The 56,665-nt window shown below is 43.7% G+C and carries 59 protein-coding genes and 1 pseudogene (1 of these 60 cut by a window edge); 44 read left to right on the top strand and 16 right to left on the bottom strand.

The window, feature by feature from the left end:
* Positions 1 to 340 carry the start of an OmpW/AlkL family protein gene (locus tag E5Y90_RS05110; protein WP_174659590.1) on the bottom strand. Its footprint begins 740 nt before the window's first position, so the window shows 340 of its 1,080 coding nt (coding positions 1-340); the start codon lies at positions 338 to 340; its stop codon lies off the left edge, out of view.
* A 424-nt stretch (positions 341 to 764) separates the two neighbouring features.
* On the opposite strand from E5Y90_RS05110, the gene E5Y90_RS05115 reads away from it, so the two are divergent.
* Positions 765 to 944: a hypothetical protein gene (locus tag E5Y90_RS05115; RefSeq protein ID WP_174659591.1), complete on the top strand. Its 180-nt coding sequence runs from the start codon at positions 765 to 767 to the stop codon at positions 942 to 944.
* Between the two features lie 70 nt (positions 945 to 1,014).
* On the opposite strand, the gene E5Y90_RS05120 is transcribed toward E5Y90_RS05115, so the two are convergent.
* The gene (locus E5Y90_RS05120) at positions 1,015 to 1,803 is read right to left on the bottom strand and encodes a hypothetical protein (RefSeq protein ID WP_174659592.1); all 789 of its coding nucleotides are present in this window, start codon (positions 1,801 to 1,803) and stop codon (positions 1,015 to 1,017) included.
* A 539-nt stretch (positions 1,804 to 2,342) separates the two neighbouring features.
* Between E5Y90_RS05120 and uvrB the strand changes: the two genes are divergently transcribed.
* The 6 genes from uvrB to E5Y90_RS05150 all read left to right on the top strand — a co-directional run bounded on the left by uvrB (position 2,343) and on the right by E5Y90_RS05150 (position 9,620).
* Entirely contained in the window at positions 2,343 to 4,364 is a 2,022-nt protein-coding gene (gene uvrB, locus E5Y90_RS05125; protein ID WP_151204555.1) for an excinuclease ABC subunit UvrB, read from the top strand.
* A gap of 145 nt (positions 4,365 to 4,509) precedes the next feature.
* Positions 4,510 to 5,106, top strand: coding sequence for a lipocalin family protein (locus tag E5Y90_RS05130; RefSeq protein ID WP_151204554.1), 597 nt, complete (start codon positions 4,510 to 4,512; stop codon positions 5,104 to 5,106).
* Between the two features lie 155 nt (positions 5,107 to 5,261).
* A complete protein-coding gene (gene rarD, locus E5Y90_RS05135; protein ID WP_174659593.1) occupies positions 5,262 to 6,206 on the top strand; it encodes an EamA family transporter RarD in 945 nt (314 codons plus the stop codon).
* Between the two features lie 234 nt (positions 6,207 to 6,440).
* Positions 6,441 to 7,898 carry a glyceraldehyde-3-phosphate dehydrogenase gene (locus E5Y90_RS05140; RefSeq protein ID WP_151204550.1) on the top strand — a complete coding sequence of 486 codons (1,458 nt, stop codon included), beginning with the start codon at positions 6,441 to 6,443 and terminating at the stop codon, positions 7,896 to 7,898.
* Between the two features lie 391 nt (positions 7,899 to 8,289).
* Positions 8,290 to 8,775: a VOC family protein gene (locus E5Y90_RS05145; RefSeq protein ID WP_174659594.1), complete on the top strand. Its 486-nt coding sequence runs from the start codon at positions 8,290 to 8,292 to the stop codon at positions 8,773 to 8,775.
* A gap of 608 nt (positions 8,776 to 9,383) precedes the next feature.
* The gene (locus E5Y90_RS05150; RefSeq protein WP_174659595.1) at positions 9,384 to 9,620 is read left to right on the top strand and encodes a hypothetical protein; all 237 of its coding nucleotides are present in this window, start codon (positions 9,384 to 9,386) and stop codon (positions 9,618 to 9,620) included.
* Positions 9,621 to 9,630: 10 nt separating this feature from the next.
* Here E5Y90_RS05150 and bioB read toward each other — a convergent pair whose 3' ends face one another.
* From bioB to queG, 3 genes are all read right to left on the bottom strand, one after another.
* Positions 9,631 to 10,653 carry a biotin synthase BioB gene (bioB, locus tag E5Y90_RS05155; RefSeq protein ID WP_151206790.1) on the bottom strand — a complete coding sequence of 341 codons (1,023 nt, stop codon included), beginning with the start codon at positions 10,651 to 10,653 and terminating at the stop codon, positions 9,631 to 9,633.
* Between the two features lie 145 nt (positions 10,654 to 10,798).
* A complete protein-coding gene (locus E5Y90_RS05160) occupies positions 10,799 to 10,996 on the bottom strand; it encodes a hypothetical protein (RefSeq protein ID WP_151206791.1) in 198 nt (65 codons plus the stop codon).
* Positions 10,997 to 11,102: 106 nt separating this feature from the next.
* Entirely contained in the window at positions 11,103 to 12,197 is a 1,095-nt protein-coding gene (queG, locus tag E5Y90_RS05165; protein WP_174659596.1) for a tRNA epoxyqueuosine(34) reductase QueG, read from the bottom strand.
* Between the two features lie 23 nt (positions 12,198 to 12,220).
* On the opposite strand from queG, the gene E5Y90_RS05170 reads away from it, so the two are divergent.
* Complete coding sequence (locus E5Y90_RS05170; RefSeq protein WP_174659597.1) at positions 12,221 to 13,687, top strand: NAD(P)H-hydrate dehydratase; 1,467 nt, start codon at positions 12,221 to 12,223, stop codon at positions 13,685 to 13,687.
* Between the two features lie 278 nt (positions 13,688 to 13,965).
* Here the strand turns inward: E5Y90_RS05170 and ruvC are convergent, their stop codons facing one another.
* On the bottom strand, positions 13,966 to 14,511 hold the full coding sequence (ruvC, locus tag E5Y90_RS05175) for a crossover junction endodeoxyribonuclease RuvC (RefSeq protein WP_151204539.1): 546 nt from the start codon (positions 14,509 to 14,511) through the stop codon (positions 13,966 to 13,968).
* Between the two features lie 125 nt (positions 14,512 to 14,636).
* Between ruvC and E5Y90_RS05180 the strand changes: the two genes are divergently transcribed.
* Together E5Y90_RS05180 and E5Y90_RS05185 are read left to right on the top strand one after the other, a co-directional pair.
* Complete coding sequence (locus E5Y90_RS05180; RefSeq protein WP_151204538.1) at positions 14,637 to 15,206, top strand: FxsA family protein; 570 nt, start codon at positions 14,637 to 14,639, stop codon at positions 15,204 to 15,206.
* 112 nt (positions 15,207 to 15,318) lie between these two features.
* Entirely contained in the window at positions 15,319 to 15,957 is a 639-nt protein-coding gene (locus tag E5Y90_RS05185; RefSeq protein WP_174659598.1) for a LysE family transporter, read from the top strand.
* On the opposite strand, the gene E5Y90_RS05190 is transcribed toward E5Y90_RS05185, so the two are convergent.
* The 3 genes from E5Y90_RS05190 to ahpF form a co-directional block, all read right to left on the bottom strand.
* On the bottom strand, positions 15,954 to 16,139 hold the full coding sequence (locus E5Y90_RS05190) for a hypothetical protein (RefSeq protein ID WP_174659599.1): 186 nt from the start codon (positions 16,137 to 16,139) through the stop codon (positions 15,954 to 15,956). The two genes, E5Y90_RS05185 and E5Y90_RS05190, sit on opposite strands and share 4 nt — an antisense overlap.
* A 154-nt stretch (positions 16,140 to 16,293) precedes the next feature.
* On the bottom strand, positions 16,294 to 16,539 hold the full coding sequence (locus E5Y90_RS05195; protein WP_151204535.1) for a hypothetical protein: 246 nt from the start codon (positions 16,537 to 16,539) through the stop codon (positions 16,294 to 16,296).
* A 285-nt stretch (positions 16,540 to 16,824) separates the two neighbouring features.
* Positions 16,825 to 18,390, bottom strand: coding sequence for an alkyl hydroperoxide reductase subunit F (gene ahpF, locus E5Y90_RS05200; protein WP_174659600.1), 1,566 nt, complete (start codon positions 18,388 to 18,390; stop codon positions 16,825 to 16,827).
* Positions 18,391 to 18,622: 232 nt separating this feature from the next.
* Here ahpF and E5Y90_RS05205 point away from each other — a divergent pair, with 232 nt between their 5' ends.
* Complete coding sequence (locus tag E5Y90_RS05205) at positions 18,623 to 18,841, top strand: DUF1653 domain-containing protein (protein ID WP_151204533.1); 219 nt, start codon at positions 18,623 to 18,625, stop codon at positions 18,839 to 18,841.
* A 294-nt stretch (positions 18,842 to 19,135) separates the two neighbouring features.
* Here the strand turns inward: E5Y90_RS05205 and E5Y90_RS05210 are convergent, their stop codons facing one another.
* The 4 genes and pseudogenes from E5Y90_RS05210 to E5Y90_RS05220 all read right to left on the bottom strand — a co-directional run bounded on the left by E5Y90_RS05210 (position 19,136) and on the right by E5Y90_RS05220 (position 23,775).
* Positions 19,136 to 19,342: a KTSC domain-containing protein gene (locus E5Y90_RS05210; protein WP_151204532.1), complete on the bottom strand. Its 207-nt coding sequence runs from the start codon at positions 19,340 to 19,342 to the stop codon at positions 19,136 to 19,138.
* Between the two features lie 236 nt (positions 19,343 to 19,578).
* Positions 19,579 to 19,729, bottom strand: a pseudogene (locus tag E5Y90_RS17635) (IS982 family transposase); the annotation flags it as partial.
* Positions 19,730 to 20,011: 282 nt separating this feature from the next.
* Positions 20,012 to 21,325: a peptidylprolyl isomerase gene (locus E5Y90_RS05215; protein ID WP_174659601.1), complete on the bottom strand. Its 1,314-nt coding sequence runs from the start codon at positions 21,323 to 21,325 to the stop codon at positions 20,012 to 20,014.
* Entirely contained in the window at positions 21,325 to 23,775 is a 2,451-nt protein-coding gene (locus E5Y90_RS05220) for an LPS-assembly protein LptD (RefSeq protein WP_174659602.1), read from the bottom strand. Before E5Y90_RS05220 ends, E5Y90_RS05215 begins: the two co-directional genes overlap by 1 nt.
* A 121-nt stretch (positions 23,776 to 23,896) precedes the next feature.
* On the opposite strand from E5Y90_RS05220, the gene E5Y90_RS05225 reads away from it, so the two are divergent.
* From E5Y90_RS05225 to pyrF, 28 genes are all read left to right on the top strand, one after another.
* Entirely contained in the window at positions 23,897 to 24,910 is a 1,014-nt protein-coding gene (locus E5Y90_RS05225; RefSeq protein ID WP_151206799.1) for an aminoglycoside phosphotransferase family protein, read from the top strand.
* Positions 24,911 to 25,600 (top strand): N-acetylmuramate alpha-1-phosphate uridylyltransferase MurU, encoded by a 690-nt coding sequence (gene murU, locus E5Y90_RS05230; RefSeq protein WP_174659603.1) that lies wholly within the window; start codon positions 24,911 to 24,913, stop codon positions 25,598 to 25,600.
* Positions 25,601 to 25,685: 85 nt separating this feature from the next.
* Positions 25,686 to 26,318, top strand: a complete 633-nt coding sequence (gene rsmG, locus E5Y90_RS05235; protein ID WP_151206801.1) for a 16S rRNA (guanine(527)-N(7))-methyltransferase RsmG — start codon at positions 25,686 to 25,688, stop codon at positions 26,316 to 26,318.
* A 24-nt stretch (positions 26,319 to 26,342) separates the two neighbouring features.
* Positions 26,343 to 27,125, top strand: coding sequence for a ParA family protein (locus tag E5Y90_RS05240; RefSeq protein ID WP_151204526.1), 783 nt, complete (start codon positions 26,343 to 26,345; stop codon positions 27,123 to 27,125).
* Complete coding sequence (locus E5Y90_RS05245) at positions 27,122 to 28,009, top strand: ParB/RepB/Spo0J family partition protein (protein ID WP_174659604.1); 888 nt, start codon at positions 27,122 to 27,124, stop codon at positions 28,007 to 28,009. The genes E5Y90_RS05240 and E5Y90_RS05245 overlap by 4 nt, the downstream gene beginning before the upstream one ends.
* 37 nt (positions 28,010 to 28,046) lie before the next feature.
* On the top strand, positions 28,047 to 28,685 hold the full coding sequence (locus E5Y90_RS05250; protein WP_174659605.1) for a MotA/TolQ/ExbB proton channel family protein: 639 nt from the start codon (positions 28,047 to 28,049) through the stop codon (positions 28,683 to 28,685).
* A gap of 9 nt (positions 28,686 to 28,694) precedes the next feature.
* A complete protein-coding gene (locus E5Y90_RS05255; RefSeq protein WP_151205061.1) occupies positions 28,695 to 29,117 on the top strand; it encodes an ExbD/TolR family protein in 423 nt (140 codons plus the stop codon).
* Positions 29,117 to 30,844, top strand: a complete 1,728-nt coding sequence (msbA, locus tag E5Y90_RS05260) for a lipid A export permease/ATP-binding protein MsbA (RefSeq protein ID WP_174659606.1) — start codon at positions 29,117 to 29,119, stop codon at positions 30,842 to 30,844. The genes E5Y90_RS05255 and msbA overlap by 1 nt, the downstream gene beginning before the upstream one ends.
* Before the next feature lie 3 nt (positions 30,845 to 30,847).
* A complete protein-coding gene (gene lpxK / locus E5Y90_RS05265) occupies positions 30,848 to 31,852 on the top strand; it encodes a tetraacyldisaccharide 4'-kinase (protein ID WP_151205059.1) in 1,005 nt (334 codons plus the stop codon).
* Between the two features lie 12 nt (positions 31,853 to 31,864).
* Entirely contained in the window at positions 31,865 to 32,626 is a 762-nt protein-coding gene (kdsB, locus tag E5Y90_RS05270; RefSeq protein ID WP_174659607.1) for a 3-deoxy-manno-octulosonate cytidylyltransferase, read from the top strand.
* Between the two features lie 14 nt (positions 32,627 to 32,640).
* Positions 32,641 to 33,621, top strand: a complete 981-nt coding sequence (locus E5Y90_RS05275) for a DNA polymerase III subunit delta' (RefSeq protein WP_174659608.1) — start codon at positions 32,641 to 32,643, stop codon at positions 33,619 to 33,621.
* A gap of 15 nt (positions 33,622 to 33,636) precedes the next feature.
* Positions 33,637 to 33,978 (top strand): PilZ domain-containing protein, encoded by a 342-nt coding sequence (locus E5Y90_RS05280; protein ID WP_151205056.1) that lies wholly within the window; start codon positions 33,637 to 33,639, stop codon positions 33,976 to 33,978.
* A 28-nt stretch (positions 33,979 to 34,006) separates the two neighbouring features.
* Positions 34,007 to 34,780 carry a TatD family hydrolase gene (locus E5Y90_RS05285; RefSeq protein WP_174659609.1) on the top strand — a complete coding sequence of 258 codons (774 nt, stop codon included), beginning with the start codon at positions 34,007 to 34,009 and terminating at the stop codon, positions 34,778 to 34,780.
* Positions 34,781 to 34,819: 39 nt separating this feature from the next.
* Positions 34,820 to 35,434 (top strand): TetR/AcrR family transcriptional regulator, encoded by a 615-nt coding sequence (locus E5Y90_RS05290; protein WP_151205054.1) that lies wholly within the window; start codon positions 34,820 to 34,822, stop codon positions 35,432 to 35,434.
* A gap of 9 nt (positions 35,435 to 35,443) precedes the next feature.
* Positions 35,444 to 35,983 (top strand): pilus assembly FimT family protein, encoded by a 540-nt coding sequence (locus E5Y90_RS05295; RefSeq protein ID WP_174659610.1) that lies wholly within the window; start codon positions 35,444 to 35,446, stop codon positions 35,981 to 35,983.
* Between the two features lie 82 nt (positions 35,984 to 36,065).
* A complete protein-coding gene (gene gspI, locus E5Y90_RS05300) occupies positions 36,066 to 36,494 on the top strand; it encodes a type II secretion system minor pseudopilin GspI (RefSeq protein ID WP_174660564.1) in 429 nt (142 codons plus the stop codon).
* Positions 36,491 to 37,117, top strand: a complete 627-nt coding sequence (gene gspJ, locus E5Y90_RS05305) for a type II secretion system minor pseudopilin GspJ (protein ID WP_151205052.1) — start codon at positions 36,491 to 36,493, stop codon at positions 37,115 to 37,117. The genes gspI and gspJ overlap by 4 nt, the downstream gene beginning before the upstream one ends.
* A 12-nt stretch (positions 37,118 to 37,129) precedes the next feature.
* Positions 37,130 to 38,095 carry a type II secretion system minor pseudopilin GspK gene (gene gspK / locus E5Y90_RS05310; protein WP_218955305.1) on the top strand — a complete coding sequence of 322 codons (966 nt, stop codon included), beginning with the start codon at positions 37,130 to 37,132 and terminating at the stop codon, positions 38,093 to 38,095.
* Between the two features lie 146 nt (positions 38,096 to 38,241).
* Positions 38,242 to 38,838: a 6-pyruvoyl trahydropterin synthase family protein gene (locus E5Y90_RS05315; protein ID WP_151206807.1), complete on the top strand. Its 597-nt coding sequence runs from the start codon at positions 38,242 to 38,244 to the stop codon at positions 38,836 to 38,838.
* Between the two features lie 44 nt (positions 38,839 to 38,882).
* On the top strand, positions 38,883 to 39,596 hold the full coding sequence (ung, locus tag E5Y90_RS05320; protein WP_151205050.1) for a uracil-DNA glycosylase: 714 nt from the start codon (positions 38,883 to 38,885) through the stop codon (positions 39,594 to 39,596).
* Positions 39,593 to 40,714: an enoyl-CoA hydratase/isomerase family protein gene (locus E5Y90_RS05325; protein ID WP_151205049.1), complete on the top strand. Its 1,122-nt coding sequence runs from the start codon at positions 39,593 to 39,595 to the stop codon at positions 40,712 to 40,714. Before ung ends, E5Y90_RS05325 begins: the two co-directional genes overlap by 4 nt.
* Before the next feature lie 6 nt (positions 40,715 to 40,720).
* Positions 40,721 to 41,236 carry a tRNA adenosine(34) deaminase TadA gene (gene tadA / locus E5Y90_RS05330; protein ID WP_151206809.1) on the top strand — a complete coding sequence of 172 codons (516 nt, stop codon included), beginning with the start codon at positions 40,721 to 40,723 and terminating at the stop codon, positions 41,234 to 41,236.
* Between the two features lie 58 nt (positions 41,237 to 41,294).
* Positions 41,295 to 41,726: an SRPBCC family protein gene (locus tag E5Y90_RS05335; RefSeq protein WP_174659611.1), complete on the top strand. Its 432-nt coding sequence runs from the start codon at positions 41,295 to 41,297 to the stop codon at positions 41,724 to 41,726.
* 17 nt (positions 41,727 to 41,743) lie between these two features.
* Positions 41,744 to 42,427, top strand: coding sequence for a (d)CMP kinase (gene cmk / locus E5Y90_RS05340; RefSeq protein WP_151206811.1), 684 nt, complete (start codon positions 41,744 to 41,746; stop codon positions 42,425 to 42,427).
* A gap of 109 nt (positions 42,428 to 42,536) precedes the next feature.
* Positions 42,537 to 44,213 carry a 30S ribosomal protein S1 gene (rpsA, locus tag E5Y90_RS05345; RefSeq protein ID WP_151206812.1) on the top strand — a complete coding sequence of 559 codons (1,677 nt, stop codon included), beginning with the start codon at positions 42,537 to 42,539 and terminating at the stop codon, positions 44,211 to 44,213.
* Between the two features lie 164 nt (positions 44,214 to 44,377).
* Positions 44,378 to 44,686 (top strand): integration host factor subunit beta, encoded by a 309-nt coding sequence (locus E5Y90_RS05350; RefSeq protein ID WP_151205611.1) that lies wholly within the window; start codon positions 44,378 to 44,380, stop codon positions 44,684 to 44,686.
* Positions 44,687 to 44,702: 16 nt separating this feature from the next.
* Positions 44,703 to 45,068: a lipopolysaccharide assembly protein LapA domain-containing protein gene (locus E5Y90_RS05355; RefSeq protein WP_151206813.1), complete on the top strand. Its 366-nt coding sequence runs from the start codon at positions 44,703 to 44,705 to the stop codon at positions 45,066 to 45,068.
* A 231-nt stretch (positions 45,069 to 45,299) separates the two neighbouring features.
* Positions 45,300 to 45,980: an orotidine-5'-phosphate decarboxylase gene (pyrF, locus tag E5Y90_RS05360; RefSeq protein WP_151205112.1), complete on the top strand. Its 681-nt coding sequence runs from the start codon at positions 45,300 to 45,302 to the stop codon at positions 45,978 to 45,980.
* A 158-nt stretch (positions 45,981 to 46,138) separates the two neighbouring features.
* Here pyrF and E5Y90_RS05365 read toward each other — a convergent pair whose 3' ends face one another.
* Both E5Y90_RS05365 and E5Y90_RS05370 read right to left on the bottom strand, forming a co-directional pair.
* A complete protein-coding gene (locus E5Y90_RS05365; protein ID WP_174659612.1) occupies positions 46,139 to 47,047 on the bottom strand; it encodes a lysine exporter LysO family protein in 909 nt (302 codons plus the stop codon).
* A gap of 48 nt (positions 47,048 to 47,095) precedes the next feature.
* The gene (locus E5Y90_RS05370) at positions 47,096 to 48,604 is read right to left on the bottom strand and encodes a flavin-containing monooxygenase (RefSeq protein ID WP_174659613.1); all 1,509 of its coding nucleotides are present in this window, start codon (positions 48,602 to 48,604) and stop codon (positions 47,096 to 47,098) included.
* A 157-nt stretch (positions 48,605 to 48,761) separates the two neighbouring features.
* Here E5Y90_RS05370 and E5Y90_RS05375 point away from each other — a divergent pair, with 157 nt between their 5' ends.
* From E5Y90_RS05375 to E5Y90_RS05395, 5 genes are all read left to right on the top strand, one after another.
* Positions 48,762 to 49,769, top strand: a complete 1,008-nt coding sequence (locus tag E5Y90_RS05375) for an AraC family transcriptional regulator (RefSeq protein WP_174659614.1) — start codon at positions 48,762 to 48,764, stop codon at positions 49,767 to 49,769.
* Between the two features lie 84 nt (positions 49,770 to 49,853).
* The gene (gene zapE, locus E5Y90_RS05380) at positions 49,854 to 51,005 is read left to right on the top strand and encodes a cell division protein ZapE (RefSeq protein WP_151205116.1); all 1,152 of its coding nucleotides are present in this window, start codon (positions 49,854 to 49,856) and stop codon (positions 51,003 to 51,005) included.
* 368 nt (positions 51,006 to 51,373) lie between these two features.
* On the top strand, positions 51,374 to 53,539 hold the full coding sequence (locus E5Y90_RS05385; RefSeq protein ID WP_174659615.1) for a malate synthase G: 2,166 nt from the start codon (positions 51,374 to 51,376) through the stop codon (positions 53,537 to 53,539).
* Positions 53,540 to 53,688: 149 nt separating this feature from the next.
* Positions 53,689 to 55,134: an aldehyde dehydrogenase family protein gene (locus E5Y90_RS05390; RefSeq protein WP_174659616.1), complete on the top strand. Its 1,446-nt coding sequence runs from the start codon at positions 53,689 to 53,691 to the stop codon at positions 55,132 to 55,134.
* An 83-nt stretch (positions 55,135 to 55,217) separates the two neighbouring features.
* A complete protein-coding gene (locus E5Y90_RS05395) occupies positions 55,218 to 55,880 on the top strand; it encodes an SOS response-associated peptidase (protein WP_174659617.1) in 663 nt (220 codons plus the stop codon).
* A 76-nt stretch (positions 55,881 to 55,956) separates the two neighbouring features.
* Here the strand turns inward: E5Y90_RS05395 and E5Y90_RS05400 are convergent, their stop codons facing one another.
* Positions 55,957 to 56,421, bottom strand: coding sequence for a MarR family winged helix-turn-helix transcriptional regulator (locus E5Y90_RS05400; RefSeq protein ID WP_151205119.1), 465 nt, complete (start codon positions 56,419 to 56,421; stop codon positions 55,957 to 55,959).
* Positions 56,422 to 56,665 lie beyond the last annotated feature (244 nt).

Genomic DNA, 56,665 nt, shown 5'->3' on the forward strand with positions numbered 1-56,665 from the left:
TCTGTGTCGTTCCACTCATTCCAGCAGGTAATGTGCCTCCAGTAAAAAAGCCAATTCCTTCTAATAAAATTTTGACTGCTTCCTGTTTTTCATTTGGATCAAGATTATTTAAAACGGTGTCTACCTGAATAGGGCCATTGGTATAGCTTTTCCCATTCTCGACCGCCGTATTGACTTTAAAAGGTTGAGCTTTGCCTTGTGGCATGACATGTAAGGCACCGACGGATACAGAAAAGCGTTTAAAGCCATCCCCATCTTGCAAGCTGAAATAAGGTGAATTTGCATGTGCAAGCACGGGTAAAGAGGCCATACCTGCCATACAAAACATTATTGTTTTCATTAAACCAGAACTCCATGTTCGTTGTGTTTCTTTGTTTTTGTATTGAACAATTTATGTGAATATCATCAAAAAACTCAGCTGCTGAACAAGTAGCTAAAAGTAACGAACGGGTTGTGTTTGGTAAGCAGTATGACTATTGGGTTAATTTGTGAGGTTTTTGTGTAATAACAAGTGGGATATAGGGTAAAAATTGAATTTCTGAGCGGGTCAAACTTTGCTTATTCAGCTTGCATCGAACCTGGAAATTAGCATTTTCTAGCTTTTTTATGAAGTTTTTTTGAAAAAAATATATAGATTTTGAGATTTAAAAAGGCTTTTATTTTAATTTTGAGCCAAGAAAGTGAGAAATTTAACTAGAACGAGTTGTACCCAGGAGTGCTCATTTTTTTGTACAATAGAACGCATAAATTATTGAGTAGATCACATGAATTCGCAAAATTCTCCCAAAAAAAAGCCGCTGGTTAATTTGCCCTTTCCTGTAAAACAGGCCGAGCAGTCTGCTGCAGAGGAAGTCTTGGAAGATCTGAGACCAAAACCTCAGCGTTATGCAGACCGTACCTGGATGCCACCACGTGGCACCCGTCGTGCGATGGGAAAACGTTAAGCACTCTAAACATTAGAGCGTCGGACATAATAAAGCCATGAGGATCATGGCTTTTTTTATACTTTTTGAATTATCTTAAACTTTTACGTGCCTTATTTTCTGGTTTGGGCGGCGAAATTTCCCGTTCCCCCTTCCAGACATCAATAAAGTCTTTTTCATTGATATTATACAGCTCTAATAAAGCCAAAATCACCGCGCCAAATAACATTGCACCTTCTGAGTTATCTTGAAAATCAAATATTTTCCCTCTTAGATTGTGCAGAATATCTTCAATTTCAAAAACCCGCTCTCGTCCATTGCTATCTGTTGGATAAGTCTGGGTATTTAAAAGGATTTTGGCCAGACTTTTTTCATTTTCACTTAGGGCAAGGACTTCAATCAGTTCATCTGTGGCCGGCGTGAAAATCACAGAGTCTCGAAAAATGGTATGCAGAAACTTTGCTGTCACTTTAGGGAGCGGCTTTTCTACAAAAGGACGGAACGATTGCGGCAAAATGACATTATGGGAAATGCCTTTGAACATGGGCGCGATTTCTTCGACTTTATAGCCGGCAATACCGCATCCAATTGAAGTAATAAAATACTTTATTTTAGGATGGTTCTTGGTGTAAAGCTTGAAGTCATCAATATAGTGCTGAATTTGCGATAACGGCATTTGCTGTAAATGCTCATTCATGGTCGGAATGGCATAACTCTGACCGGACCAGCCACGCCCCACACCCATTACTGCACCAAAGTGTTCTAGTGCTGTTCTAGCAGCACCTCCACCATGCTGGCCTGCCATGTTACTTCCAAATACAAAAACAGTGTTTTCTGGCAGGGATTTAACAATACTTTCATTATGATAATGGTAAGTCATGGCTTTTTATTCGCTGTCCTGATTAGCTTCATGTTGCCTTTGAAATCAATAAGGGTCAAGGCATTATTGTTGCAGAGCTACCCAAACAGATACGTCAAAATTCCGCCAATAATCCAGAATAGGATACCGATCAAACCTAAATAGAGTTGTTGTCTGAAAATGCTTAATTTATTGTTTTGCATAAGTGACATCTTTTATAAAAAATATTTATTCAATAAGGTCTCGATGACCAGAAGCAAATAGAAAAGACCCACACAAAATATGACAGTGCCCATATAGCGAAACTGATTTTTAAAAGCGATTTCTCGATATTCTTGATCTTTCATTTTTTGTCTATTTCTTATGATTTTGTAGATATTACTTTCATAATTTTAATTTTTTTTGATGATTTGTCAAGCGAGATCGTGATTAAAGTGCTAGCCAATAATGAATAGTAATATTGTTTTATTTACCAAACAGAAACCTGGCCAGGGATTGAGTAATTCAGATTTGCCCTCATAATAAATTGCATCGATATCCGCAGTGAATTTATTGAAGCTATGAGTGATAAAAAGCCCTTTGAACTAGTGACCAGTTATCAACCTGCGGGTGATCAGCCGCAAGCCATTGAAAAGCTGGTGAAGGGAATTGAACAGGGCTATCACGATCAGCTTCTGCTTGGAGTAACAGGTTCTGGTAAAACCTATACCATGGCCAATGTGATTGCACGTACCCAGCGTCCGACCATTGTCATGGCACATAATAAAACGCTGGCTGCACAGCTTTATGGGGAATTTAAGGCATTTTTTCCGAATAATGCGGTTGAGTATTTCGTCAGTTATTATGACTATTATCAGCCTGAGGCCTATGTACCATCTTCCGATACATTTATCGAGAAAGATTCGGCCATTAATGACCATATTGACCAGATGCGTCTTTCTGCCACACGTGCATTGTTGGAACGCCGTGATGCGATTATTGTCGCCTCGGTTTCTGCAATTTATGGTTTGGGTGATCCGAATGCCTATATGAGCATGTTACTACATGTGGTAGAAGGAGACCGGATCAGCCGCGATGATATTATTCGCCGACTGGTCGAGATGCAATACACCCGTAATGAGCTTGAATTTTTACGTGGTACTTATCGGATTCGCGGCGAAATCATCGATATTTTCCCGGCAGAGTCGGATCAGGATGCTATCCGTATTGAACTGTTTGATGATGAAGTTGACTCGATCCGCTGGTTTGATCCTTTAAGCGGAAAAATGATTCGTAAAGTGCCACGGGTTACGATCTATCCAAAAAGTCATTATGTGACGCCTAAAGACAATCTGGCACGAGCTATTGAGACGATTCGGGAAGAGCTGAAAGAACGTTTGGTATTTTTTCGTGAAAATGACAAGCTGCTTGAAGCACAGCGGATTGAGCAGCGTACCCGTTATGATCTGGAAATGATGCAGCAGCTCGGCTATACCAATGGCATTGAAAACTATTCTCGGCATTTGTCCGGTCGTCCGGCAGGCGAAGCACCTCCAACTTTATTTGATTATATTCCCGATGATGCCTTGCTGATTATTGACGAATCGCATGTGACCGTACCGCAAATTGGCGCCATGTATAAAGGTGACCGTTCCCGTAAAGAAAATCTGGTGAATTATGGCTTCCGTCTACCAAGTGCACTGGATAACCGCCCAATGAAATTTGAAGAGTGGGAACGTATTATTCCTGCTACGGTGTATGTTAGTGCCACGCCTGCACGTTATGAACTGGAAAAATCCCAGCAGATTGTCGAGCAGGTGGTGCGCCCGACAGGTCTGATTGATCCGGAAATTGAAATTCGTCCGGTACTGACTCAAGTCGATGATGTATTGTCTGAAATTAATTTGCGTAAAGATCTCGATGAGCGGGTGCTGGTAACGACTTTGACCAAACGCATGGCCGAAGATCTCAGTTCTTATTTAAAAGAATATGGGGTGAAGGTGGCTTATCTGCACTCAGACATTGATACCGTGGAGCGTGTCAAAATTATTCATGAGCTGCGTACCGGTGTTTATGATGTACTGGTCGGCATTAACCTGCTACGGGAAGGTCTGGATATGCCGGAAGTGTCCCTGGTTGCAATTCTCGATGCCGATAAAGAAGGCTTCCTGCGCTCAGAGCGTTCTCTCATTCAGACGATTGGTCGGGCTGCGCGTAACCTGAAAGGTAAAGCGATTTTGTATGCAGATCGTATTACTGACTCGATGCAAAAAGCCATTGATGAAACTGATCGCCGTCGCACCAAACAGATTCAATTTAATAAAGAACATGGAATTACACCGCGTAGCGCTGTGCGTCAGGTCATTAAGGAAATTGATACGGGTGAAGACTTAAGTGATGATTCAATCACCTTAAAAGCTTCTGATCAGGCACGTGCAATTAGCGCAGATGAACGCCATATTATGGCGGACCCGAAACTGTTTGCTAAACATATCAGTAAGCTGGAAAAAGAAATGCTCAAAGCTTCCAAGGATTTGCAGTTTGAGCAGGCTGCGCGGATTCGTGATGAAATTTTACGCCTGAAAGCCCAGATGCTGAGCTAAAACTCACTCACCATTCATCCTATAGTCCGCTTAAAATCAAGCATAAATCTAACATAATGCTACATAAAACCGGATTGAAGCACGTTAAGGTGAGTTTATAAAATTGCTTACAAATTGTGATCAGACTCGTGTCATAGGTATAGATATGAAAAATAAAAATATCCCTCGTGCGGGGTTTAAACTTGCAAAAATTGCGGTGGGTGGTGCAGTGCTGGTTGGTTTGGGTATGGCGACGATGTCCTATGCACAAAAAGCGCCATTGCCTACCGTTGAAAAGGTAGAGCTGGATCGCTACTTGGGAACCTGGTATGAGGTGGCGCGTAAGCCGCTTGTTTTTCAGCAAAAGTGTGATCGTAATGTCACGGCTACTTATACCTTAAATGAAAACGGCAACGTCACTGTAGATAACCGCTGCGTCCAGAAAAATGGTCAGGTGATGCAGTCATTAGGGGAAGCATATATTCAGAATCCCCCGTACAATAGCAAACTCAAGGTCAGCTTCTTACCCGAGTTTATCCGCTGGTTACCGGTTGGTCGTGGCGATTACTGGGTATTAAAACTTGATGATCACTATCAGACCGTACTCGTTGGAGAGCCGAGGCGTAAATATATGTGGGTATTGTCACGTGATCCACAGCTTGATCAAAAGGTGCTTAATGAATATCTGCAATATGCTCAATCGATAGGTTATGACTTAAGCGATCTGATCCGAACCAAACAGATTCAGACTACTGAGCCTTAAAAGTTAAGCTCATAAAAACCATGTCCAAGCATGGTTTTTTTACGGCTGCTGTTTCTGATTTTTTTACTTATATTCAGGAAGTTGAATAGCGGGATGTTCAAGCTTTATTTTTGACTAATCGCTATAATATGCCTGAAGTTTTATAGGTTAAAAGCATGTATAAAGGGATCGCATTATCAGTACTGGCATCTGTGGTGTTTGGTGTCTTGTATCTTTTTACCCCGTTTATGCAGCCTTTGGACAGCGAACAGACCTTTGCCTGGCGAATGCTGGCCACCATTCCATTCCTGACTGCATTTATGTGGTGGTCAGGCGATTTAAAATATATCAGCCATATCTTTCAGCGCATTCTGAAAGAGCCGATGTTTTTAGTCTGGTTACTTTTTAGTTCATTTTTATGTACCACCCAGCTTTGGTTGTTTTTGTGGGGGCCGATTAATGGGCGTGGCCTGGAAGTTTCCTTGGGTTATTTTCTATTGCCCCTGGTTATGGTTCTGGTTGGATGTGTAATCTATAAAGAAAAGTTGTCACACTGGCAGATAGCCGCAGTAGCGCTTGCTATATTGGGTGTAGGACATGAAATCTGGCGGGTTGGTGCCGTTGCCTGGGAAACGGTCTATGTTGCATTGGCGTATCCGCTGTATTTCTTTATGCGCCGTAAATTCCAGACTGATCATCTGGGCGGTTTCTGGTGGGATCTGTTTTTAATCTTACCTGTTGCGATTTATTTGGGCTTTGTTCATAGCGATTCCATGCAGCTGATTCTTGAAGCACAGCACCTTGTTGTGGTGGTCATTGTCTTGGGTTTTTTAAGTGCATTAGGACTGGGAAGTTATATTCTGGCCAGCCGTTATTTGCCTTTTGTCATTTTTGGATTACTCAGCTATTTGGAACCTGTGTTGCTGGCCTTTGCGTCTATGGCGTTGGGCGAGCGGATTGGGGCGGGTGAATGGCTGACTTATATTTCCATTTGGCTGGCGGTATTGCTACTGGTCATTGAAGGCGTACTGTACCTGCTGGAACAGCATAAACGGCGCTTGGAGCTGGCGCGAAATCTGGAAAAATATCCAGACTACTTGGACCCTTCAGATCGGGATTGAATGAATAAACAACATTTAACAAAAAAGTTGTTTCTATGCCAAATATGCTGTTTCATTTATTTTTAAAAGCAAAATCATTTGACTAATTATAGCTATTTTTAAAATTTATAGTGAATATACGAAATTTTCCTCAAGAGTTATTCAGCTTTTGATTCAAACTTGCGGCTAATTCCATTACAATTATCAGGTTTTGAAATTTATGCTTAGATTTACAATTAATTAGAGGACGTATCTGTGAGTAAAGACACTATCGTTGCCCTTCATGCAGAGCACCAAGGTCGTTGGAAAAACCGTGAGGAACTTGCGGAGCGTATGATTGCCCTGATGGGTCAGTTGTATCGTGAAAAAAATATTGTAGCTACAGTTTACGGCCGTTCTTTAATTAACCGTTCTGTGATCCAGATTCTTAAGGCACATCGCCGTACTCGCGTATTAGATGTTGAGCTTTCTGTAGTAGATACTTTCCCAATTCTTGAAGCATTGGTTAAAGTGCAAAACATTGGTACTGCTGAAATTGATCTAGGCAAACTGGCTGTTGAATACAAAGAAAAAGGCGGCGATATTGATGCCTTTGTTGCAGATGCCGTGAAATCTCTTGAAGGCAGTGCTACTTCTGTTGAAGGGAAAGATGTCGTTCTTTACGGTTTCGGTCGTATCGGCCGTATCCTGGCACGTTTGATGATCAGCCAGTCAGGTCTTGGTCGTGGCTTGAATCTGAAAGCAATCGTGGTTCGTAAATCATCTGACGGTGACCTGGAAAAACGTGCGTCTTTATTACGTCGTGATTCTATCCATGGTCCGTTTGCAGGCACAATTTCTGTAGATGAAGAGAATGAAGCGATCATTGCAAATGGTCAGTTCATCAAAGTGATCTATGCATCAAATCCGTCTGAAGTAGATTACACTGCTTACGGCATTGAAAATGCACTTGTGATCGATAACACCGGTAAATGGCGTGATGCTGAAGGTCTTGCTCAGCACTTGCAATGTTCGGGCGTTGCTCGCGTAATTCTGACTGCACCTGGTAAAGGTGATATGAAGAACGTGGTATTTGGTGTGAACCAGGCGGACATTCTTGATGAAGACAAGATTATCTCTGCTGCAAGCTGTACCACCAATGCGATCACTCCAACGCTAAAAGTATTACATGACAAATACACCGTATTAAATGGTCATGTTGAAACCGTTCACTCGTTCACAAACGACCAGAACTTAATTGACAACTACCATAAAGCGGATCGTCGTGGCCGTGCAGCAACGCTGAATATGGTTATTACTGAAACTGGTGCTGCTAAAGCAGTAGCGAAAGCACTTCCAGCGCTTCAAGGTAAACTGACAGGTAACTCTGTACGTGTTCCTACTCCGAACGTATCTCTTGCTATTTTGAACCTGACTTTGGATAAAGAAGTTGATCGTGATGAAGTAAATGAATACATTCGTCAAATTTCAATTAATTCTAACCTTCAAGGTCAAATCGGTTATACAAACTCTACAGAGGTTGTATCTTCTGACTTTATCGGTTCGCGCACGGCAGGTGTATTTGACGCGCAAGCGACTATTACTTCAGGTAACCGTTTAACTGCTTATGTATGGTATGACAACGAAGTTGGCTATAGCTGCCAAGTACTTCGTATCGCTGAACAGATGGGCGGCGTAAGCTATCCAAAAATTCCAGCTGAAACTAATGCATAACTAGATTCTAGTCAAAAAAAGAGCCTCAAATGAGGCTCTTTTTATTTTAGGGTGAGATGTATAGTAGATTATGAATGGCTGCCACATGTCATTTTCTATCGCTTGCCTATTGCCACAAAGCCACTGGTTTAGATCCACATCAAATTAAAAAATAAATTACCATTGGAAAGATTCAAAATATCCTGTGGTTCATTCGCTTTGAGGGCAATGATCAGCGCTGGCTTAAGTGCTTTGATAAGCTCGATTTAATATAAAAATAATCATCAGAAAGTTAATTCAGATTTGCGTAACATATAGCAAATGTGCGGTACTAATTTGGTTAGGCTGATAGCTGCAGGGCTTTAAAATCATGCAAAATAGTCTATGTCCTGATCTCTATAGGAGAGATGAAATGATCAATATAGCCAAGAATACTATCTGCCTTTGGTACGATGACAATGCCGAGGAGGCCGCAAAATTTTATGCTGAGACCTTTCCGGACTCTTTTGTCAGTGCGGTTCATCGCGCCCCTGGAGACTATCCTGCAGGAAAAGAGGGAGATGTGTTGACTGTTGAATTTACCGTGCTGGGTGTTGCATGCGTTGGGCTTAATGGCGGTCCTGCATTCACGCATAACGAAGCTTTTTCATTTCAAGTCGCTACTGAAGATCAAAGTGAAACTGACCGTTATTGGAATGCAATTGTCGGTAATGGAGGTCAGGCAAGTGACTGCGGTTGGTGTAAGGATAAGTGGGGGATTTCATGGCAAATTACACCGGTTGCTTTAACGCGAGCATTTACCAGTTCTGACCGTATGGCTGCCAAGCGGGCATTTAATGCAATGATGACGATGAAGAAAATTGATGTTGCAGCAATTGAGGCAGCCTTTCGAGGTTGAATGCATTGATCACAGCCTGAGTAATCTACTTTTAAGCTGCATCGCTAAAAAGTCTTTAAGGAATATAGATCGGAGAAATGTCATCATCTGGTTTTAGCGCAAGGTTTTAAGCTAAAAATGCCTTTCAGTTTTTTCTTGAAGGGCATTTTTACCAGTCAATTGGGAGTCTGTTGTTATTTAAATAGAAACTGCCAACAGGGTCTGGTCTGAGCTTTAAGTTGAAGCGGTATTAAACAAGTGATTTAAACATTAAAAAGTGGACAAAATGTATTTTACAAAGCAAGAAATTATGTTAATAAATAGTAAGAGATTTTTCATTAAAATCTCTTTATCTCAGGAGGAGATAATTCAAAGAAGCCTATAAAAAATAATGAAAGGAGTTTTAAGATGCTTCAATTATTAAGAAAACTATTTTGTTTACACATTTATGAATACCAGCAAATGGAGGAAATCGGGGCAGATCGGGAGTGTCGCAAGTGTGGGACTTGTAAAGACTAAAGATAAGAGCATAAAAAATATAAAAAGTGAGCTTCAGCTCACTTTTTATTTGTGCATGAATATATATCCGTTAAAATTATCGTGAAAAATTTAACGGATACCGGAAGAAAATGGCCAAAGATTTCTATGCACAAACATATATTGTCGATAGTAATTTAGCAGATACTTTACACTGGCTGAGCTTGCATCAAGATTGTTATGATTTCTTTCATTATGATGCGCTATCCCAAGAACTGACTGTCTATCATGCCAATGGTGTTGATCAGGTTCGAATAGGGGACTATCTGAATGCAAGCTACGGAATTTTGATCACCGCCCATAATTTTGCGACGGTGAGCTCTGAATAACAGGAAAGAATTATGAGGCGCTGGCAATGGCCTCATCAGCCATAGCATCGGTGGCTAATGTGCGGATACTTGGTTTAGGCTGTTCGGCAACAAGTCCCAGTTTGTCAAAAAGCTGCTGGTCACGGCCTTTGGCAGTATTTGGGGTCGTCAATAACTTCTCACCCGAGAAAATCGAATTGGCACCTGCCATAAAAGCCAACGCCTGATCGGAATCAGTTAAAGATTCACGGCCAGCTGAAAGACGGATATAGCTCTTTGGCATCAGGATACGTGCTACGGCAATGGTGCGAATCCATTCAATAACATCTAGTTTCTCGACATCTGCCATTGGTGTGCCTTCAATCGGTACCAGCATATTAATCGGTACAGACTCCGGATGAATAGGTAAGGTGGCAAGCTCAAACAATAAGCCAATACGGTCATTGCGGCTTTCGCCCAGCCCGACAATCCCGCCACTACAAACTTTTAGACCTGCTCCACGAACATGATCCAGGGTATTCAGGCGATCATCAAAACTACGAGTACTGATAATATGGGAATAGTATTCACGAGAAGTATCCAGATTATGGTTGTAATAATCCAACCCCGCTTCTTTTAAACGGTCAGCCTGAGAGGCATTTAACATACCCAAAGTCATGCAGGTTTCCAGCCCCAGTGCTTTGACTTCGCGAACCATCTCCAGTACATAAGGCATATCGCGTTCATGCGGATTGCGCCAGGCTGCGCCCATACAGAAGCGTGAGCTGCCCGAAGCTAGGGCCTCTTTGGCTTCCTGAATGACTTTTTCAACTGCAATACGTTTTTCAGCTTCAAGTTTAGAATCATAATGCGCTGACTGAGAACAGTATTTGCAATCTTCAGGACATTTTCCGGTTTTAATGGAAAGCAGGGTACTAACCTGGATGCTATTGGCATCAAAATATTCACGATGGGTACGCTGGGCTTGAAATAAAAGGTCCATAAGAGGCTGTTGATACAGAGTTTCTATCTCTTCTCGTGACCAATCATTCCGTAAAGGCTGGTGAGTACTCATATTTTTGTCCTTGGATCTATCCATATGATTTATCATTCTTACATCTTAAGTAAAACTTAGAGCAGCTTCATTAGCAAAATATGACCTTATAGAAAAAACAAAGCCCACACAAGGTGGACTTTGCATTGGACTGTTAAGTTGGAGATTATTCGCGATGATTTCCATGAATATTCTGATTCTGTAAATCCGTACGATGTTGCTTGTCCAAGATACGCTCATCCTGTTCGTGCTGATTGTTTTTTGGGGAGTTAAGTGGACCTTGTTGTGGCTGCTGCTGTTGCTGCTTCTGATCTTGCAGTTGGTCCAGCTGTTCCTGATTTTGATCTTTAGATGATTTTTGCATATTCACCTCCGGTCTAATATCCGTCTGTCTTTTTTTATGCCACAGCTTGAAGGAAAGATGTGTAAGGCTTTGACGGAAAAGTGTGAACCGAAGTAAAAATTGAAAATTATCGTGATTTTATCAGTTGTTCTTGAATGGCCCAATCGATATGTTCTTGCACAAGCTCATCATGCAGATCACGCCGCTCAGTTAAGGCCTGTAAAATAGCTGCACTAAAAGGTGCATTCCCAAGGCCGATGGCGATATTACGCATAAAGCTCTGGTAGCCCGTCCGGCGAACTGGACTGCCTTCGGTTGAACTTAAAAAAGTGGCTTCATCCCAGTTCCATAGCTCCAGCAAACTAAGCTGATCCAGCCCATGTCGCGGATAAAAATCTTCCACGGAAGTGGTCTGGGCAAAGCTGTTCCATGGGCAGATCAGTTGGCAATCATCGCAGCCGAAGACCCGGTTACCAATTTCACGTCTTAAGTTTTCAGGAATAATTCCTTTATACTCAATAGTCAAATAGGCAATACAGCGCCGTGCATCTAGCATATAAGGTTCTACAATAGCCTGAGTGGGGCAAATATCAATACATGCAGTACAGGAGCCACAATGCTTGGTTGCAGGCTCATCAAAAGGCAGTTCAAGTGAGCTAAACAGTTCACCGAGAACAAAAAATGAGCCGGATTTTTGCTGGATTAGCAGGGTATGTTTTCCGGTCCAGCCCATACCTGCGCTTTCAGCCAGAGATTTTTCAAAAATAGGGGCGGAGTCAGCAAAAGGCCGCGATTCAAATTCACCTATTTTTTCACGGATTTTGGCTGCCAGGTTTTTTAGCCGTCCGCGCATAGTTTTATGATAGTCACGGCCCCGTGCATAACGGGCAATAATGGCGGAATTGGGTGCAAACGGAATCATGCGCGGCTCAGGCACCTCTACCAGATAATCCATTCTCACACAAATGATGGATTTGGTATTTGGAACCAGTAATGCGGGGTTGGCGCGCTTCTCCAGATTGTCTTCCAGAAACTTCATGTCGCCATGATAACCACGATCTAGATATTCTTGCAGGCGTGCTAATTCTGCTTGAGCATCCGGTTTGGCAATGACACAATCAGAAAAGCCCAGTTCTCGTGCTTGCGCTTTGATCCAGGCTTTGAGTTCGCCAGGATCGTGTTGATAAACTGGTATTTGCGCTTGAGAAGTGGGTGTAGTCATAAACCAGAAGCAGGGAAGGAAAAATGCAGTCTCCAGTTTACCATAGCCAGGATGTACAAGCATGGGAGCAGCGCTGGTTTGCCCGGCAAAATAGTACGTATGGTTTAATGCAGCAGGTCGCCTGGCTGATCAGTCAGCGCTTGATTGCTTTATTCGAGACTCAAAAAATCCGAACAATTGCAGTATGTTGCGGGCAGGGTAATAATGCTGGTGATGGTTATCTGGTGGCAAAGTATTTAAAGCAGGCTGGGTTTCAGGTAGACATTTATGCTGCCGAAGCGGGTCCCTCTCAAGAACTGCACTACGCTGTTCAGGAAAGTCAGCAAGCGGGCCTACAAATTTATCAAAATTTTAATTTTCAAAAAGAATATCAGGTTTATGTGGATGCCTTATTTGGTATTGGCCTGAACCGAAAACTGGATACAAACTGGCAGCATATTATTCAGAAGATCAATCAGCAGCCCGGATTTAAAGTGTCTATTGATATTCCCAGCGGTTTGCACGCCAATACCGGACAGCCTTTGCCTGTTGCCGTCAAAGCCGATTACTGTTTCACGGTATTGGGCTTAAAAGCCGGATTATTTACTGGAAAAGGCAAAGCATATAGTGGCAAGGTTGAGCTGATCTCGGTCATTCCTGCCGATTCTGAGCTTCAAGCACTGGCACAGCTTGCACCTACTGATATTTATTTACCGAAGCGCGAAGCCTTTGGTCATAAAGGTAGTTATGGTCATGTTCTGGTGATTGGGGGACATGCCGATATGGGCGGTGCAGTGATGATGGCTGCTGAAGCGGCCTTTGTGGCCGGAGCAGGTAAAGTGACGGTGATCTGTAATGCTAGACATCATACAGCGATTTTAGCACGTGCACCGAATATCATGGTGCGTGATATCAATGCGCTCAATCAAGAGCAGCGCGCAGCTCTACTACAGCAAGTCGATGCAGTCTGTTTTGGTATGGGGCTAGGGCGTGATGTATGGGCAGAACAGCAATATACCGCCTGGTTTGATTTGCTTCAGCAAAGTAATTTGGAAGTTGTGCTGGATGCAGACGCATTATGGTTTCTGGCCAGACAGCCCCAAAATTTAAATCATAAAACCTATGCCACACCACATCCCGGCGAGGCAGCCACTTTACTGGGTTGTCATACGGATCAAGTCGAAGCAGACCGTATACAGGCAATCTGGCAGCTGCAAAAACACTATCAGGGTCAATGGGTACTTAAAGGTGCAGGTAGCCTGATTCTGGAAGATCAGCTCTATATTTGCACTGCTGGCAACGCCGGGATGGGCACCGGAGGTATGGGAGATGTCTTGGCAGGCATGATTGCCAGTCTGAAAGCACAGTTTGCCAATCAGCTCAGTTTACATGACATAGTGACTTTGCATGCTCTAGCAGGAGACAGTCTGGCCCAAGCCGGGGAGCGCGGTTTGCAGGCGCAGGAGATGAAGCACACGATTTATCAAGTTATTAACCGGGAAGAACACTAAAATGCCAACCTTAAAAATTACTGATTGGTGATTTTAAGGGGATAGGATTTGCCGCTGGTTTGAACAGCAGGTGACTGAACTGGACCTGAAAGACCATATCGGAAGTTTAGCTACCGGCTAAGTCAAAGTGATAATATTAGGCCCAGAAAAGATTATTCAGAAAATACTCCAGCTAAGCCTGACTGGACCATTAGATGCAGACTTAACCGAAGTTCAGTGGCATGTTTTAGATATAAATAGCTTGGATATTCAAGATTTTTTAGATTTTAAGTTAAAGTTTAACGGCGACGACTGCTGACCCGACTACGTCCACGTGCCATCCCGCCGAGTGCATTCAGTACTGCCATTTTACTCATGCTGCCTGAAGCATGAGCATGACAAATTGCAGCAGCCAGCGCATCGGCAGCATCTTGCTGGGGCTTAATGGTCAAGTTAAGAATCCGCATGACCATCATCTGTACCTGTTCTTTATCTGCCGCCCCATAGCCCACTACCGACTGTTTAATTTGCCGCGCTGTATATTCAGCGACTTTTAGGTCCAGATTGACCAGTGCTGCAACGGCTGCTCCACGAGCTTGGCCCAGTTTAAGGGCAGAGTCGGGGTTCTGCGCCATAAAGACCTGTTCTACAGCCGCCTCAGTTGGCCCATAAAATTTGACAATACGCTCTACACCCGCAAAAATCCGCTTTAAGCGTTCAGGCATTTCTGTTGTTTCAGTTCTGATGGTGCCTGCATCGACAAAAGTCAGTTTTGAGCCTTCTTTTTGAATAATTCCGTAGCCAGTTAAACGTGAGCCGGGATCAATCCCGATAATTAATGACATGCCTGCACTTTAAAACTAAAATAATGCCCATATTGTTACATAAGCGTATCAAAAAAGCTTGATCCTGATGAAGCAGTTGATTACGGCATCTTAATATTTATTGAACTGAGATCAGATTAATTTTCATGAAATTATTTCTTATTATCCTTGCAGGCTTAATCCTCGAAGTATTTGTGTGGATTGGCGTGGGTGACCTCGTCGGGAGCATGTGGTACGTATTTTTCTGGTTTATTGCCGCGTTTTTTATAGGCATGAACATGATCCGCAAATATTCTGCGGGAGTTATGCCACAAATGCAGCAGATGCAAATGGGACAAATGAGTGCAGATCCTGCATTATCGTCGAATTTGCCTAAAATTCTGGCAGGTTTTTTCCTGTTAATTCCAGGCCTGATTACGGATGTGTTGGCGCTATTGATGCTGATCCCACCTGTTCAGCAAGCCTTTAAGGTTGCCATGATGAAAGTGATGATGAAGCGTCAACAGGCCATGATGGAAAAAATGATGGGCGGTATGATGGGGGATATGGGCAGCCCTCAAGGTCAAAACCCGTTTTCTGAGCTGATGCGTCAAATGCAGGATATGCAAAACCAGCAAGGACGTAGTGACTCAACGATTATTGATGGTGAAGCACGCGAAGTGACTCCCGATGCCAAAAAAATTGGAATGAAAGATGTCGGTCCAAAAAAAGATTAGGACACACTGCTGAGTATTTCAGGCCGAATCCGATGATTCGGCTTTTTTATGGGAACTTTCTCATTCTTTGAAGCAAAGTTATAATCAGTTTTTATACAGAGATGAGATTTGAATGTCTTTGCTTTTTACCATTTGTCTCCTTCATTTTGTTGCTCAACTAAGCCCAGGTCCAGATGTTCTCCTTATTGCGAAAAGTGCAGCCTCCACCAGACGAACCAATGCCTTAAAGATTATTGCCGGGATTTCACTCGGCATTGTGGTATGGGTGGTATTAACGCTGGCCGGTTTCACGGTGTTAATACACCAATTTCCCTGGATTCAGCAGCTACTGATGGTAGTAGGTGGGCTGTTTCTGGCAAAAATGGGGTGGGCCATGCTAAGTGGAGGCTGGCAAAGTTTTAAAAATCGGCATCAAACAGCTGATGATAGCAAGGCAATGGATGAGCCAAAAAGCTATTTCACATTGGGCTTATTCACCAACCTGTCTAACCCCAAGACATTGATTTATTTTAGCAGTGTATTTTCACTGGCATTAAGTTCAACGGCCTCACAGTACCTTAAGGCTCAACTGACAGTGATTATTCCGCTGCAAACTTTCATTACCTTTAGCTTGCTGATGTTGCTGATTTCCCGGCCCAAGATTAAAAACCTATATCAACGCTCAAGCAGTTATATTGATATTGCCTCGGGTGGGTTATTTCTGATCTTTGCTCTCTGGCTTTGGTACGATGCATTGGTTTTGATGAATTAGTCTGGTTTTTGAGCAGGTGGGATTATCTTTTTTTCTTCAGGCATGAAGTAGAAAACCTCCTGCTTCTGGCTATTTGTATAGCGATTGGGCTTTAGGGCGGTTACTGTATTTTCTGAATCTTGATAGCGGCGACTGCGATTGGCACGCTCGCGTAAACCACCTTTTTTAATCAACTGAACCATAAGTAAAAATACTCATCTGCAAAAAAGCAGTATAGCAAATCCTGAACTGGAGAGAAAAACAGGAGAGGGCGGGAGATAGGATTTTAAATGCTAATCTAAGTGCATAAAAAGACCTGATAAACATCAGGTCTAGGTTATCGGATGTTAAGTCAGTTTAGCGAAAACGTTTATTTTCTTCTTGTAGTACATCCAGAATGCTCAAGTGAGCAGGCTTTTCCTGTTGAGACTGGATGTAAACATGTACAGCTTTAAAGACAAGTGCTGTAACGAGGCAGGCAACCAGACAAAAAATCCAGAAACCAAAAGGACTGCGAATATGGTGTGAACCGCAATGTGGACATGATTTTTCTGTGGAGTCGACCACTTTTTCGCAGCACGCACAATGATATTGATATTGCACTGTTCTTCTCCCGGGATATTATCCTTTTTATTTTTGATCATGAAAGAGGAGGTTGTGGCTTCATCATAGGACAGCTTTTTAAAGCTGACAATACGAGATTGCCGACAATAACATACAGATAATAGATGATAAAAATTAATTACAGGCCAAGTAGAGCAATTAAAGGGAAATAAAAAAGGGGAATAATAAAAAATAATTGATCAAACTTTAAATTAAAAAGTAATTTTTAAAAGATGACATGATAAAAAGTCCGCATTAAGCGGACTTCCTTCAGTCAATTTGAAATTATTGTCCTGAGCGTATCATGTAATCGAAGGCAGACAGCGAGGCTTTTGCACCTTCACCGGTGGCAATGATAATCTGCTTGTAGGGAACTGTAGTACAGTCACCCGCAGCAAACACACCTTTCATGCTGGTTTCATTGCGCTCATTGATCACAATCTCACCGCGGTTACTTAGCTCGACTTTGCTGCCTTTCAGAAAGTCGGTATTTGGCAGCAAACCAATCTGTACGAAGATGCCCGCCAGTTCAACGACATGCTCTTCATCTGTAGCACGGTCCTTGTATTTCAGGCCGGTAACCTGTGAGCCGTCTCCCAGCACTTCAGTAGACAGCGCATTCTTGATGACGCTGGTATTTGCCAGACTGTTCAGCTTGTCCTGCAAAACCTGGTCAGCACGCAGTTTGGTATCGAACTCAATCAGGGTGACATGCTCAACCAGACCTGCCAGATCAATCGCTGCTTCCACACCCGAGTTGCCGCCACCAATCACGGCAACACGTTTGCCTTTAAACAGGGGGCCATCACAGTGCGGACAGTACGCCACGCCACGGGTCTTGTATTCCTGCTCTCCCGGAACATTCATCTCTCTCCAGCGTGCCCCTGTGGATAGCACCACAGTTTTTGAGGCAAGTTTTGCACCATTTTCAAGGGTGACTTCTACCAGACCACTAGAGGTTTCATCGGCACCTTTAATCGCAGAGACACGCTGCAGGTTCATGATGTCCACATCGTATTCACGTACATGGGCTTCCATTTCTGCTGCAAACTTGGGACCTTGGGTTTTCTGGACAGAGGTAAAGTTTTCAATGTCCATGGTATCCATGACCTGACCGCCCATGCGTTCAGCCACGATCCCGGTACGAATGCCTTTACGGGCAGCATAAATTGCGGCAGTATTCCCCGCAGGTCCTCCACCAATCACCAGTACATCAAAGGCTTGTTTGGCATTCAGTTTTTCTGCATCTTTGGCTGCTGCATTGCTATCCAGTTTGGCAATGATTTCTTCCAGCGTCATACGACCCTGACCGATATGATTGTTGTCCTGGAAGACCATCGGCACTGCCATAATTTTGCGCTCTTCCACTTCATCCTGGAAGAAGGCTCCATCAATCATGGTGGCAGTGGTACCCGGGTTATAGATGGCAATCAGGTTGAGTGCCTGCACCACATCCGGACAGTTATGGCAGCTTAAAGAGACAAAGACATCGAAGTCAGACTGGATATTCAGGCTTTTAATATTAGCCAGCACCTCATCAGAGACTTTCGGGGCATAACCCGAGGTTTGTAACAATGCCAGAATCAGGGAAGTAAACTCATGGCCCATTGGCAAACCTGCAAAGAACACCCGTGGCTGTTCACCGGCTTTGGCAATTCCAAAGCTGGGTACACGTTTGTTCTGACCATCAAAACGGGCAGTCACCCGATCAGACAGAGCAGCAACTTCTTCTACCAGTTCTTTGATTTTGGCAGATTTATCTGATTGATCTAAAGTGGCCACCAGCTCAATAGGTGCTTTAAGGCGTTCAAGTAAGGTTTTGAGTTGGGCGGAAGTATTTTGATCCAACATTGCTAACATCTCCAAGGGAGTAAAATTTATTTGATAAGTAAATGATAATAGAAATGCATGAATAGGCAAAACAGTTTATTTTTGTTAGTTTAATCGTATTTGTTAATTAATAGAGGGATTCATGATGAATTTCAGACGTATATATGGCATGAATAATTAATTTTTCAAGTAAACTTAGCCGGCAAATTACTATTTTTTAGCTAATATAGCGTGAGTTTTAAGGAGCAGATCGATGGACTTACAACGTGGAATTTATCAGCATTATAAGGGGCAACTTTACCAGGTGCTGCATGTCGCGACCCATAGTGAGACTGAAGAAAAATTGGTGGTTTATCAGTGTTTATATGGTGATTATTCGATTTGGGTTCGGCCACTATTGATGTTTACAGAAACAATTACTTGCCCGGATGATCGTGAGGTAGAGCGGTTTAAGCTGGTGCGAGCACTTTAAGCATTCAGAGATGGCAGGGAGAAGGTTCCACACGTTGTATCAAGAAGCAGCATAAAGCATGTTTAATGGTATTTTACTGGATATTGAACGAAAGGCTTATTATTCTTGTTGATGCCATTTGGCTCGATGACTCAAGCCAAATGTTGGTTTATGGGTGGTTGATCAGCCCATTTCTCATGCTGAAGCAGTTGATTTTTCCTCTGATTCAGCAGGATTTATATTTTATGCTCAAGATATTCCTGTCTGTGCAGGTTACTCCGTAGTAATTTATAGTTCAGCTAGTCTGGTGGACTTTTAATAAATACCGATCCGGTTAAAGTGTAGATTATATTCAAGATATTTTTGTATAAAGGCCGTTTTATCTTGACGTCTTAACAGATTGTTATACACAAATTCTGGAACTGGATGGTACAGTTCAATATCGCCATTACTATAAATAATTTTCAGGTGGCGGCTGGAAGGGCTATACGTCCATGAGATCACGGTTAGCAGGTTTTGCATATGCTTTCCTCCACTGAATATTTATTATCTTATGTTTTGAACTTATGCCAACCGGCATTGAAGATGTATAGTTGAATTGTAAGGATCGGTAGAAGATTGTTAGAAGGTAATGGCGATTAATGGCAATGCTAGCTCATACTTAACAAATAGTCTCAGTCTGCTCTAGTGAAATATTCAGCAAGAATTTTGAACTCACCAAATATGACTCACTCACAATAATTAGTTGATTCATTTCAATAAAAATATTTAAAGAACCTAAACCCAGATTGATAGAATGAGATGACCATAGTCATTATTTCAGTCAAGCTTAAGGCTGAATTTTTAATCAGAAATTAAAACTTTTTCTAAAGATTTATTAATTTTTTTGCAGAGATCGTCCAAAATAATTCAGCAATAGGGTTCATAAAAAGCTTTTATTTTATAAAATCTTTTTAAAAGAAATATGTTGTAAATACAGGATTTTTCTTTACTGTTTTTTATATCGGAATTGAATGAAGTAATAAGAAAGAGTGGGTTTTAAGTATTCTGTGGAAGTATTTATAAATGAACTTAGAGCTTTAAGAAATCACGCTCTATTGCATTTCACCCGAGAATTTAAGAAATAAAAAATGCCAGTCAATTTTGAAACTGACCGGCATTAGGTTTTAGAGCTGGCGTGTTAATTTCGCCTTAATCTTTATTGTTGCGTTTAGGGTCAAGCTGCGGATCTTTAACTTCAATATAAGCATTGTTGCGGATTTCGCGTAACCAGCTGTCCAGTTCGGCATCAAATTGGCGCTCACCCAAAATCTGGCGTGCCATACGCTCCTGATATTCCTGAGTCATATCTTGTTGACGGGTATCAGTCACTTGCAGAATATGCCAGCCAAACTGAGACTGGAATGGTGTGCTAAATTGGCCAACAGGTGTATTTTTCATGCGTTCTTCAAACTCAGGTACCATCACTCCCGGACTTACCCAGCCCAAGCTGCCGCCATCACGGGCCGAACCCGGATCACTGGAGAAAGTGGAAGCCAGCACGGTGAAGTCTTCGCCCTGTTTTAAGCGGTTGTACAGGCTGTCAATCATTTGTTTGGCATTTTCAGGGCTTACCACTTCAGATGGCTGAATTAGAATATGCCGAGTGAGGTACTGGGGAACAAGCGCCTTTTTCTCACCACCTTTACGTTCCAGAAGCTTGAGTATATGTACACCGTCAGCAGCCGTAATCGGTTCTGAGGTCTGGCCAGGCTGTAGCGTCGTAATACGTGCGGCAAGCTCGGCTGGCACTTCTGCCAGGTTGCGCATGCCCATATCAGCAGCTTCAACCTGCACATCAGCGCTGGTATATTTTTTGCTGATAGCCTGAATATCGTTGGTCTTGCTCAGCTCATTTTTTACCTGGTTGACCACTTGTGCAGCATGTTCGCCTGTAATACGTAAATGCAAGACATGCACCTGACTGCCGAGCAAAGCTTGACCTTGTGGTGTATTCAGGAAGTTTTTCACGTCCTGATCACTAATCTGGATACGTGATGTCACAATTTGCTGGCGCAGGCGGTTAAGTGCCAAGTCTTCCGCAATGCGGTTACGCAAAGACGCATAGGTATTTGGTGCCATAGCATCCAGTTTTTGCTGAAAGGCTTCGAGGCTCGATGACCCAGAGTCATGGGCAACTTTCAATACAGCTTCGTTTAACGCTTTTTCGTCTGGACGGATGTTATAGCGTTTCACTTGTTCCAGTTGTGCCTGACGTAAAATCAGTTGTTCCAACGCCTGCTGCTCTAAATAGGGCTGGGGTGGCACCTGCTTGTTCTGCTTTTTCAGCTGGTGAGTAACTTCAGCTACGCTTTGGGCCAGATCACTACGCAGAATAACGCTATTGTCGACAACAGCTACGACTTCATCTTTAGGTTGAGCAATAGCAAACGTGGTCATTGCTGAAGAAAGGCACAGTGCCAATGCGGTCGCTTTAAAAAAATGTTTTAACTGTTTTGTCTTCATTAACGTTCTGTCCAAGTTTGATTGATATTGTTAAAACCTAGAATGCGATTTTCTAGTAATGAAGTGAGTTTGTTGCTTAACCCACCGAGGCCTTTCAAGGTCACTTCAGCCATAATTGCGCGTTTGGCTTTGACGCCTGAATCATTCACATCGTCCAGGTCATTATAATATGAACGTCCATATACCGACATGCCCCAACAGCATGACTCATAGTTTACGCCAAGTAAATATTCACGTGCCACGCTATTGTCCAGATCAAACTGGGCATGTCCAACCAGACGCCAGTTGTTGGCAATGGGCTGGATAAATGAGCCCACCACCTGATCATAACGATCCTGGCGCTCTGGAATATCTTTGCGATAGAAATAGCCTAAGTTATACAGGTTGCCCTGGTCACCCGTATAATAAACCTGCAAATCGCGCTGGGCATTATCGCCATTGGACATCCAGCTGGAGTTAAGATTGACATGGAGATTGCTGGAAAGTTGGCTGGTTAGCTGAATCACAGGGCCAGTATGGCTTTCACGGTCAAACTTATCCGTGTCTTGTTCCAGGGTTACACGGCGGTCTTCAAAAAAGAAACTTTGGCCGATACTGGCACGTAAACGCTCTAGACCGTCTTCATTAAATAGGCTGTAGCTCAGCCCTAAAGATGCGAAGTTATTGTCTTCTAAACGGTCATGGCCATAAAAACGGCGTGGACTGAATAGTTGATCATAATTAATTGATGCCACCACTGAGTCAAAATTCGGCTGGTTTTGCTGATTTTCATAGGGTGAATAAGCATAGAACAGGCGAGGGCTTAAGGTTTGTAAATAACGCCCTTCTTTTTCGAAGGTCAGGCCCGTATCCAGCGTAAATTCTGGTACCACCACCGAATGGTTCTCACTGGATGAGCTGCGGTTCTGAGTTTCTTCATCATAAAAAGTATTGATGTTACGGACAGATACTTCTGGAATGATAAATGACCACGGCGTACGATGATTATAACGTACCGAAAAGTCATTATAGATTCGCGTTCCACTTGGTTGATAAACAGTACCATTTGGATTGGCCTCTTTAATATTTCTCAGATCTTTCTGGAAATAGGCGGTATCGTTATTAAACTCAGCCTCGAAACCAAGCGGATTGCCCCGTTTATAATTCACCAAAAGCTGTGGCAAACGGGCATAAGGGCGGTCTTCATCGGACACACTCGAATCAAGCGTCTGGAAATCTTCAACTTTGAAGAGCGCTTTCAGTCCAGGAATACCATTTTGATAGTTCAGTTCCCATGCACGGCGCAGGTTTAGGTCAGTTTTTGAATCGGGGTTGTTGTCCAGATCAGAGAAAAAATCTTTGTCCGACGCATAGTTATACTCTAAATGGGTAGAAAACTGATCATTGATTTGCCAGTTATGCAGGAAATGCAGGTTTTTCCGGTCTTCATTGTCATAGCTTTCGTCGGACGGCAGATAGCCTCCCCAGATCTGGCCTGCACCAAAGTTTTCAGTTAAGTAGCGGAACTCCGCATCCAGCATCGCACCACGGTCACCGATATACCGCGGCGTCACAGTCGCATCATATTGTGGCGCCAGATTTAAATAGACGGGTACACCAAGTTCCAGGCCGCCATCATTGGTAAAGCCAAAGGTTGGGGTGAGAATACCTGTCGTGCGGCGGTCATCAATCGGGAAGTTGAAATAAGGCACCGCCAAAACGGGAACGTCTTTAACGTATAGTTTGGTATTGCGAGTTTCCCCGCGCCCGGTTTCCTGGTTTAGCTTGATTTCGTCTGCCTGAATTTTCCAGGTCGGTTTTTGCTCAGGTGGACAGGTGGAATAAGTGGCATTTTCCAGCTCGAGGGTATTGTCTGAGGTTTTGGCAATCTTTTCTGCACGGCCATGGGCATGTTGCTGTTCTGAAATATAAAAACTGTTGTTCAGGTCGCCTTGCTGGGTTTTTAAATTATAATTGATATCATCACTTTGCGAGATCAGGCCGCCCTGTGCAAGCTGCACATGTCCTTCTGCCTGGGCATAGGTTTGAGTCTGATCAATGGTGACTCTTTCTGCACGAATCTGGCGGCCTTGCTGGTCTATAAGTACATTACCTTCCAGATAAGAATCACCTGTCGGATTATAATGTCCATAATCTGCCGTAATAGTCGAAGTCGCCTGTTCTGGATCAATCGCCGGTGTATCCGGTGAAATCGGGGTAATCCAGGCACCCTCACAATAAGCTGAACTTAACGCTTTGCCTTGGCGCTGCTGGGCTTCTGGAGCAGACTTGTCGATATAATACTGGGAGAAAAATGCTTCACCTGGATAGGTCTCATTAATGTGCTGTTTGAGTTGTTCTGCATTTACATCGGATGAGACAGTTGATGCAGCATAGCTTGATGCTGAGCTGCCACATAAAAGGGTTAAGATCGCAGTCGCTAGAGGGTTGATTTTAAAGTGATGCTTCATTTGTCTCATTAACCAATCATGCTTTTATCGCAATTAATTATTGTCGCATCATAGAGAAAAAGTTGATAAGTAGCTACACTTAGCACTTTAAAAACTCAGCCTGTATTAGAATATATTGCAAATGAACACACCACGCGAACAATCAATACAATCCTGGATTGCCTCTGTACTTGGTTCAGATCAGTTTGAAACTCATTTTTTAGCAGGCGATGCTAGCTTCCGTCGTTATGCACGAATCAAACTGAATAATAAAACATTTATGCTCATGGATGCACCTCCAGAAAAAGAAGATTGTGTGCCTTTTGTGACGATTGATGAGTTTTTTGATGCACATGGCGTTCGCGTTCCGCATATCGTGTCCAAAGACTTGAAACAAGGCTTTTTGCTGCTAGAAGATTTTGGTGATGTATTGCTGTCCAATCTGCTGAATGATGAAACGGTGGATGCCTATTATGAGCAGAGTTTTAAGCAGTTAATCCAGTTACAATCAATCCCGGGAGAAGGTCAGCTTCCTGTCTATTCTTATGAAAAGCTGATTTCAGAAATGGAGTTGCTGACGGACTGGATGTTGCCAGCTCTAGAAATTCAGCCGACAGAAGCTGATACTGCTCTGATTAAACGTACTTTTGCAATTCTGGCCAATGCGGCTCTGGCACAGCCACAAGTGATTGTACATCGTGATTTTCATAGCCGTAACCTGATGAAAATTGAGAATGAGACTGAGCTGGGCGTGATTGATTTTCAGGATGCGGTGATCGGTGCAGATACCTATGACCTGATTTCAATCACTCGTGATGCTTATGTACAGTGGAATGCAGACCGCGTCTATCAGTGGTTTAAAATATTCTACGACCTGTTACCGGCAGCATCCAAGCAAGAACGTGATTTTGAGCAGTTTAAAAAGGATGCCGATATGATGGCGATTCAGCGTCATATCAAGATTTTGGGTATTTTTGTACGTTTGTTTGAACGCGATGGTAAATCAGCTTATCTCAAAGACCTGCCACGGGTGATGTGGTATCTGCTGCAAGAGACCAAACCGTATGCAGAATTACAGCCATTCATGCAATTCATGCATGAAAAAGTCATGCCAGCCTTTGAAGCAAAATATGGTTTATACGAGGTGGCTGCTTAAATGAAAGCCATGATTTTAGCTGCGGGCCTTGGTAATCGCATGCGTCCATTAACTCTCTATAAACCAAAGCCATTGCTTGAAGTGGGTGGTAAGCCTTTAATTGTTTGGCATATTGAAAAGCTTAAACAGATTGGAGTGACTGAAATTGTCATCAACTCTGCCTGGCTGGCCGATGTGCTGATTGGTGCACTGGGTGATGGTTCGCAGTTTGGTGTCAATATTCGCTGGACACGTGAGGCTGAAGGCTTGGAAACGGCGGGGGGTATTATCAATGCCTTACCATTATTAGGAGATGAGCCATTTATTCTGGTCAATGGTGATGTCTGGACCACGATGGATTTTGCGCCGCTATTAAAGATTGAGCTGGCTGAAAATCTGGCTCATCTGGTTCTGGTGCAAAATCCGGAGCAGCATCCGCAAGGTGACTTTACGCTGGCTGAAGGAAAGGCATATACCTTTGAGCAGTCAGTCACAGGTGAAAACCTGACCTTTAGCGGTGTATCGGTGATTGATCCTAAAATGTTTGAGGGACTGGAGGCCGGAAAGCGTCCTTTAGCACCTTTATTAAAAGCGGCGATGCTGGAAAACAAGGTCGCTGCCTCTAAACTATCCGGTCTTTGGGTGGATGTGGGCACACCTGAACGTTTAACTGCACTGGATTTGGCGATCCGTGAAGGGAAGTCTACTTAAGTGAATATTCACTAAGCACTCCCTACTGTCCCAATATAGAGAAATCGGTATACTTCCACCTAACTTTTTCGAGCGTTGATTGTTTATGCACACGTTTTTTCAAGAACTAAAGCAGGGTAGCCAGGCTTTAGGTTTAGTGCTGTCTGATGAAGCTTTAAATTTATTACTTAAGTACCAGGATGCTTTGGTACTTTGGAATAAAGCATACAATTTGACCGCGATTCGTGATCCTAAGGAGATGCTGGTCAAGCATCTGCTTGATAGTCTGAGCATCTTGAAAGATCTGCCAGCAGGTCGTCTGCTGGATATTGGCACAGGTGGCGGTATGCCGGGTATGATTATTGCGCTTTGTCAGCCGGAGCGTGAATGTGTGCTACTCGATTCAAACGGTAAGAAAATCCGTTTCCTGAAGCAGTTTATTGCTGATTTAAAATTAAAAAATGTCATCGCGGTACAAACCCGTGTAGAAAATGAAGACAGTATCAATGAGCTGGGCCAGTTTGATGTGATTACCAGTCGTGCATTTGCCTCATTGACTGACTTTGTCAATGCCTCTCGGCCGTATATGCATGAGCAAAGTATTATTGCCTCTATGAAAGGCTTGATTCCTGCCGATGAAGTGGATGCATTAAAAGATGAGTTTAGCTGTCAGGTTATTGAGCTGAAAGTTCCGCGTTTAGACGAACAGCGTCATTTACTTTTATTAAAACATATTTGATATTTTCAAAGGATTGGGGTCAACATGGCACAAATTATTGCGATTGCAAACCAAAAGGGTGGTGTCGGTAAAACCACAACCGCAGTAAATTTGGCGGCATCCTTAGCTGTGTTAAAAAAACGTGTTTTACTGGTGGATATGGATTCACAGGGAAACGCGACCATGGGCTCAGGCATTCAAAAGAATGACCTGCTGTATTCGATTACGGACGTATTGCTGGGTGAAGTGCCGATTGAAACCGCTATTACCAAGGCGGAAGTCGGTTATAAGGTTTTAGGTGCCAACCGTGACCTGGCCGGGGTAGAGCTGGCGATTGCGGAGCAAAAAGGGCGCGAGTTCATTTTGCGCGAAGCATTGCAGGAAGTCGAATCTGCATTCGACTATATTATTGTGGACTGTGCTCCAAGTTTGAGTCTGATTACTGTCAATGCTCTGGCTGCAGTCGATGGCGTGATTATTCCAATGCAGTGTGAGTACTATGCGCTGGAGGGGTTGGCAGATCTGACCCAGACCATTGATCGGATCCAGCAGGCGCTGAATCCGGAACTCCAAATCGTGGGTGTGTTACGTACCATGTATGATGCACGTAATGCCCTGACTCGTGATGTTTCTGAAGAACTCGAACAATATTTTGGGCAAAAGCTGTATGACACCGTGATCCCGCGTAATGTCCGTCTGGCAGAAGCTCCGGCACACGGTTTGCCGGTAATTTATTTTGAGAAAAGCTCAAAGGGTGCAGTCGCTTATTTAAATCTGGCGGCTGAAGTATTAAAGAAAAGCAGAGTGAAAAAAGGAAGTAAAGCATGACCGTCAAGAAACGTGGACTCGCCAAAGGTCGTGGTTTGGATGCCTTGCTAGGATCAATTCAAAAAGAAAAATTACAACTTGAAGCTCAAGGCCTCGATCATGGCCAGTTGAAACAGATTGATGTAAATTTGCTCAAACGTGGTGAATACCAGCCTCGCCGTCATATTAAAGAACAGGATTTGCAGGAACTGGCAGCCTCGATTGAAAAGCATGGCATCATGCAGCCTATCGTAATTCGTCCGGTCGATGATGAACGTTATCCATATGAAATTATTGCGGGCGAACGTCGCTGGCGTGCGGCGCAACTGGCGGGCCTGACAGAGATTCCGGCAATTGTCCGTAATCTGAATGATCAGGTGGCGATTGCACTGGCCCTGATTGAAAATATCCAGCGTCAGGATCTGAATCCGATTGATCAGGCAATGGCCTTGCAGCGCTTCCATGATGAGTTTGGTCTGAGTCATCAGGAAATTGCCGATACGGTCGGTAAAGCACGTACCACCGTCAGTAACCTGCTGCGCCTGTTGACCTTGGCAGAAGAAGTCAAGGACTTTATGCAGCAGGGCTTGCTGGATATGGGGCATGCGCGTGCCATCCTGACCTTAAAAGCCAAAGATCAGCTGAAAGTTGCCGATATGGTGATTGAAAAGAGTTTGTCGGTACGTCAGACTGAACAGCTGGTGCGTGATTTCAATATGCCTAAAACAGAAAAGCAGAAAGCGGCAATCGCACCGGATATTCAGCAATTAAGCCAGCGTTTATCTGAACGTTTCAGTGCAGACGTTAAAATTGACTATAACCGCCAAGGTAAAGGAAAATTGGTGATCAGCTATCACTCTCTGGAAGAGCTGGATGGTATTCTTGCAATTTTGGGTGATGAATAAATAATTTATAATTTGTTTTTATTGGGGAATAAATCAGATGTGGGAATTGGTCAAAGCAGGCGGTTGGCTTATGCTGCCGCTGGTATTGTGTTCGATTTTTATGGTCGCAATTTCGGTCGAGCGGCTCATTCGCTTAAAAAAGAGTCTGGTACTGCCAAGCTCACTTCTGATAGGTCCGACACAGGGGGCAGATGAGGCCATCGAAAAGCTGCAGCAGAGTGCGACCTTAAAAAGCAGCGCATTGGGGCGGATCTTTAGTGTCGGTGCAGAGGCACGTGATGAGTCCGAGCAGTATGCCCGCGCGCAGATGGAAGCGATGGCATCTCAGGAAATCACCTATTTAGAAAAAAATATCAATTTTCTGGGGACTTTAAGCGCAGTAGCTCCGTTGCTGGGTTTGCTCGGAACCGTGATCGGAATTATTGAATCCTTTCTGATGATTGATATTGGCACAAACAGTGATCCGGTGCTGATGATGCCGGGAATTTCTAAAGCCCTGATCACCACAGCAGCTGGGATGTTGATTGCAGTTCCTGCGGTGTTTGCACATCGTTATTTTCAGCGTCTGGTACAGGAATATGTCGCAGAACTTGAACAGCAGGCGACCTTGTTTCATGCTAGCTTGTTCTACCGCCATGCTTCGGATGTCAAAGAACACATCAAGAAAGCAGGTTAGGAGCAGGCGATGAAATTTAAACGCAATCAGGTCGAGGATGTGCATATCAATCTCACGCCGATGATTGACTGTCTGCTGTTTATTCTGGTGTTTTTATTGCTGTCTACCACGTTTAACCAGATGAGCCGGATGAACCTGACATTGCCTGATGCACAGGGGGTGCCACCGAAAAATTTTGATCAGAAAATTGAAGTGATTGTAGATGCCAATGGTCACTATGCGGTCAACGGTCAGTCTATAGCGAGTAAAGAAGCGGCTGATCTTAATACCGCAATTAAACAGATTTCGAATGAGCGCCGTGATTTAATGTTTGTGATTGCAGCGGATGCAAAAGCAAGTCATCAGGATGTTATTCGTGTCATGGATGTAGCAGGGCAGCTTGGCTTTGTGAATGTCAATATCAGTACGAAAGTACCAACTCGAGGTTATTAGTGAAGCACGATTTCAAGGTCTATCTTCGCCTGCTAAGTTATTTAAAGCCCTTCTGGGGAATAGCACTGCTTGTTCTTCTGGGTTTTACCATTAATGCGGCAACAGAGGTTTCTGTCGCCAAATTACTGGAACATATTATTGAGGCAATTGAAAATCGAGATCAGGGCTTTACTTCACTTTTCCCTTTCCTGGTCGTTATATTGATGTTCTTCCGTGGTCTGGGGCTGTTTCTGGGTGGCTATTATACGGCGGTCATTTCCCGTAATCTGGTGTTTAATATCCGGCAGGAAGTGTTTGCGAAATTATTGCGTTTACCCGCACAATATTTTCTCGACAATACCAGCGGCCATATTACGGCTAAAATCATGTATAACGTCGAGCAGCTCACAGGAGCCTCAACAGAAGCACTCAGAACCATCATACAGCAAGGTTTGATCACCATTGCTTTGTTGGGCTATCTCCTATATAGCAACTGGCGTTTGACCTTATGTATTCTGGTTTTTGGACCAGTCATCGGCTTGATTATTCGTCAGGCGGCCAAACGCATGCGCCGGCTTTCTCAGCAGGTGCAGGACACGATGGGCGATGTCAACCATGTGGTGCAGGAAACGGTCAATGCCAATCTGGTTGTAAAAGGTTTTGGTGGTCAGAGTTATGAGCAGGAGCGTTTTCGCTATAACTCGATGGAAAACCTGCGCCGTGGTTTGAAAATGGTTGCGGTACAGCAGCTGAACAGTCCGGTTGTACAGCTGATCATGTCTATTTCCCTCAGCATTGTGATGTTTATTGCCTTGCGCCCAGAGATCCTACGCGACACTTCTGCGGGTGAATTTGTGGCTTATATTACCGCTGCCGGCATGCTGGCTAGACCAATCAAAGCCTTGACCGATGTAAATGAGAAAATTCAGCGCGGTATGGCAGCAGCACATTCAGTCTTTGACCTTCTAGATATGCCGGAAGAGCAGAATAGCGGAACGCTGACCGATTCATTAAAAGGCGAGATCCAGTTTGAAAAGGTCAATCTGATCTATGCAGATGGCCATCATGCAATTCATGATTTCAGTCTGAAAGTTAAAGCAGGTGAAACCGTAGCGCTGGTCGGGCGTTCTGGTGCCGGTAAAACCTCGCTGGTCAATCTGTTGGTCCGTTATCAGGAAGTGAGCTCGGGGCAGATTTTACTGGATCAAAAACCGATTACTGATTTTGAGCTCACCGCTTTACGCACCCAGATTGCGATGGTGAACCAGCAAGTCGTGCTGTTTAACCGTACTGTACGTGAAAATATTGCCTATGGTCAGCTGGAAAATGCCACGGATGCAGAAGTGATTGCAGCGGCTAAAGCGGCTTATGCGCATGATTTTATTATGGCTTTACCACAGGGCTATGATACCCCTCTGGGTGCTCAAGGCTTGAACTTGTCTGGCGGACAGCGTCAACGTATTGCGATTGCCCGGGCAATCTTGAAAGATGCACCGATTCTGATTCTGGATGAAGCCACGAGTGCGCTGGATAATGAATCTGAATATTATATTCAGCGTGCTTTTGATCAGGCCATGCAAGGTCGTACGACTATTGTGATTGCTCACCGCCTCTCCACGATTGAAAATGCAGACCGGATTGTGGTGATGGATCAGGGACGTATTGTCGAGCAGGGCAGCCATGCCGAACTGATCGCGTGTCAAGGAGCGTATTATCAGCTGCATCAACGTAACTTCGAGGAGTCTTAAGTCATGGCTTTGGCACAGATCATTCAGGATGCTTGGAATGCACAGGCAAAGTGGCTGGTGGTGCTGCGTCCGTTGTCATGGCTCTATCGTCTGGGTTTTGTGAGCAATCAGTGGCTTTACCGCAAAGGAATCAAGACCAGTTATACGGCTCCTGTCCCGGTTATGGTGATTGGCAATATTACAGTAGGAGGGAGTGGTAAAACTCCTTTACTGATTCACTTGGTAGAGTATTTAACGCAAAAAGGTGTGCGGGTCGGGGTGATTAGCCGGGGCTATGGCGGGAAAGGTGCTTTTCCTGCTTATGTCGATTTAAATACTGCACCAGAGGTGGTGGGAGATGAACCTGCCTTGATTGTTCAGGCGACCGGTGTGCCGATGGCCGTAGGGCCTAATCGGCAGAAAAGTATTGAGCTTTTACTGGAAAAGCATGCGCTGGATCTGGTGATCTGCGATGATGGTTTACAGCACTGGGCTTTAAATCGTCAGATTGAGTGGATTGTGCTGGACAATAATCGCGGTCTGGGCAACCAGAAGCTCTTGCCAGAAGGTTATCTGCGTGAACCGGTGACGCGGCTGGAGACGGGTACCATCATTGAACATGCCGCCAATCCGACCTCTTCTTTACATATGCATCTGGCCGCCTCACAGCCTTATCTATTGAATCAGGACAGTAGTAAAAGCTTTGATCCTGAAACTAATTTTTATGCCGTGGTCGGTATTGGTTTTCCACAACGTTTTTATCAGACGCTAAAAAGCCTTGGTTTGCAGCAGTTCCAGTGCCATGAATTTCCAGATCATCATGATTATGCAATTGAAGATCTGCAATTTGAAGATAATCATCCCATCATTACCACTGAAAAAGATGCGGTCAAAATGATGACATTGCTCCAGAAATACCCAGATTATCAGCGTGAAATCTGGGTGGTGCCGGTAAATGCGGTCTTGTCTGATGCCTGTTATTCGGTATTACAACAGCAATTGCTCCAACAGGGTATTTCCATTTCCTAAGGTTTATTTTCGATGAAACATATAGTCATTCCTGCACGATTTTCGAGTTCACGTTTACCTGGTAAACCTTTGCTGAATATTCATGGACGTCCCATGATTCTGCGTGTGGTCGATCAGGCTAAAAAAGTGCAAGGTTTTGACGATCTGTGTGTGGCGACCGATGATCAACGTATTGCAGAAGTCTGCCAAGCCGAAGGTGTGGATGTGGTGCTGACTTCAGCTGATCATCCTTCCGGTACGGACCGTTTAAGCGAAGTGGCTCGAATCAAGGGTTGGGCGAGTGATGACATCATTGTAAACGTGCAGGGCGATGAACCTTTACTGCCGGCACAACTGGTGAAGCAGGTGGCGCAGTTGTTGGAAGATCAGCCAACCTGCTCGATGTCGACGCTATGTGAGCCTATTTATCAGCTAGCAGAATTTAAGCGTGACAGCATTGTTAAAGTGGTGATGTCAAAACACAATCAAGCACTGTATTTTAGCCGTGCCACCATTCCTTATGACCGTGAGGGAGCCAAGCTGGCTGAACCAAAGCTGCATGATCAGGCTTATCGTCATTTAGGCCTATATGCCTATCGGGTCAAACTGTTGCAAGAATATGTGACCTGGGAAATGGGTGTGTTAGAGAAACTGGAATCTCTAGAACAATTACGGGTACTGGAAAATGGACACCGTATTGCCATTGCGGTGGCCCAAGCCAGCTTGCCGCCAGGGGTGGATACCCAGGAAGATCTGGATCGATTGAATCAGATGGATCTTTCCCATTTTGCCTAAGAAGAGTCAAATACATGCCTTTTGATGTCAAAGCACAGATTTATCCATGGCAGCAACAGGTTTGGGAAACGTTGACTGGCCGTTTTCCCAAACTGGGGCATGGGTTATTATTTTATGGGAAAAAAGGTTGCGGTAAAGAAGCTTTTAGCCAGCAGTTTTTGGCTTGGATATTGTGCCTGAATCGTCAGCCTGCCGGGGCCTGTGGTGAATGCGGCAGCTGTCAGTGGCTCAAAGCCGATACCCATCCGAATTATGTGCACATCAGCACGGATGAAGACAATAAAAAACAGAACGCCAAAATCAGGATTGAAAAAATCCGCGATCTTTTGCCTTTTGTGCAACAGACCGTAGATGGCTGGCGGGTCATTGTGATTGAACCGGCAGAAGCCCTGAATATTGCCTCTTCGAATGCCTTGTTAAAAACCCTGGAAGAGCCGGGTGAAAATATTGTTATTATCCTGCTCGCCGATCATTATCTGAAATTACCGGCCACAATCCGGAGTCGCCTGCAACACTTTGCTTTGGACCGGATTTCAGCTGAGCAGTTTAGTGCGTATGTGCAGCAACAATTGCCTGACGCAGGTTCAAGCCAGCAACAGCTGCTGATGAGCCTGTCAAATCAGATGCCTTTACAGGCAGTTGAAGTGGCTCAAGGTAGCTGGCTGCCTTTACGTCAGGAATTTCTGGCAGACTGGACCAAACTGGTCACCCAAAAAAATATGCCGATGGCAATTGCGACCAAGTGGAATAAAAGCTTGAGTTTTGGTGAATTTGGTCAAATGTTTGAATACTTGTTGTCCGATTTGATTTGTGTCAAGCTAAATCAGGCGGTAAAAAACATTGATTTGAACTTCGATGTGCTGGCCGAACAATATTCATTAGAAACACTTTTTAAGATTTATGAAGATTTTCAGCAAGCCAAGCGATATCTCGAGCAGAACGTACAAAGTAATCTGGTACTCGATGAATTGTGTATCAAACTGATGAATCTTTAATTAAGGGGAAACGATATGCAACCACGTATGGGCGGGATTATTCATGCCAATATAGCGGATCTGGAAACGCTCTTTGCCAGTTACATGCCTTATGTGGTGGGTGGTGGACTTTTTATTCCTTCCAAGCAGCCCGTTAAACTCGGTGAGGAGGTTTTTGTATTAACCACTTTGCCTGAACAAAGCCAGAAAATTCCGTTAACCGGTAAAGTGATCTGGGTGTCCCAGAAGCAAAATGGCCTCAAACCACAAGGCTTCGGGATCCAGTTGACAGGTGAAAAAGGCGTTTTTTTCAAAAATGAAGCAGAACGTCTGGTTGCAGGTCTTAAATCTGTAGGACGTAAAAGTTACACTATGTAGTTAATTTACCTTTGGTAGGAAACTCATTGTGTTTGTAGATACTCATTGTCATTTAACGATGCTTGATTTAACACCTTATGATGGTGATCTGGATCAGGCCCTTGCGCAGGCTCGTGAAGCAGGTGTATCAAAGTTCATGAGTATCTCGGTCGATCTGGATGATCATATCGAGCTGGCCAAGATTGCGGCGCGTCATGCAGATGTCGGTTATACCGTCGGCGTTCATCCTTGTGAAGAAGCTGCCACTATGGCGCGCGCCACCACAGAATATCTGGTGGAGCTGGCGCAGCCTGAAAAAGTCTGGGCAATTGGCGAGACTGGCCTGGATTATTATCATAGTACCGACTTCATTTCTGAACAGAAAGACTGTTTTGCCCGTCATATTCATGCTTCACAAATCGTGAAAAAACCGGTGGTGGTGCATACCCGCGTGGCCAAGCACGATACAGTTGACATCATTCGTGCAGAAAAATCTACACATGGTATTTTGCACTGTTTTACCGAAGATTGGGCAACCGCCAAAGCCGTTTTAGACTGCGGCTACTATGTTTCATTTTCAGGCATTATTTCTTTTAAAAATGCACAGGATCTGCGTGACGTTGCTAAGCAGGTTCCGCTGGATCGTGTGCTGATTGAAACGGATAGTCCTTATCTGGCTCCTATGCCGTATCGCGGTAAATCTAATGAGCCTAAATACGTTCCTTATGTAGCCAAAGCGCTTTGCGATGTATATGATAAGTCGCTAGAAGAAATGGCTGAAATCACAAAGCAAAACTTTGAGAACCTGCTTAATTTAAAGTAAATAAAGTTAGATAAGAGACAAGAGAGTTATAGGGTGAAGATGGATCGTCAGGCTCAGTTTCGAGCAAGAGAAACCTTAATTTTTCAAGTGGCAGAGCAGCTTCTGCTGGAAAATGGTGAAGCAGGCATGACTCTGGATGCACTTGCTGCCGAGCTTGATCTGGCCAAAGGGACACTCTATAAACACTTTCAAAGTAAAGATGAACTGTACATGCTGCTGATTATCCGTAATGAGCGCATGTTGCTGGAAATGATCCAGGACAGTGACAAGGCTTTTCCTGAACATCTGGCTTTCTTTATGCTGCACCATTTACATCATCCTGAACGTACGGTCCTGTTTCACCAGATTGAAGAACGACTTTCAACAACGGGTGTGGGAATTCAGCATCTGTTTAGCGAACTTTATCAGGTGCGTAAACAGCGTTTACGTCTGATTATCCGTATGACTGAAACTTATCTGGCTTCCATCAATAGCAGTATGTCGGTACGTGATTATCTGGCCTCAATCTGGTCACTGACTTATGGTGCGGCAGCAATTCTGAATTCCAGCTTCTATCAGCGTTATCTGGGTTCACGAGATACTTTGCGGGTCGCTTATATTGATCAGGCTCTGGCCTTGCCCAAACACGTGCATTCAGTCGGGCAATTGGTCTAAGGTTTGGATATGACCAGTTCTCCTTATCACATCCGTGGATTTACCTTAGTAGAACTAATGGTCGTCATTGTGATTATGGGAATTATGGCCTCATTGGTTTTGATAAATACAGGCGGGGTCGAGCAGCGTAAAGCCATGCAGGCGAGGGAAGTTCTGCTGCTGGACCTACAGCGTATTTTAAGAGAAGCCAATGATCAGTCACGTATATTGGCATTGACTATTCAGCCTGCGACAGATGTGACGCCGTTTCGTTATGCGGTCACGGAATATCGACCACAGACCCAGTCCACGATCAATGCACAAAAATGGCAGAATTATGCAGAATTTAAGCTGCGTAATTTACCGGAGCAGGTGTCTTTTCAGGTGCAGGCTCTGGAACAGCGTTATACAAATGCTCAGAACCCTGACCTGACTCAGGCAGATACGCCCAAGCTGATCTGGCTGGGCAATGGTGAAGTGAAACCGGTACGTATCCAGTTTTTTCTAGAAAACCGTGAAGTAGGCCATCCAATAGAAATTGATCATCTGGGTAAAATCAATGCCGGCTAAAGATTTCATGCATGGGGCTGTATTGAACCGAGTGCCGAAACAAGACCTTGCGGACGCTCACTTCACAAGCACCGTTTCCAAAATGATTTGCAAAACAGGTGCTTTTCGCTCCAAGAAGAGCCGATTTCAGTCTGCCTCAGGTTTTACCTTGCTAGAAGTTATGGTGGCTTTGGCCATCTTTGCTACAGCAGCCATGACCCTGACCAAAGTGGCGATGCAATATACCCAGTCTACTGCCCATGCAGTACTTAGAACTAAAGCCCAATTTGTTGCATTGAATGAAGCGGCACAAATGGAAATCAATCAGGAGTGGCTGAGTGGAACATCTTCAAGGCAACTCACCCAGCAGAACGAAACCTGGCAGATTGATAAACGGAGCGAGCCGACTATTAGCCCCAATGTGCAGCGGATTGAGTTACAAGTTAGTCTCATTAATACTGAAAGTGGGCAAGTGGAATCTGGTATTAGCACCCTGACATTTTTTAATCACCGTAAGAATCCAGTACCATGAAGCCTCAAGGATTTACCTTAGTTGAATTATTGGTCGCCATTACCATTTTTGCGGTGCTTTCTGCACTAGGTTGGCAGGTTTTTGATTATATTAATAAAAGCAAAGACCAGAATGCGATGCATGAATACCGTTTAAACCAGTTGCAGGATACTTATCAGCAGATTTTACGTGATACGGTGCAGGCGGTACCACTGACAGCCAATATAAATGGCCAGATTCAACCTGCACTGGTTTTACAAAATGGACGTTTTAATTTTAGTAAAACAGGCGTAACTGATCCTTTGCAGGAAGGTATTTCGCCTGATGAACGCGTGGAATACCAGTACCGTTCAGAGGAGCAAAAGCTTTACCGTTTAAAATACCGTAATCTGAACCAGACCGGACGTGATCAGCCAGAATCCAGCGTCTTGCTCAATCATGTCGAACAATTTGAAATTTTAGTGCTCAATCCGAATGAGCTGACTCAGTGGCCAGATTCTTCAGCTGATCTCAACCAGGTGGCGCAAAAACAGCGCCTGCCGAAAGGCATTAAAATCAAATTAACCGTAAATGGGGTGAATTATGAATGGATATTCAGCCTGCTAAATACAGATTTTCTGCTTGCTCCCCAAGGCCAACCATAACAAGAAATACAGATGAAGAAAACGATCGCGATTCAACAGCAGCAGGGTATAGCACTGATCACCATTCTGGTCATGGTAGCATTGGCTACAATTCTCGCGGCCACTATTGCAAAGCGCCAGACGGCCACTGCGGAAAGTACGGCTTATTTAATGCGCCAAAATCAGTCTTTAATGTATGCCAAAAGTGCAGAAGCTTTTTTTGCTGAGTTGTTGGTCGATGATGCTAAAAATGCCCCAGATGTAGACCATTTAAATGAAACCTGGGCTCAGCCCATGCCTGCTTTCCCGGTGGAAGACGGGTATGTCTCGGGGGTATTGCAAGATGAATCGGGCAAGTTCAACCTAAACAGTCTGCTTACCCAGGAAGGTAATGTTAATGAGCATGCCAAGATATGGTTTGAGCAAATTTTAAAGCGTGCCGGATTGCCTGAGCAGCTCAGTGAAGCGGTAATTGATTGGCAGGATGCTGATGATAGACCTGTCGGGCCTATGGGGGCAGAGTCCAATTATTACCAGAGCCTGCTAGATGCGGCCCTGCCTCCCAACACCAAATTTCATAGTGTGGAACAGCTAAAATTGGTACGCGGCTTTGAGGAAAATAAATATCAACTGATTGCCCCGTATGTAACCGCTGCTCCACTATCGGATAGTCCGGTGAATATTAATACCGCATCAGCTTTTCTTCTGGCCAGTATGGATGAAAAGCTGGATATTCATGGCATACAGCAAGTTCTGGAAAAACGTCAGGCAAATCTGGAGCATTTTTCCAGTGTGTCAGAGCTTTGGGCCATTGAACCTTTTAGTCAGGTCGGTGCCGATAAACGTAATCTGGTCAATAATTTATTAGGCATACAATCTCATTATTTCAAGGCCCGGATTGAAGTGATGCTGAGTGAACGCAAGCGCCAGTTCAGCAGCGATTTAGTGCGTCAGGAACAGCAGGTTCATATCGCATATCGCAGTATGGCGCCGTTTTAATTTGACAGGTTAAAAGTGCCCAAGTCATTGTTCATCTACATGATCCTTTTTTCCCATCAGCCTGAACAGCAAAATTAATCCTTCTTTATCCACTTTTGGTCTATAATCCAAAGATATTCACCTATTTTTTGACGATATTAGGGCATATGTTAATTCGTAAGTTATTTAAATTTGAAAATGCTCATATTGTGCGTAACTGCACATCGGACCGCTGCAAGCGTTCGATTCATGGTCATAGTTATAAAGTCGAGTTACTGCTAAAAGCGTCGAAGTTGGATCATGGTCAGATGGTCTATGATTTTGGTTTGCTCAAAGGTGTAATTAAAGACCTTTATGATTCTTTTGATCATGCCATTTGTTTCTGGCAGCAGGACGATCCGGAGTATATTCAGGCTTGCAAGAAGTTTAGTGCACGTTGGATCTCTTTGCCTGTGTCGCCCTCTGCGGAACAGTTTTCCCGTATTTTCTTCTTTCTGGCACAGCAAGTGCTGGCCTCGACCGTCACCCAGAATGGTGAAGGGGATGTCGAAGTATATTCAGTAATTGTGCATGAGACGGATACTGGCTATGCACAAAGCTTCCTGGAAGATATTGAAAATGAGCAGATGGGGTTATTGACTCTAGATCAGATTGAGTTTTCAGAGCAGGTACAGGCCGAATGGACTGAGCCGCAGATGTATAATAAACTGAAACAGGGAATCGCCTTTCACAACCCGACTGTGGATTTACAGGTCAAACGCTAAAAGCGCAGGACTGACGCATACTGACATAGATTTAGGATTGAAGAATGTCTTTAAATGAACAGCAAATGGCTAAACTGAGTAAAGTTCAGTTAGATGAAAGCTGGAAATACGCTTTGAGTGATTTTTTGCTCGGTTCCAAAATGGATGCGTTAAAAGCGTTTTTAATTGAAGAGAAAAAAGCAGATAAAATTATTTATCCACCGAATCATCTGATTTTTAATGCCTTAAATACTACTCCGCTGGATCGGGTTAAAGTAGTGATTTTAGGGCAGGACCCTTATCATGGTCCGAATCAGGCACATGGCTTAAGTTTTTCGGTGCAGAAGGGCGTACCATTGCCGCCTTCTTTACGTAATATCTTTCATGAATTGCACAATGATCTGGGGGTGGAAAGCCCTAAGCATGGCGATTTAACCCACTGGGCAGAGCAAGGGGTGCTATTGCTCAATGCTGTCCTGACGGTAGAAGCCAGTCAGCCGACTTCGCATCAAAAACGTGGGTGGGAAGAGTTTACCGATCACGTGATTGACATCTTAAATGAACAGCGCGAACATATTGTCTTTATCCTTTGGGGCGCATACGCACAGCGTAAAGGACAGCGCATTGACCAGAATAAACATCTCGTATTAAAGGCTGCTCATCCTTCGCCTTTAGCTGCAAACCGGGGTGGTTTCTTTGGTTGCAAAGTGTTTTCAAAAACAAATAATTATCTTAAACAACATGGCATTGAGCCTATAGATTGGCAGCTGGACGCATGACTTACTCTCCTGTAAATAAATCTTATCATCCGGATTTGATTGTTGAAGAAGCGCACAACGGGTGGCGCATTGTTCGCTTGAATCGTCCGAAATCCTTACATGCTCTCGATGAATCGATTGTGACGGCATTGCTTGAAGTTTTTCAGGATTTTTATACGGATGAAAATGTAAAAGCAATCTGGCTGGATTCTACTACGCCCAAAGCATTTTGTGCGGGTGGAGATGTGCGCAAGCTGCGTCAATTGGTTATCAATGATGAAGTAGCGACAGCCAATAAATTTTTTGAACAAGAATATGCGCTGGATCTTCTATTGCATAACTATGCAAAACCCATATTGGTATGGGGTGAAGGCTATGTTATGGGCGGCGGTCTGGGCCTGTTTATGGCCGCGCCATTCCGCTTGGTAACACCGTACTCCCGTCTGGCGATGCCAGAAATTAATATTGGTCTGTATCCGGATGTTGGTGCAACACGCTTCCTGGCGGATCGTGGCGCGATTGGCCTGTTTACTGGTTTGACCGGCTCGATTATGACAGCCGCAGGTGCTTATGGAATTGGCTGGGCAACGCATATCTGTGATGCTGCACGTGACACTGTTCTGAACAGGGTGGTGAATATTGACTGGGATCATTATCCGGCAGGCGATTTTCGAGCAATTGATGATACGCTGAACAGCATGCATCGTCCGGTAGGCCCAGGACCATTACAAAACTCACTCGATGTCATTCAAAGTGTTTGCCGTGGGCTGAACTTTGAGCATGACTATGAGTCGATTATCGGTTTAAGTGATGCGCGTAGTGACTGGTTGCGTCAGGCCAGTGAAAATCTGCAAAAAGGTTCACCGACTACGGCCGCATTGACCTGGTTATTGTGGCAATGGGGGAAGCAGGTTCATTCCTGGAATGAAGTATTTGAACTGGAAACCCAGATTTCCGACTGGAAAATTCGTCATGCGGACTTTGTCGAGGGGGTGCGTGCCCGCCTGGTCGATAAAGATCTGTCACCAGAATGGAGCCAAGGAAGCGATTTAAGTCTGAAAGGAATTCTTTCAGCCAACCCTCCTGTCACGACGATTGAAAGCTGGAATGAATTGCTCAAGCATTATGGTGTGATCTGAAGCTGAATGTCTGAAACACACTATAAAGATGAAGACTGGATGCAGCTTGCCTATGAGCAGGCTGCATTGGCTGCCGAACAGGGGGAAATTCCTGTGGGTGCAGTGATTGTAAGTCAACAGCAGGTAATTGGACGTGGATTCAATGCGCCTATCTCCCTGAACGACCCTACAGCCCATGCCGAAATCGTGGCGTTACGTGAAGCCTGCCATAATCTGCAAAATTATCGCCTGCCCGATGATGCTGTACTCTATGTAACCTTGGAGCCTTGCACCATGTGTGTAGGAGCATTGGTACATGCACGCGTATCTCGGGTGGTGTTCGGAACGACCGAGCCGAAAGCTGGTTCTTTGGTTAGCGCCCGCAAGCTTTTTGAAACTGGGTATTATAACCATGTCTTTTCCTTTGAAGCAGGCTGTATGCAGCAGCAATGCTCCGAACAGCTGAGCATTTTTTTTAAGCAGCGCCGCGAACAGAAGCGTGAGCTCAAGCGACAAGAAAAGTTACGCAATACCCAAAAATAAATGAATATTATCCGCTAGAATTTTCTCACCTTAAAACAAGTCATACACAGGAAAAATAATGAACTCTATTCAAGTCAAAAAAGAATTTCCCGCATCTGTTGCTCAGGTTTTTGATTTGCTGTCCAAACATGCAACTTATAATATTGCCTTTGCGCCATTACAGGTCGAGCGTATTAAGGATTCTGCTGATGCTGAACGTCCCGATGGAGTGGGTTCAGTGCGGAGCATGGGAATCGGTCCAGTCAAACCGTTAAAGGAACAGATTACTTTACTCGAAGAAAATCAGCGAATTGAATATAAAATTGTTAAAAATCCTCTGATCAAGCATCATTTGGGTATTATTGAGTTTGAGGAAAAAGAGGCGGATAAAACCTTGGTGACTTATACTATCGAATTGCAGACGCGTGTTCCTTTGACCAGTAAATTGATCCTTGCACAGTTAAAAACTGGGATTAAACTAGGACTCGCAAAACTTGCAAAATCTGTTTAAACAACAACGGAAACGTAATGACAGTTCAAATTATTACTATTGATGGTCCAAGTGGATCTGGTAAAGGCACCTTGGCTGCGAAACTGGCAGACCATTATCAGTTTCATCTATTGGATTCAGGTGCCTTATATCGTCTTTTAGGGCTGTCATTGCATCAACATGGCTTGCTGGAGGAAATGGATAAGCGGCTCGCAGAGTGCATACAATCTGCAACAAATTTAGATATACAGTTTGTCAGCAGTATTGCCGGGACTCAGGTACTTTTAGAGGGCGAAGATGTTTCTCAAACGATCCGTACTGAACGGGTGGGGGAGTTTGCCTCAAAAGTAGCCGCAATTCCTGAACTTAGAGCAGCGTTGGTGGCGCGTCAACATGCTTTTGCACAGGCGCCCGGCCTGGTGGCCGATGGTCGAGATATGGCGACTGCGATTTTTCCTCAGGCACAAGCCAAAATTTATTTGACGGCATCGGCCGAATCACGTGCGCAAAGGCGCCTAAAGCAGTTGCAGGGAATGGGGCTGGATGTTAAAATAAACGACATTTTAGCTAATATTCAGGCGCGGGATAAACGAGATATGGAGCGTACAGTTGCTCCGCTCAAGCCTGCTGATGATGCGTACATTATCGATAGTTCTGATCTGAATATCGATGAAGTATTCCGGCTGATGACCACTTATGTCAATCAGCGCTTAGCCAAATAACCTATTTTTTCAGCAAATGCATAGCTTGATCAGTTTTATAAGGACTATGTAGATGCTTAATTAAACCGGCCTTGTCTGATCCAAGACCGCTGACTTTATCGGAAATATCATGACCGAATCTTTTGCAGCCCTCTTTGAAGAAAGTGAATTAAACCTCAACGTTGAAAAGGGCGCTGTCATCCAGGGCGTTGTAGTAAGCATCGACTCTGACTGGGTAACTGTTGACACTGGTCTTAAATCTGAAGGTGTTGTTGACCGTGCGGAGTTCTTAAATGAACAACGCGAACTTGAAGTTCAAGTAGGCGACACAGTTGACGTAGTTGTTGAAGCACTTGACAACGGTATGGGTCAAACAGTTCTTTCACGCGAAAAAGCTAAACGCGCTGAAACTTGGACTAAACTTGAAAAAATCTTTGAAGACGGCGAAATCGTTACTGGTGTTATCTCTGGTAAAGTTAAAGGTGGTTTCACTGTTGACATCGGTCCAGTACGTGCGTTCTTACCAGGTTCACTTGTAGACACTCGTCCTATCCGTGACACGACTCACCTTGAAGGTAAAGAGTTAGAGTTCAAGGTTATCAAGCTTGATGCTAAACGTAACAACGTTGTTGTTTCACGTCGTGCGGTTATGGAAGCTGAATCTTCAGCTGACCGTGAAGCGCTTCTTGCTCAGCTTGAAGAAGGTCAAACAGTTACTGGTACAATCAAGAACCTTACTGACTATGGTGCGTTCGTTGACCTTGGCGGTATTGACGGTCTTCTTCACATCACTGACATGGCTTGGAAACGTATCAAGCACCCATCAGAAGTTGTTGAAGTAGGTCAAGAAGTTACTGTTAAAGTACTTAAGTTTGACCGTGAGCGTAATCGCGTATCTTTAGGCCTTAAGCAATTAGGCGAAGATCCATGGTTAGCGATCATGAGCCGTTACCCTAAAGGTTCTATCGTTAAAGCTCGTGTAACTAACTTAACTGACTATGGTTGCTTCGCTGAAATCGCTGAAGGCGTTGAAGGCTTAGTACACGTTTCAGAAATGGACCACACAAACAAAAACATCCACCCATCTAAAGTTGTTCAGATCGGTGACGAAGTTGATGTGATGGTTCTTGAAGTTGATGAAGAGCGTCGTCGTATCTCTCTTGGTATCAAACAAACTCGTGCTAACCCATGGGAAGAGTTTGCTAAGAACCACGATAAAGGTGAAAAAGTTTCAGGTACGATCAAGTCAATCACTGACTTCGGTATCTTCATCGGTTTACCAGGCGGTATCGATGGCCTGGTTCACTTGTCTGACATCTCTTGGAACGAGCAAGGCGAAGAAGCTATCCGTCGCTACAAGAAAGGTGACACTGTTGAAGCGGTTATCCTGTCTGTAGATGCTGAAGGCAACCGTATCAGCCTTGGTATCAAGCAGTTGAACAGCGATCCATTCAACGATTTCTTGGCGGCTAACGAACGCGGTGCGCTGGTGAAAGGTACTGTAACTGCAGTTGACGCTAAAGGCGCTACTGTTAAGTTAGCTGACGAAGTTGAAGCAACTCTTAAAGCATCTGAAATCAATCGCGACCGCGTTGAAGATGCGACTAAATTCTTAGAAGTTGGTCAAGAAGTTGAAGCTAAGATTATCAACGTAGATCGTAAATCTCGCTCTATCAACTTGTCTATCAAAGCGAAAGATGAAGCTGAAGAGAAAGAAGCAGTTGCTAACCTGAAAACTACTGCTGTAGCTCAAGACAATGGTCCTAAGACTATTGGTGACTTGATCAAGGCGCAAATGAACAATTAATAGTAGATGATGGAATGTATTGTTAATGTAAGTTAACTGATACTTTCTATACAAATACTGTAAACGGTAGCGTAGTATTTAATTATTGCGCTACCGTTTTGTATTTAAACAGGTTATTATCTGGGAATAGATCCCAAGTAGCTTGATAATTAAAGAGGTCGCAGATGACTACTGAAGCACTTAATAAGTCTGACTTAATAGAGCGTATTGCATTGAAGAATCCACATTTGGCTGAGCCATTGGTGGAAGAAGCGGTTAAAATCATGATTGATCAAATGATTGAGGCTTTATCAGCCGACAACCGTATTGAAATCCGCGGATTTGGTAGCTTCGCACTGCATCATCGTGAGCCTCGTGTGGGTCGTAACCCAAAAACAGGTAAGTCAGTAGAGGTGGCAGCAAAAGCTGTTCCACATTTCAAGCCTGGTAAAGCCTTACGTGACGCAGTAAACGAATCGGCAATGAAGCCATAATATTTACGGGGTAGCTATGCGTTACATTCTGGTTGTTCTTTTACTGGTACTTTTTGGTTATTCATTGGCTCTTGTTTTACAAAATGGCACCGAGTTATCAGTAGACCTGCTTTTCACTCAGGTTCCAGCCATGCGTCTGGGGCTATTACTGTTACTTACTTTATCTTTAGGGGTCGTTGTTGGCTTATTATTGGGCGTGCAAGTATTCCGTGTATTTCAAACCAGTTGGGAAATTAAACGACTCCATAAAGATATTGATCATCTGCGTAAAGAACAGTTAAATACTGCGAAAATGATGGCTGCTGAGGCTGCTGCCCAGAGCCGCCATGAAAAAACAGTATTAGATATTAACCCTAATGATCGACCATCTACACCCCTTTAAATTAGTGTATGCAGTCAGAGGTCTTGACTGAATATGCAAATATATTAATTTCAGCGCCTTTAAGTTCAGCTCAAAGGCGTTTTTTTATTAGGCTTTACACTATTAAAAACTATAAAAAGCATAAAAATAAAGAGCTTGGTTTGAATTTTAAATTGATTTTAAAAATATTCTTGGTCGTTTTTGGCTTAATCCGTATAATGCCTTAATTTTGTCAGTTTGAAGGGTCTCCTCATGAGTATTATTGTTGCCTTAGATGCGAAAAGTCATTATGACGCAATGACTATTGCCGGACAATTAGACCCTCAATTATGCCGTGTAAAAGTCGGTAAAGAACTATTTACCCATGAGGGCTCCTCTATTGTTAAAGCCTTACACGGTGAAGGTTTTGAAGTATTTTTAGATTTAAAATTTCACGATATTCCAAACACAACTGCACAAGCGGTATGTGCTGCTGCGGATATGGGGGTGTGGATGGTGAATGTTCACGCTTCGGGTGGACGTAAAATGATGGAAACCTGTGTCGAGCGTTTAAAGGCCGGGAACTATAATACCCAGCTGATTGCAGTCACAGTATTAACCTCAATGGGGCGTGAAGATCTGGCGGATTTGGGGCTGGATATTGAGCCTTTTGAGCAGGTTAAGCGTCTTGCGAAATTGACTAAAGAGAGCGGTCTGGATGGGGTGGTATGTTCAGCTCAAGAAGCAAAAATGCTGCGTGAAAATTTAGGTGCAGAGTTTGCGTTGGTCACCCCGGGTATTCGTCCAGAAGGCTCAAGTGCCGATGACCAAAAGCGTATTTTGACACCAAAGCAGGCGATGCTAGATGGTGCTACGCATTTAGTGATTGGTCGTCCGATTACGAAATCGCAAAATCCTCGTCAGATGTTAAAAGATATTTTGCTGACTTTGTAAGTCTTGCAGCATAAAAAGGCCTTTCAACTGAAAGGCTTTTTTATGGATAAAGAAAATAGACACTAAGAAGTAATGATTAGGTTTGCAATTTTCTAGTCTTTCTTTAAAAGAGCGAGAGATTTTCGCAAATGGTGATGAGTCAGAGTTTAAAACCCAGTTTAGATTGCCGCCAATACACTGACTAAAATCGGTGCCAATACCGATAACACAAAACCGCTAACCATTGCATGAGGAATAAAGTCATTGCCACATGCCTGTTTCACCATGGGTAAAGTGACATCCATCGCGGTTGCGCCGGCAGATGAAATTGCAGAACGTGGATAGCGCCATCCGATCATGTACATAAACAGAATGGCAAAAATCTCCCGGAACAGGTCATTCATCAGTGCGATACTGCCAAGCTCTGCATTTTTAAGTTCGGTTACGACCACACCGGACATTGAATAGAAACCATATCCTTGTGAAAGCATGATCAGGTCTTTTAAGGTGATGTGCGAGTTCCAGAACGAATATAAGACCACACCCAATAATGAGCCTATAATACAGCCCACAGGAACCAGCATGATGCGCCAGTTCAGCCAGGATTTATCTAGGGGAGAGTAGGCTAAGTCAAGCCCGATCAGCAGCATATAGACCAGTAATAAATACCAGGTACTGATATGCAAGCTGTAATCATGGTGGCTGGAAAATTCAGCAATTGCATAACCCAAACCAAGTGCAATGAAGGCATAGCTGATATTGATCAGGGAGCTTAGCAATAATTCAGCAGACACCTTTCCCTGCAAGGGCGTAACACCTATAGCTTTATAGAGCGCATAGCAGCAGATAAAAGCGCCTAAAGAAGTTGCAAGCGCAATACTGAGGGAACTAGAGAGAATTAGCGATGGGCTGGTAATGCTGTGCAGCGTCTGAGAAAACTCAATTGCAATCGCAATCAATAGAATATAGGTAAAATAAGGCAATATTTTAAAAGCGAATTTTTCCAGCCACTCCGGAATTCTTTTTGCCAGAACAAAGCCGAAAAACAGACAAAACAGTAACTGAAAAATAAGCCACAAAGATTGCATACAAATAGGCAGGTAATGGAATACCTGCCTATTATGACCAAATCATGTTTAAGCTGCACGGTTTCCTGAAGATTTATTCAGCAATCTGTAAGCTGCCGGATTTGGTTTGCGGGTCTGTAACCAGTATTTCCAGGTATAGGTTGGCCAGAGGGCAAAGTTTTTACCACCATCCTGCTGATACCAGCTGACGCAGCCCGATTGCCATACTGTACCTTTTAGCTGTTCCTGAATATCGTGGTTAAACTGTTCCTGAATGTCGTCTTTTACCACAATGGCTTCACATTGTGTCCGTTTTACCAGCTGAATCAGCTGTAGAATATAATTTATCTGGGATTCAATCATAAAAATAACCGAGTTGTGCGCAAGTATGGTATTGGGACCCAGCAATTGGAACAGGTTCGGGAAACCTTTGGTGCAGATGCCGTAATAACTTTCCGCTCCCGTTTTCCAGGCATCTTTCAGTTCAAGACCATTTTGACCATAACATGCAAAGGAGTTTAGATAGATTCTTGGATCGGTAATAAAGCCAGTCCCATAAATCAGGCAGTCGATGGGACGTTCTTTCCCATCTTGGGTAATAATAGTATTTTCCCTAACCTCCTGAATGCCTTCAGTAATCAGTTCAACATTTGGACGGTTGAAGGTCGGGAAGTAGGTGTTGGAAATCAGGATGCGCTTACATCCCATAATATAGTCAGGGGTCAGTTTTTTTGCAGTGGCCTTATTCTTGACCTGATAACGGATAAACGCTTCAGCCAGTTTCTGTCCATATTTCATGATCTGTGGTTGAACAATAGGTACAACCCGCGATTCATTCGACCAGTAAAGCCGCGCACGGTGAATTTTTCGGAACCAGTCAAAGCGGCTGAACAGCTTTTTATCCAGAGCCTGATAGACCCGCTCATCACGTGGAATTACCCAGGCTGCGGTACGCTGGAATACATACAGGTTTTTGACTTCAACTGCAATTTTTGGAATGTACTGAATGGCACTGCCACCGGTGCCAATTGAGGCTACATTTTTGTCAGTCAGATTGTATTCGTGATCCCAGTGGGAGGAGTGGAATACTTTACCCTTAAATTTTTCAATGCCTTTGATATGAGGAATTTGAGGTACATGCAAGGGACCCGAAGCCAAGACCATGAACTGAGCAATCACTTTACGATTATTGTTTAGTTCTAGATGCCATTCGCAGTCATTTTCCTGATAGCTTGCCGATTTTACCTCACTGTTAAACTGACAGTAGTTTTTCAGGTTATAGTTTTGAGCCAGATCCTGAATATAGGCAAAAATTTCAGGAGCTTCGGCATAACGTTTGCTCCAATCGGTCTTCGGGGCAAAGGACAGGGAATACAGATGCGACTGTACATCACATGCTGCACCGGGATACTGGTTTTCACGCCATGTTCCACCGACATCATCTGCTTTTTCAAGAATGATAAAGTCTCTGATTCCTGACTGGAGCAGGCGTATGGCCATGCCAAGGCCACCAAATCCAGCCCCTATAATTGCTATTGTGGTTTTTTGAATATTCTGTGTAGATGATGCATCTCGCATATTTTTATATTCCTGATATACATATTTTTAACCCAGCATAATAGAGTTTCTAGCGCGATAACATGATGCCGATGACATTAATATTGATATATTCGGCAATTTGCAACTGTGCCTTAATATAGTAAAAAATAAAAGACGTTCTGAATTTGAAAAACTTATGAAAAGATCAATTCTGGGTTTACTGTATATAATTCAGGGAATGCGCAAGGCAGGCGTAGATGTGGATGAGCGTTTGCAGGGTATTGGTATACATGCAGATGCTCTTGATCCTGCAGCTGTGATTCATCCTGAGCTTGAAAAAGATGTGTTCAGGGTGATTGGTGAATCTGTTGCAGCAGAGGCAGGCCTGGAAATTGGACAACATTATGCACTTGCTGGCTATGGACCTTTGCTGATGTTGCTGGTGACCAGTGATAATATCGCTACGGTGCTTAAAAAAGGCATTGAATATCAGGGTTTGACACATCTGACAGGACATTTAAGCCTGAAGCGTTCAGCGCATGCGGTGGCGTTGTGTTATCAGCCTGAAGATTTACTGACCCCCCTGGGTCAACTTCGTGCCCAATGTGAAATTTCAGGAACTTATAAGTTTATTCAGGATATTTACAGAATGATGGGATTGGCCAGGCCTGATCTAAAGGTCGAGCTGCCATTTGCCCAGCCGGAAAATCCTGATATCCAGAAAATGTACCGTGACTATTATGGTCCGCAGCTTCAGTATTCGAGTACAAGTGCTGCATTCTGGTTTGATGAAGCGGTATTGGATATCAGGATTCCTTCAGAGGATGCAGTGACTTTTGCACTCTATGAAGCTAAATGTCTGGCCGAAGTGCAGCGTTTGCATGAAGATGAAAATACACCGACTGTGGTACAGCGGGTACAAGATTATCTGGAGTTGCAAAACGGGATGATGCCGACAATGGCAGAAACTGCACAAGCCCTGAGTATTCCTGAGCGCACCTTGCGCCATCAGTTACAGCAAGTGGGGACCAGTTATAAGCAGATTCGAGAAGAGATTATTAAAGACAAAGCTTTGCGGTTAATTGAGTATAAACAGTATTCCATTGAAATGATTGCAGAGCTCTTGGGCTATTCTGAGCCGGCGGCTTTTAATCATGCGTTTAAGCGCTGGTTTGGGCAAAGTCCGCGACAATATGTAAAATAGCCTAAGTTTGTTTATGCCAAAGTGTTATAGCGTGACCATTGAACTTCGCTATAATTAAATTGATCCTAAATAGTACGAAATTTTATGTCCGATTTTAATTCTCAGCACAGTACCGCTTTTAATCCGATTTCTCCTGCAGAACGTTATGCGCAGGCTTTATCTTCGGGGCAGTTTATGCCGGATGATGCACAGGCCATGGCAGTACATGAATTGAACCGTGTCTGGCTGGAATTGATACAGCGTTTTAAGGCGTCTAAAAAAGCCTTTCGCCGTTTTCGTCGCCAAACTGCACCCAAAGGGGTATATATGTGGGGCGGTGTGGGACGTGGAAAAACCTGGTTGATGGATCAGTTTTATGAGTCGATTCCATTTCGCCGCAAAACTCGCATGCACTTTCATCATTTCATGCAATATGTACATCGTGAATTAAACAAATTATCGGGCCAGCGTAATCCATTAGATTCCGTGGCCGATCAAATTTATAAAGAAGCGGTCATTATCTGTTTTGATGAGTTTTTTGTATCCAACGTTACGGATGCCATGATTCTGAGCGATTTGTTTCAGAAACTCTTTGAGCGTGGGATTACCTTGGTGGCAACTTCCAATATTGCACCGGATGGTCTATATAAAAACGGCATTCACCGTGATCGCTTTTTGCCTACGATTGAATTGGTCAAGAAAAATTGTGTGATTCTAAATGTCGATGCAGGCGTGGATTACCGTCTGCGTGTGCTAAAGCAGGCACAGCTATTTAAATATCCATTAACGCATGAAAATAAAAACTGGATGGCTCAACGCTTTAAGGCCTTGACCCAGACCCAGGTTCAATCTCAGGAACCGATTATTATCAATAATCGTATCGTAGAAACAGTGGCACATACTGAAGACGTATTATGGTGTGAATTTTCAGAGTTGTGTCTAAAACCGCGCAGTCCGGCTGACTTTATTGAAATCTCCAATATTTATAATACTGTGCTGGTCAGTAATGTGCCGCATTTAACCGATTTCCTGAACGACGGAACCCGCCGTTTTATTTATCTGGTCGATGAATTTTATGACCGTGGAGTCAAATTGCTGCTCACCTCGGAGGATAATATCATTGATATTTACCAAGGTGAGAAGCTGGCCTTTGAAATTGAACGGACCCGTTCACGTCTACTAGAGATGCAGTCGGATGAATATCTGTGCTCAGAGCATCGCCAGATTGAAAAAATTGCCTCAAGTGAGCCTGAATAAAAGTCAAAAGTGCTGGTCTTCAACCGGCACTTTTTTTATCAGCATAAAATTTGAAAGAGTCGACAACCGCGATTAAACATGGCTTAATCTTGATCTAAATATGACCTTGTATAAAAAGAACGGACAACTTTTATTCAAAAATCTGAACTTAAGTCTAATGTCTCCATTTCAAAAACTTTATACACTGTCATTAGGGTATTTAGCAGAATGATAGATCCACGAATTAAATACGATCTTATATGAATATGATGAGGGTATTCATATTGGAAAAATGCTCGGTATTTAGCAATGTGATAATACTATTCAGCTAGATTTTAATCGGTATACTAGAATCTCTTGTATAAAAAGTAGCAATATCAGGAAAGACAATGACTGCACGTATTCAAAAAGGCAAGTTAGCGATTGCTAAAGAACTTTACGATTTTATCGAAAATGAAGCACTACCAGGTTCTGGTTTGGACAGTGAAACCTACTGGAAAAACTTTGAACAAGTCGTTGTTGATCTTAGCCCTAAAAACAAAGCACTTTTGGCTAAGCGTGATGAGATTCAGGCTAAAATTGATGAATGGCATCGCAATAACACATTTGAATTACAAGCTTACAAAGCTTTCTTGACTGAAATTGGCTACTTGCTACCAGAAGTAGAAGATTTCCGCATCAGCACTGAAAACGTAGACGAAGAGATTGCAGTACTGGCAGGCCCGCAGCTGGTGGTTCCAGTACGTAATGCACGTTACTGCCTGAACGCAGCCAATGCGCGCTGGGGTTCATTATATGATGCACTCTATGGCTTTGACGTCATCTCTGAAGAAGATGGAGCTGAAAAAGGTAAAGGCTATAACCCTAAACGTGGTGAGAAGGTTATTGCATTCGCGAAAAACTTCCTGAATGAAACTTTCCCACTGGCACAAGGCTCACATGCAGAGGCTACGCAATATGCGGTTGAAGGCGACAAGCTGGTTGTTAGTTTAAAAGATGGTTCAACGACCACTCTTGCAAATGCAGCACAATTTGTTGGCTTTAATGGCGAAGCAGCGTCACCATCTGAAATCGTATTAAGAAATAATGGCCTGCACGCAATTATCCAGATTGATGCAGATAGCCAGATTGGTCAGGCAGATGCAGCCGGCGTAAAAGACATTGTTCTTGAAGCTGCGGTAACAACTATTCAGGATTTAGAAGATTCTATCGCGGCCGTAGATGCAGAAGAGAAAGTTGAAGGCTACCGTAACTGGTTAGGCCTGATGAAAGGTACGCTGGAAGAGTCTATCGAGAAAAATGGCAAGACCATTACTCGTAAATTAAATGCTGACCGTACATTCAAAAACCTGGAAGGCGGCGAGACCAAGCTTCATGGCCGTTCATTAATGTTACTTCGTAACGTAGGTCATCTAATGACTAACCCGGCGATTCTGGTTGATGGTGCTGAAATTTACGAAGGCATCATGGATGCGTTAATTACGCCATTGCTGTCTTTTGCAGACATCAAAGGTGAAAACACGATCAAGAACTCACGCAAAGGTTCTATGTACATTGTGAAGCCAAAAATGCATGGTCCTGAAGAGGTTGCATTTGCGGTTGAGCTGTTTGAGCGTGCTGAACAGGCACTCGGTCTTCCTGCAAAAACCCTGAAAATCGGGATTATGGATGAAGAGCGCCGTACATCTGTCAACCTGAAAAACTGTATTGCGCAAGCTAAAGATCGCACGATCTTCATTAATACAGGTTTCATGGACCGTACCGGTGATGAAATTCATACCTTTATGGAAGCGGGTCCATTCGTTCGTAAGGGTGAAGTGAAAGGTCAAATCTGGTTCCCAGCATACGAAAATCGTAACGTGATGGTGGGTCTGCAAACCGGTTTACGTGGTAAAGCGCAAATTGGTAAAGGCATGTGGCCAAAACCGGACATGCTGCTAGACATGTACAAAACCAAGAGTGAGCATCCAGAAGCAGGTGCAAGTTGTGCATGGGTTCCGTCTCCTACTGGTGCAGTCATTCACGCAATTCACTATCATCAAATCAATGTGGCAGACCGCCAGCAGGAATTACTGTCAACTGAAGCATTGCCACTCGATGACTTGTTAACCCCACCTCTTGCGACTGACACTAACTGGTCTGAAGAAGAGAAGCTGAAAGAACTGGAAAATAACTGTCAGGGTATCTTGGGTTATGTGGTTCGTTGGGTTGATCTGGGTGTAGGCTGTTCTAAAGTGCCAGACATTAATAATGTGGGCCTGATGGAAGATCGTGCAACTTTACGTATTTCTTCCCAGCACGTAGCGAACTGGTTACGTCACGGTATCGTAACGCGTGAGCAGGTTGAAGATGTGATGCAGCGCATGGCAAAAATTGTGGATGAGCAAAATGCCAATGATCCACTGTATACGCCAATGTCAGCCGACTTTGCAAACAATATTGCGTTCCAGGCAGCTTCTGACTTGATCTTTAAAGGAGGCGAACAGCCTTCAGGTTATACAGAGCCGCTATTACACGCAGCACGTTTGAAACTTAAAGGTTATACAGGTGATTAATCCCTGTTAATTTAAAAAAGCCTCTTCGGGGGCTTTTTTTATGCCTGAGTGGAATGGGAGAACGCTAACCTAGCCAAAAGGAAATGAACTGGCAAAGCCAAACTGTTCTGATAAAGTAAGCAGAGAGATCAAAAACAATAGGTAACAGAATGGTACATTATACAGCTCTGGATCAGCAGTTTATTGCAGGAAAATGGCAGCCAGGCCGCTCACAAAAAATTATTCAAAACCTTAATCCTTATACGCAGGATCTTATTTTTAATTTACAGGCAGCCAGTACGGCAGATGTGGATGCTGCCTATACTGCTGCAATTAAGGCTTTTCAGGAAGCTGCGCTGAAATCAGTGCAATTGCGTCAGGATGTTTTGCATAAACTGCACCAGATTATTCAGTTACGCCGTGAAGAAATCATTGACTGGCTGATTGTTGAATCCGGTAGTACCCGTCTAAAAGCGGGTCTTGAAGTCGAAGCGGCTTTGGGCATGATTAAAGAAAGCCAAAGTTTTCCAGATCAGTTGCAGACTGAAGAGTTGCAAAGCCAGGATCCGCAACGTAAAAGCTGGGTATTGCGCAAGCCTTTGGGGGTCATTGGGGTAATTAGTCCCTGGAATTTTCCATTTCATTTATCTATGCGTTCTGTCGCAACAGCAATTGCCTGTGGTAATACTGTAGTGCTCAAACCGGCAAGTGATACGCCAGTGACAGGTGGAACATTACTCGGAAAATTATTTGAAGAAGCCGGTGTTCCTGCAGGAGTGCTGAATATTATTGCGGGTGCAGGCAGCGAAATTGGTGATTATTTTGTTGAGCATTCGGTGCCCAAAATGATTTCTTTTACTGGCTCTACCGAAGTCGGACAAAATGTAGGCGCCAAGGCTTTAGCCAGTAGCAGAATAAAACGGATAGCGCTGGAGTTGGGTGGAAATGCCCCTTTGGTGATTCTGGATGATGCTGACGTGGATCTGGCGGTTGAGTTAACCGTAATGGGACGTTTTATTCATCAAGGGCAAATCTGCATGAGCACCAATCGTGTCATTGTGGATGCTTCGCTTCATGATGTATATGTAGAAAAACTGCTTGAGCGGATTAAAACTATTCCTGTCGGGGATCCTAATCTGCCTGAAACTCTGATTGGGCCGATTATTAACCAGAGTCAAGTCAAGAAACATCAGCACTTGATTCAAAGAGGCAAAGAACAGGGCGCCCAGCTGGTTTATGAGGGGGGAATTGAGGGGAATCTGGTTTATCCACATGTTTTTACTCAAGTCGCACCTGAAACAGAACTGGCACAGGAGGAAAGTTTTGGACCTATTTTACCGATCCTGAAAGCCCGTAATGAGGCTCATGCTTTAGAACTGGCGAATGATACCCGTTTTGGCCTGTCCAGTGCGGTATGTACCTCGAATATGGAACGCGGTCTGGACTTTGTGGCACAGTTAGATATTGGTATGAGCCATATCAATGGAATAACGGTGGCTGACCAGCCAAATGCTCCTTTCGGTGGTGAAAAAAACTCCGGCCTGGGGCGGTTTAATGGACGCTGGATTTTTGAGGAATTTACCCGTACCCAGTGGGTTACACTACCTAATGTATAATACGAAGCTGTATAAAATCACTACAGGTTTTCAGGCAAAACATGGCTTATAATTAGCAAGAGAGAAATTACGTTCAGTGAGCTATGTGCGCCAATTTTAAGCCTTTAACTATAGAACAATTACATGATTTGGGATTGCCGGAAATTCCTTTTGAATATTCTGAGGAAGTGTATCCCAATTATGCTGTGCCTTTGTTATTTAATTCTGGCCAGGCTTTAGAATGGCGTTCAGTAAATTTTGGTTTAATTCCCAAATGGGCAGAAGATAAAACAATTGGGCTGAAAACCTACAATGCAAGAAATGAAACCTTATTACAAAAACCGACTTTTGCCGAGGCAACAGCAAAGTGCAAATTTGGGGTGATTCCAGTATCAGAGTTTTATGAGTCAAAATACTTTGATCATAAACCGCAGCGTTGGGGAGTAAGGCGTAAAGATGGCAAAGCGACCTTTATTGCAGCGCTGTATGAAATTGCACGGATACAGAATGAAGTGGTGCGCTCTGCCACCATGCTTACCATGGATGCAATCGACCATCCTATGATGAAAGACTTTCATGAGCCGGGCAATATTAAACGCTCCGTGATTGTGATTCCACATGAGCGTTTGGAGGAATGGCTAAGCTTGAAGCATGCTGATATACGCAGCTTTGTAGAAGGCTTTCCAGTCGAAGAATTTGAATGCTCACATGTGCCAAAAGAAAGAATCAAGAAAGATAGTTTGCAACTGAACTTTTTTGATTCTTGAAATTCTAGCAACTCGTGACGTATCGTGCATTATTATAGTTATTGATTTCGTCCACTAGACAAGAAAGAACAACAGTTTAACGAGCCAAATTTTTAAAAATATGACGTAAGCTTTCTATGGTCTTTTCAATTTGCAGTGGAGTAAGCCCATCAAAAGACTGTTCAAGTACCACATTGGTCAGGTCGTTAATCTTGTGAGTCATTTGCATCCCTTTTTCTGTGAGTACGACACGTGTGATACGCGCATCATCTTCACAAGAATAAGTTTCTACTAAACCTTCATCTTTGAGTCGATAAACGATCTTGGTGGTGGTCGACATTTTCGATACCACCATTTCAGAGAGATCGGACACGCTGGCATGGGGTTTGGACTTTAGAGCCAGAAGAATACGGCGACGCGAGTTATCTACCCCATATTTTTTCAGCGCGTGGTCTACATTTAATACATATTGCGCATGCACTTGAGTGACCCAGTAATAAGGAAAATTTTCCAGGTTAAAGTCGTCGGCACAAGGTAGAAATTTTGCATATTTTTTAGTCATAAAGTGTTCCTTTTATTTATTGTTTTAAAGCATTAACATTTTATGAAAAAGTTTATATGTGTTTCAACCTTTATTTAGAAAATGTTAATTGTTTGGCATTTTTTAAGAGCTTCTTAATATAAAAACCAAACTATTTATAAATTGCTTTAATCCCAAGAATTCAGGGCGGTTCCGATGCTTAATCAATTAAAAGTGTAATCACAGACCAAACGACATCAGATTTTTCACGGATTAGCCCCCAAAA

The organism is Acinetobacter sp. 10FS3-1, from assembly GCF_013343215.1.
GTDB lineage: Bacteria > Pseudomonadota > Gammaproteobacteria > Pseudomonadales > Moraxellaceae > Acinetobacter > Acinetobacter lwoffii_C.

What these genes read in the sequence shown, in the direction of transcription:
- E5Y90_RS05215 (WP_174659601.1), bottom strand. Translation starts at nt 21,325, where the DNA reads ATGAAGACAAAACAGTTAAAACATTTTTTTAAAGCGACCGCATTGGCA.
- E5Y90_RS05190 (WP_174659599.1), bottom strand. Translation starts at nt 16,139, where the DNA reads ATGGTTCAGTTGATTAAAAAAGGTGGTTTACGCGAGCGTGCCAATCGC.
- E5Y90_RS05185 (WP_174659598.1), top strand. Translation starts at nt 15,319, where the DNA reads ATGTCTTTGCTTTTTACCATTTGTCTCCTTCATTTTGTTGCTCAACTA.
- bioB (WP_151206790.1), bottom strand. Translation starts at nt 10,653, where the DNA reads ATGAGTACTCACCAGCCTTTACGGAATGATTGGTCACGAGAAGAGATA.
- gspI (WP_174660564.1), top strand. Translation starts at nt 36,066, where the DNA reads ATGATTTGCAAAACAGGTGCTTTTCGCTCCAAGAAGAGCCGATTTCAG.
- E5Y90_RS05255 (WP_151205061.1), top strand. Translation starts at nt 28,695, where the DNA reads ATGAAATTTAAACGCAATCAGGTCGAGGATGTGCATATCAATCTCACG.
- E5Y90_RS05395 (WP_174659617.1), top strand. Translation starts at nt 55,218, where the DNA reads ATGTGCGCCAATTTTAAGCCTTTAACTATAGAACAATTACATGATTTG.
- E5Y90_RS05315 (WP_151206807.1), top strand. Translation starts at nt 38,242, where the DNA reads ATGTTAATTCGTAAGTTATTTAAATTTGAAAATGCTCATATTGTGCGT.
- queG (WP_174659596.1), bottom strand. Translation starts at nt 12,197, where the DNA reads ATGACTACACCCACTTCTCAAGCGCAAATACCAGTTTATCAACACGAT.
- gspK (WP_218955305.1), top strand. Translation starts at nt 37,130, where the DNA reads ATGAAGAAAACGATCGCGATTCAACAGCAGCAGGGTATAGCACTGATC.
- kdsB (WP_174659607.1), top strand. Translation starts at nt 31,865, where the DNA reads ATGAAACATATAGTCATTCCTGCACGATTTTCGAGTTCACGTTTACCT.
- E5Y90_RS05170 (WP_174659597.1), top strand. Translation starts at nt 12,221, where the DNA reads ATGCAGTCTCCAGTTTACCATAGCCAGGATGTACAAGCATGGGAGCAG.
- zapE (WP_151205116.1), top strand. Translation starts at nt 49,854, where the DNA reads ATGTCCGATTTTAATTCTCAGCACAGTACCGCTTTTAATCCGATTTCT.
- E5Y90_RS05350 (WP_151205611.1), top strand. Translation starts at nt 44,378, where the DNA reads ATGACTACTGAAGCACTTAATAAGTCTGACTTAATAGAGCGTATTGCA.
- E5Y90_RS05325 (WP_151205049.1), top strand. Translation starts at nt 39,593, where the DNA reads ATGACTTACTCTCCTGTAAATAAATCTTATCATCCGGATTTGATTGTT.
- E5Y90_RS05290 (WP_151205054.1), top strand. Translation starts at nt 34,820, where the DNA reads ATGGATCGTCAGGCTCAGTTTCGAGCAAGAGAAACCTTAATTTTTCAA.
- rpsA (WP_151206812.1), top strand. Translation starts at nt 42,537, where the DNA reads ATGACCGAATCTTTTGCAGCCCTCTTTGAAGAAAGTGAATTAAACCTC.
- E5Y90_RS05250 (WP_174659605.1), top strand. Translation starts at nt 28,047, where the DNA reads ATGTGGGAATTGGTCAAAGCAGGCGGTTGGCTTATGCTGCCGCTGGTA.
- uvrB (WP_151204555.1), top strand. Translation starts at nt 2,343, where the DNA reads ATGAGTGATAAAAAGCCCTTTGAACTAGTGACCAGTTATCAACCTGCG.
- E5Y90_RS05400 (WP_151205119.1), bottom strand. Translation starts at nt 56,421, where the DNA reads ATGACTAAAAAATATGCAAAATTTCTACCTTGTGCCGACGACTTTAAC.
- ung (WP_151205050.1), top strand. Translation starts at nt 38,883, where the DNA reads ATGTCTTTAAATGAACAGCAAATGGCTAAACTGAGTAAAGTTCAGTTA.
- E5Y90_RS05375 (WP_174659614.1), top strand. Translation starts at nt 48,762, where the DNA reads ATGAAAAGATCAATTCTGGGTTTACTGTATATAATTCAGGGAATGCGC.
- E5Y90_RS05365 (WP_174659612.1), bottom strand. Translation starts at nt 47,047, where the DNA reads ATGCAATCTTTGTGGCTTATTTTTCAGTTACTGTTTTGTCTGTTTTTC.
- E5Y90_RS05220 (WP_174659602.1), bottom strand. Translation starts at nt 23,775, where the DNA reads ATGAAGCATCACTTTAAAATCAACCCTCTAGCGACTGCGATCTTAACC.
- rsmG (WP_151206801.1), top strand. Translation starts at nt 25,686, where the DNA reads ATGCACACGTTTTTTCAAGAACTAAAGCAGGGTAGCCAGGCTTTAGGT.
- ruvC (WP_151204539.1), bottom strand. Translation starts at nt 14,511, where the DNA reads ATGTCATTAATTATCGGGATTGATCCCGGCTCACGTTTAACTGGCTAC.
- E5Y90_RS05295 (WP_174659610.1), top strand. Translation starts at nt 35,444, where the DNA reads ATGACCAGTTCTCCTTATCACATCCGTGGATTTACCTTAGTAGAACTA.
- E5Y90_RS05335 (WP_174659611.1), top strand. Translation starts at nt 41,295, where the DNA reads ATGAACTCTATTCAAGTCAAAAAAGAATTTCCCGCATCTGTTGCTCAG.
- E5Y90_RS05160 (WP_151206791.1), bottom strand. Translation starts at nt 10,996, where the DNA reads ATGCAAAAATCATCTAAAGATCAAAATCAGGAACAGCTGGACCAACTG.
- E5Y90_RS05210 (WP_151204532.1), bottom strand. Translation starts at nt 19,342, where the DNA reads ATGCAAAACCTGCTAACCGTGATCTCATGGACGTATAGCCCTTCCAGC.
- pyrF (WP_151205112.1), top strand. Translation starts at nt 45,300, where the DNA reads ATGAGTATTATTGTTGCCTTAGATGCGAAAAGTCATTATGACGCAATG.
- ahpF (WP_174659600.1), bottom strand. Translation starts at nt 18,390, where the DNA reads ATGTTGGATCAAAATACTTCCGCCCAACTCAAAACCTTACTTGAACGC.
- lpxK (WP_151205059.1), top strand. Translation starts at nt 30,848, where the DNA reads ATGGCTTTGGCACAGATCATTCAGGATGCTTGGAATGCACAGGCAAAG.
- E5Y90_RS05275 (WP_174659608.1), top strand. Translation starts at nt 32,641, where the DNA reads ATGCCTTTTGATGTCAAAGCACAGATTTATCCATGGCAGCAACAGGTT.
- murU (WP_174659603.1), top strand. Translation starts at nt 24,911, where the DNA reads ATGAAAGCCATGATTTTAGCTGCGGGCCTTGGTAATCGCATGCGTCCA.
- E5Y90_RS05120 (WP_174659592.1), bottom strand. Translation starts at nt 1,803, where the DNA reads ATGACTTACCATTATCATAATGAAAGTATTGTTAAATCCCTGCCAGAA.
- tadA (WP_151206809.1), top strand. Translation starts at nt 40,721, where the DNA reads ATGTCTGAAACACACTATAAAGATGAAGACTGGATGCAGCTTGCCTAT.
- E5Y90_RS05240 (WP_151204526.1), top strand. Translation starts at nt 26,343, where the DNA reads ATGGCACAAATTATTGCGATTGCAAACCAAAAGGGTGGTGTCGGTAAA.
- gspJ (WP_151205052.1), top strand. Translation starts at nt 36,491, where the DNA reads ATGAAGCCTCAAGGATTTACCTTAGTTGAATTATTGGTCGCCATTACC.
- E5Y90_RS05245 (WP_174659604.1), top strand. Translation starts at nt 27,122, where the DNA reads ATGACCGTCAAGAAACGTGGACTCGCCAAAGGTCGTGGTTTGGATGCC.
- E5Y90_RS05180 (WP_151204538.1), top strand. Translation starts at nt 14,637, where the DNA reads ATGAAATTATTTCTTATTATCCTTGCAGGCTTAATCCTCGAAGTATTT.
- E5Y90_RS05130 (WP_151204554.1), top strand. Translation starts at nt 4,510, where the DNA reads ATGAAAAATAAAAATATCCCTCGTGCGGGGTTTAAACTTGCAAAAATT.
- E5Y90_RS05280 (WP_151205056.1), top strand. Translation starts at nt 33,637, where the DNA reads ATGCAACCACGTATGGGCGGGATTATTCATGCCAATATAGCGGATCTG.
- E5Y90_RS05145 (WP_174659594.1), top strand. Translation starts at nt 8,290, where the DNA reads ATGATCAATATAGCCAAGAATACTATCTGCCTTTGGTACGATGACAAT.
- E5Y90_RS05115 (WP_174659591.1), top strand. Translation starts at nt 765, where the DNA reads ATGAATTCGCAAAATTCTCCCAAAAAAAAGCCGCTGGTTAATTTGCCC.
- E5Y90_RS05385 (WP_174659615.1), top strand. Translation starts at nt 51,374, where the DNA reads ATGACTGCACGTATTCAAAAAGGCAAGTTAGCGATTGCTAAAGAACTT.
- E5Y90_RS05390 (WP_174659616.1), top strand. Translation starts at nt 53,689, where the DNA reads ATGGTACATTATACAGCTCTGGATCAGCAGTTTATTGCAGGAAAATGG.
- E5Y90_RS05225 (WP_151206799.1), top strand. Translation starts at nt 23,897, where the DNA reads ATGAACACACCACGCGAACAATCAATACAATCCTGGATTGCCTCTGTA.
- cmk (WP_151206811.1), top strand. Translation starts at nt 41,744, where the DNA reads ATGACAGTTCAAATTATTACTATTGATGGTCCAAGTGGATCTGGTAAA.
- rarD (WP_174659593.1), top strand. Translation starts at nt 5,262, where the DNA reads ATGTATAAAGGGATCGCATTATCAGTACTGGCATCTGTGGTGTTTGGT.
- E5Y90_RS05150 (WP_174659595.1), top strand. Translation starts at nt 9,384, where the DNA reads ATGGCCAAAGATTTCTATGCACAAACATATATTGTCGATAGTAATTTA.
- E5Y90_RS05205 (WP_151204533.1), top strand. Translation starts at nt 18,623, where the DNA reads ATGGACTTACAACGTGGAATTTATCAGCATTATAAGGGGCAACTTTAC.
- E5Y90_RS05355 (WP_151206813.1), top strand. Translation starts at nt 44,703, where the DNA reads ATGCGTTACATTCTGGTTGTTCTTTTACTGGTACTTTTTGGTTATTCA.
- E5Y90_RS05370 (WP_174659613.1), bottom strand. Translation starts at nt 48,604, where the DNA reads ATGCGAGATGCATCATCTACACAGAATATTCAAAAAACCACAATAGCA.